This window comes from Arthrobacter sp. AFG7.2 (assembly GCF_002892835.1).
Lineage (GTDB): Bacteria > Actinomycetota > Actinomycetes > Actinomycetales > Micrococcaceae > Arthrobacter.
This window is the reverse complement of the sequence record NZ_PJMB01000010.1, coordinates 1-56735: the sequence shown is the minus strand read 5'-3', so window position 1 is coordinate 56735 and position 56735 is coordinate 1. Positions and strand designations below refer to the sequence as shown.

Here is a 56735-nt window from a genome sequence, read left to right as displayed (position 1 = left end):
TCCTGGTGGCCGGAAGACGACGAATATCCGGCTGGCAAGGCAGTCCACAACCCGTACGGCCCTTGCAAGGCCGGGGACTACGGGAAGGCCTGCGCCTATATGTACGGCTACGCCAAGGCGCATGACGACGCCTACCTCCGCGGCATCAGCAACCCTTCCGCCTACTTCTGGTGGCTGGATGTGGAAACCGAAAATACCTGGTCGAGCACCGATAGGGACGCCAATCGGACGGTGCTGGAAGGCATGACGGACTTTTTCCACAGCATCGGAGCCCAGGTGGGCATCTATTCAGCCCGCCGGCAATGGGACCGGATTGTGGGGACTGTCAACACCTCGAGCAACCTCTACTCCCTGCCGAGCTGGCTGGCTGGATCTCTCAACGCTTCCGGGGCAGCCAGGGCCTGTTCACATCCGCCCCTGACCGCCGGCGGCAGGGTTGCTCTGACCCAGTTTGTGTCGAGGGGATTCGACTACAACTATTCCTGCGCTTAAGGCCGCGCAGGGCCAGGTGCGCAAAATCGGCTGCGCAGGCGTCAGCTCCCCAGCCACACCATGTTCCAGGTCCCGAGGGAAACTGCTGCAAGGACAGCCGTCCCAGCCATCACCACACCGCCCGAGAGCACCCAGATATCCAGCGGGCGGAAGGTTGATTCACGGGCCCATGTCCGGCGCCCTCCGCCGAAGCCGCGGGCCTCCATGGTCACCGCAAGCCTGGAAGCACGCCGGATTGCCTGCACCAGCAGTCCGAAGCTTTGGCCCAGCGTCGCCTTAATCCGTTGGGCCGCGCTGCCGCGGGAGCCCACTCCCCTGGCCCGGCGGGCCATGCCGATGGTTTGCCATTCCTCGGCCATCAGGCCCACCAGCCGCATGGCAGCGAGGGTGCTTAGCACAAACCGGTGCGGAAGGCGCGCCTTCTGCGCCAGCGCATCGGCCAGGTCCGTGGGATCCGTACAGCTCATCAGCAGTACCGCCGGCAGGGCAATCGCCAGTCCGCGCAGCATGAACCCGGCGCCCAGCTCCAGCGAGCCTTCGCTCATGGTCCAGATGCCGACGTCGATCAGCGTCCTTCCGCTGTCCGGAGCCAGGATGGAGGTGCTCCAGCCTCCCACCGCGGCTGCGAGGATCAGCGGCCAGCCGCGCTGCCACAGCAGAGTCAGGGTCAGGCCCGCCAGCGGAAACAGCAGGAACTCGAAGGCCAGCGCCACCGACGCGGACACCCAGTCAATGGAAAGCGCCAGCACCGCGGTGATGAGGAAGACCGCGGCAAACTTGCTCAGTGGATTCGCGCGGGTCAGCAGGGCCTGGTTGCCGCGAAGATTCAGCTCCTGCCTCATCGTGCCACCGGTTCCGCCGCAGCCATCCGGAACTCCGTTCCTCCCAGGGCGGCCGTGAACTCAGCATCGTGGGTCACAGACACAACGGCGGTGCCGGCGTCCAGCAACTCCGAAAGGAACGAGGCCAGCTCTGCCCACGTGTTGGCGTCCTGGCCAAATGTCGGCTCGTCCAGGACCAGGACCTGGGGATGCGCCGCCAGTACTGTGGCCACGGAGAGCCGCCGCTTTTCCCCGCCGGAGAGGGTGTAGGGGTTCGCGTCCACCAGGTGGGTGAGCCGCAGCCGCTCCAGGAGTTCGTCCACGCGCTCCTCGCCGTGGCCAAGGTGCCGGGGGCCGAACAGCAGTTCGTCCAGCACCTTCCCGGTGACGAACTGGTGCTCAGGCTCCTGGAATACGGTGCCGATTCGCTCAATCAGCTGCTCGGCTTTCCACCCATAGGGGTCTATTCCGGCACCGCGGCTGAGGTCCAGGGTGGCTGATACCTTCCCTGCTACGGGTTCCAGGAGCCCGGCCAGGGTCAGGGCAAAGGTGGACTTTCCCACTCCGTTGGGGCCCGTGATGGCAAGCGCCTGCCCGGCCCGGACCTGGGCGGAAATACCCGCCTGCACGGGCACCGGGGGAACCTTCCGGAAGCCCCTTCGCCGCGCACGTTCACGGGAGACCGCAAGGTTTTCCGCCGCGAGCAGGAGGCTGCCTGCGCCGGCAGCAGCCTCCTGCCCCCGCAGCCTGGTGTCCGGGACAAAGCCGGGCACCCAGACGCCGGCGGCAATCAGCATTGTGCGCGCCTCCGCCAGCACCTGGTCCGGCGGCCCGTCAAGCAGCACCGCTTCCTCCGTGGCGCTCCCCGGCTGGAGCACCACGATCCGGTCCACCACGTCTTTCCACACGGCCACCCGGTGCTCCACCACCACCAGCGTTGCCCCGGTTTTATCGAGGCAGCGCACCACGGCGTCGCGGACTTCCAGCACGCCGGCGGGGTCCAGGTTGGCGGTCGGCTCGTCAAGCAGGATCAGTCCCGGACGCATCGCCAGTATTCCTGCGAGCGCCAGGCGTTGTTTTTGCCCGCCGGACAGGGCCGCCGTCGGATGGTCCAGCGGCAGGTGGGAAAGTCCGACGTCGTTCAGCGCCTCGTGCACGCGGGCCCAGATCTCTTCCCGTGGCACGGCGAGGTTCTCGGCGCCGAAGGCGACGTCGTCACCAACCCGGGAGAGAACCACCTGGGTCTCCGGGTCCTGCTGCATCAGTCCGGCCCGGCCGCGCTGTTCGCGGGGCGGGGCGCCGTCAACCAGCAGCGAACCCGACTCATCGGAATCGCCCGCTTCGCCGTCGTCGTTCATGTCCCCCAGAACCCCTGCCAGGGCATGGAGGAGCGTCGATTTGCCGGCACCCGACGGTCCCAGGAGGAGCACCCGCTCCCCCGGGCGGATATCCAGGTCCAGGGAGCGGACAGCGGGCTTGGCACGCCCGGCGTGCTGCCAGCCCCAGCCCTGGGCTGAGACGGCAGCCGGACGCACCGCAACGGAGGCGCCGCAGCTTAACGAGGTCATCAGGAGAAGACTGGCTCCGTTGCCGCCTTGCGCGACGCGAAGGCACTCAGGACACCCGTCCTGGCCAGGCCGCGGGTGGCAATCCAGGACAGTCCCCCTGCGATCACGGCGCCCGAAATGGCGGTGAAGACGATGTACGCCAGCTTGTCCCCGCCGGAGTAGGCGATGTTCCAGCCCCACGGTGCAAAGGAGTCGTTCAGGCCGCAGAACAAACCGGCCGCGGCGCCCGCGAGCAGCGCTACGGGCAGGTTGAACTTCCGGTACACGAAGATCGCGAAAATAATCTCGGCACCGAGGCCCTGGACGAAGCCGGAGAACAGCACGGAGGCGCCATACTGCGAACCCATGAACAGCTCGCCGGTGGCGGCAACGGTTTCGCAAAACAGCGCGGCGCCGGGCTTGCGGATGATGAGCATGCCCAGCACGGCCGGGATCATCCAGCCGCCGGCCAGCAGGCCGGTCAGGGGCGGGTAGACGGCGTTCATGGGCGCGGAGACGGCTGCGGCTCCCTGGGACCAGGCCCAGAAGATGACACCGCCGGCGATGGCGATGAGCGCCGCCACCACAATGTCCACGACGCGCCAGGACCTGCGGGCGGGCTTCTTGATTGCTGTTGTTGCCATGTGATCCTCCTGAGGAACAGGAGGGGAAAGTGGACGCGCCTGCCGGAGCTGCTGCCCCTGCGCGCGCACTTCGAGAACTCGACTCCCTTGCGCCGGTACTAACCGGATCAGGTTCGAGGGTCTGCGGCTGTCCGCACTCTCAGCGCCCACCTGCGGTCCCTGGCAAAGCCAGTGATGCCCGACGGCGGCGCTCCCCTGTCGTTGAATGATTCTGTAGGTAAATAATCGCCCTGGTGGGCGTGGCCCAGTTTACCGCAGGAGGGGTAGATTGTGGGCCATGACTGCCAACCCACCAGATGTGACCGCGTACGATCCCGATTCCGATGCCGCCCAGCCGGAGGGGTCCTTGGAAGCATCCATTGCCCGGGTCGAGGCGGAGATCCGGGAGCTGCAGTTTCCGGGCTTCTCCCCTGACGACGCCCTGAACCTGGGGCTGCTCCTCGTCGAGCTGGGCAAGGAGCGCGGTTTGCCGATTGCCATCGACATCACCAAAGGCGAGCAGGTCCTCTTCCATGTTGCCCTGCCGGGAGCAACACCGGACAACGGGCACTGGATCCGGGCCAAGCAGCGGACTGCCGCCCGGTACGAGGTTCCCTCGCTCCTGGTGGGCCTGCGGGGCCGGCTGCGCGGCGGACGCATCGAGAACCACGGCTGGTTCGATGAGTCCCGCTATGCGGCGCACGGCGGCTCGTTCCCGGTCTACGTCGCAGGGGTGGGTGCCGTAGCAACGGTTACCGTATCCGGGCTTCCCCAGGTGCAGGACCACGACCTCGTGGTCGAGGCCCTGCGGGACATCCTCAGCTCCGCCGGAACAGACTGACGGCCCGGCCTGGTTTCAGCGGCTCCTCCCGCTATGGACACCCGAGATCGGCCGGGGGTACATTCGAGGCGAATGGCGGGAATTCCATCCGGGAGGGCGTCGTGACTGGTCCAACAATGGAAAACCAGGTCCGGGCGGCGCTGGACAAAGCCTGGGAAGAAATGATTTTCATCGGCCCGGACCACCCCTACTATCCGTTGCTCGCCGAGCTGGTATCCGCCGTCGGGAAGTCCTGGCAGCAAGGGTATGACCATGGCCGCCATGGCGGCCAGCACGTTAATCCCTATGTGTGGAACAGCCAGGGAGGCTAGCGGCTGTGCGCAGCTTCGGGGTTGAGGAAGAGTTTCTGCTGGTGGATGCCCGGACCGGAAACCACGCCCCGGTGGCTGGCGATCTCCTTCAGGCAGCACCTTCCGCCGGGACAGCTTCCGCGAAGGCAATGGCCAAGAGTGCGCGCGGCAGCCGCAGGACAAGCCTCACTGCGGAGGTCCAGCGTGAGCAGGTGGAAGCCGTGTCGGCACCCTTCACCAACCTGCAGGACCTTGACTCGGCCCTGAGGGCCGGACGTGCTGAAGCTGATCGGCAGGCCTCTGCGCTGGGTGCCCGTGCCGTTGCCCTGGGCACCTCGCCCCTGGACGTCCTGCCCCACACCCAGGGCCAGGCGCGCTATCTTGCGATGGAGGAGCGGTTCGGCCTGATCCTGCGGGAGCAGCTGATGTGCGGCTTCCATATCCACGTCTCGATCAACTCCGACGAGGAAGGCGTAGCCGTCCTGGACCGGATCCGCGTCTGGCTTCCCATGCTCATCGCCCTGGCTGCCAACTCTCCGTACTGGCATGGGCAGGACACCGGCTACGCGAGCTTCCGGTACCAGGTATGGCGGCGCTGGCCGACTGCCGGGCCCACGGAAATCTTCGGCTCGGCCGCCGCCTACCGGAACCTCATCGACATGCTGCTCTCCTGCAATGTCCTACTGGACCGGGCCATGATCTATTTCGATGCCCGCCTCTCAGCAACGTACCCAACAGTGGAGGTGCGCGTCCCTGACGTCTGCCTCAAGCCGGAACACGCAACGGCCGTCGCGGCCATTGTCCGCGCCCTGGTGGAAACGGCGGCGGGTGATTGGGCCGCAGGAATAGTTCCTCCTCCCGTTCCGGTGGAGATGATCCGGCTCGCTTCCTGGCGGGCCAGCAGGTTTGGGATCGACGACGACTTGATCCATCCCGTCCTGAACCGCCCCCTGCCGGCGGAGGAGTGCGTGGGTGCCCTGCTGGCCCACATCGGCCCTGCCCTGGAGAAAGCCGGGGATGCAAGGGTAGTGGAGGCGGCAGTGCGCCAGATCCTGACGGAGGGCACGGGCGCCCGGCTGCAGCGCCTGGCTTTCTCCCGTTCCCGCAAACTCCGCGACGTCATCATGTACGCCGCGGAAACCACCACCAGCGGCTGTTGACCCGGGCAGTTAGACTGCGGGCGGGGTGTAACCCGATGGCCATGAGATACAAAGTCTACTTAGCAATTATTAGTAATCATGCTTACTATGTTGTTTCCAGCGTTTGAGGAGTACGACATATGGGAGCCAGCATCCGCCTGACAGGCGCCCGAACAGGCCTTCAGAAAGCTGCCCTCTGGACGGGTGGCCTTTTCTGTCTGGTGGGCATCCTGGGATTCGTTCCCGGCATCACCTCCGGCTACCATTCCCTGGACCCGGCCGGCCACGAGTCGGGAGCCCTGCTGCTCGGGATCTTCCAGGTATCCGTGCTCCATAACGCGGTCCACCTGCTCTTTGGGATTGCAGGCGTCCTGACGTCCCGCTCCCACCCGCAGGCCAGGAGCTTCTTCATATACGGCGGCGTCATCTACCTGGTCCTCTGGTTGTACGGACTCCTGGTGGGCGACGCCACCCCCGCGAACTTCCTCCCTGCAAACCAGGCGGACAACTGGCTGCACCTGGTCCTTGGCCTGGCCATGATCACTTTGGCCATCATGCTGGCCCGGGGTCCCGCCCCAGCCGCCGGTACATCCGGCCATGCCGGCAGGACCACCAGCCCCTCAGCGTCCGGCACCCGCAGACGCTGACATTTTCACCCATCCCGTCCTCAACGCAGAGTGAGCGGAACCGGCACAAACGCCAGACCTGAAGGAGCATCATGAAAATCCCAGAACCCCGGGGCCCTATCAGCACGGCCCTGTTCGGCGTTCTTCCGGAAGAACCCGGCACCGCTGGCAACACCCTCCAAGCGCTGCACCGGATGATCAGCACCCGCCTGGCCGCCACCCCGGACATCATCGAGGACGACGACCTTCAGCTGACGCTCTTTTGCCTCTACGAGCTCCACTACTCGGGCCTTGAAGGCGTCAGTGACGACTGGGAGTGGGCGCCGGGACTGATCCAGGTACGCCACCTCTTGGAGGGACCCTTTGAAGCTGCCCTCCGCCAGGCTGCGGCAGAAGCAGCGGGAGAGGTGGAGCTTCCCGCAGGAGCAGGCGCCACCAGCGACGCAGTGGCAGATGTCCTGTTCGGCCTGGCAGGCCGGGACACCGGCCCCAGCCTCTCCCGGTTCGTTGCCAAGAAGGCCAGCATGGACCAGCTCAAGGAATTCCTGATCCACAAGTCCATTTACCAGTTGAAGGAAGCGGATCCGCACACTTTTGCCATCCCGCGGCTCTCCGGACGGCCGAAAGCAGCCCTGGTGGAAATACAGGCGGACGAGTATGGCGGCGGACGGCCGGAGCGGATGCACAGCGCTCTTTTCGCACGCACGATGAGGGGCCTCGGCATGGCCGACGAATACGGGGCCTATGTGGACGCCGTTCCCGCCCTCTCCCTCGCCGCTGTGAACATGATGTCGCTGTTCGGCCTGAACCGCCGGTTGCGGGGAGCCATCACCGGACACCTCGCCATGTACGAAATGACGTCATCCCAGCCCAACAGGCTGTACGGCAACGGCTTCCGCCGGCACGGTTTCGACGCCGGCGTTACCCACTACTTCGATGAGCACGTGGAAGCCGACGCTGTCCACGAGCAGATCGCAGGCCGGGACCTGGCGGGAGGCCTGGTGGAGGCTGAACCCCACCTGCTCGCGGACGTACTGTTCGGCGCCACGGCGGTCATGGCAGTGGATGGCAGATTGTCCGCCCATATCCTCCAATCCTGGGAAAACGGCAAGAGCTCGCTCAGGGCGGCAGTGCCGGCAGCGGCATGAGCACGCCGGCCGTGAGCCGCGCGGCGGAGTACATCCTGCCCCTCCGCTGGACGGATGGTGCGGATCTGCCGGACCTTGTTGCATACCTCGGCCGCCTCACGGAATGGATTCCTGTCACTGTGGTGGACGGTTCAGCGCCCGCTGCGTTCGAGCGCCATCGCAGTGTGTTTCCGCCTGCCGTCCGTCATATTCCGCCCGGGCCCTTCAGCAGCGCGGGTGCCGGCAATGGCAAGGTGGCCGGGGTGATGACGGGGGTGCGGGCCTCGACGGCGGCCCTGCTGGTTATTGCGGACGACGACGTGCGCTACACGCGCGAGTCCCTTGCCGCCGTCGTCCGACACCTCGACTCGGCGGAGGTGGTGCGGCCGCAAAACTACTACGACCCCCTGCCGTGGCACGCTCGGTGGGATACGGCGAGGACCCTCATCAACCGTGCCTGGTCTGCGGACTTTCCCGGGACGCTGGCGCTGCGGCGGAGTGCGCTGCTGGCAACGGGCGGGTACGACGGGGTCCTCTTTGAAAACCTTGAGCTGATCCGGACCATCAAGGCTGCAGGAGGCCGGGAGAAGGTGATCCCGGATCTCTTTGTGGCCCGCAGGCCACCCAACGCCCGCCATTTCCTGAAGCAGCGCGTCCGCCAGGCCTACGACGATTTCGCCCAGCCGCGGAGGCTGGCCGCCGAGCTGGCATTGCTGCCGGCCGTCCTCGCCGCGGCGTGCCTGCCCGCACGGTACCGCGGGCCCGCTTTCCTTGGGCTGGCAGCGGCGCCGGCGGTTGCCGCAGAAATCGGACGACGGCGGCACCAGGGAACAGCCGTCTTCCCGTTCAGGGCCGCGTGGTTTGCCCCGCTGTGGACCGTGGAGCGCGCCGTCTGCATCTGGATCGCCCTCGGCTTCAGGCTGACCGGCGGCGTACCGTACGCAGGAACGAGGCTGAAGACAGCAGCCCACAGTGAGGCCGTGCTCCAGCGGCGGCACCGTGGCAAGCTTGCCGCACAGCGCAATCAACATTTATGGACTTCCATCAGTAACCCAGAGCAGGAGCAGAGATGAACCAGGAACCGGCCGAGAGCTCCATTGTGGTGTGCCCCGACGGGCCGCTGATTGTGCGGGGTGACTTTGAGATTGTTACACCGTCCGGGGAGCCGGTGCCCCGTGAACGCAAAACCGTGGCCCTGTGCCGGTGCGGAGCGTCGGCCATCAAGCCCTATTGCGACGGCACGCACAAGATGATCAAGTTCCGCACGGAACCTCCGGCAAGCTGAGCAAGAGACCCGCCAAAGGCCAGATAGGCTAGGTACAGCCCGTTTTCCGCCCGCAAGGAGTACTAGGAATGAACCTTTTCATCAAGCTGCTCGGCACCGGCGTGAGCCTCGGTGCAGGCTTCGTCGGCACCAAGCTGGTCAACACCATCTGGGAAAAGTCCACCGGACGGAAGCCGCCTACCGGCAGGGACGAGGACGTCCCCACGAGCCTGCAGTCCGCGCTGACATTCGCCCTGATCTCGGCCTCGGTCAGCACCATCATCCAGGTCCTTGCCAACCGTGGGACCCAGCGCGCCATCACCCGCTTCGCCAAGACCCAGGACATCGTCTAGCAGCAGCAGGCTGCCTTTCAGCCGTCGCCAGAACCGTCCTCACGGGCGGCTTTGGCGGCGGCTTTCTGCACTACGGCATCCAGCTCATCGGAGGTCAGGAGCTCGCGGTGCAGGTGCTTGGTGCGGTAGCCCGCGCGGCCCACCATATGCGCGGAGACCGGCGCGGTGAGCAGCTGGAAGATCCAGGCCACAAACAGCACGGGCCACACCCACCAGGTCCGCATCTGCAGCCCGATGGAAGCCAGGAGCAGGAACAGCCCCAGCACCTGCGGCTTGGTGGCTGCGTGCATACGGCTCAGAAGGTCGGGGAAACGCAGCAGGCCGATGGCTGCGCCCAGTGACATGGTGGCCCCAACAATCATGAACACCGCGGACAGCATGTCAACCCAGGCATCCAGGCCGGTTGCATCAGGACTCATGGGGTTCCCTCCGGTCAGCCACGAACCTGGCCACCGTCACGGACCCGATAAAGCCAATGATCGAGATGGCCACCACCAGCATCAGGTTGTTCAAGTGCCTGTTGACGGCCATGTCCACACACAGCGCCCCGCCGAGGATGGCCAGCAGGACATCGGTGGCCAGCACCCGGTCCAGCAGTGACGGGCCGCGGGAGATCCTGACAATCGCGCCGGCGGCAGCGAGTGAGAAGATCACGGCAGTAACAGCCAAAACGATCTGCATCATGCGGCCGCCTCCATTCGTACAGCTTCGAGCTCTTCCCTGGTGCCCATGATCCTGATCAGCCCCGCTTCGATGGACCGCACCTCGTCTTTCAGGTTCTGGACTTCCTCCGGGGAGCTGATGTTGAGCGCGTGCAGGTACAGGGTGGATGTTGACCGGTCCACCTCAACCACCAGCGAACCCGGAATCAGCGAGATGACGTGCCCTGTGGCGGTCACCAGCAGGTCCTGGTGGCTGCGAAGCGTGACTGCGACGACGGCGTTGGTCACCTTGGGGCCCTTCGTAATGGCCAGGAACAGGAGCTGCGCGCTGGCAACCACCACCTTGGCCAGGAAAACGAGCGCGAAGGGAACCGCGTAGAGGATGTTGAAGCGGCCGCTCAATTCCACCGGCGGAAGGTAGAACAGCCGTGCAACGGCAACTGACAGCAGCGCTCCGAAGAGAAGGTTGCCCGGGCTGAAGTCCTGCCACAGGGCACCCCACACAACGACGAGCCACACCAGGAGCGGCAGCTCCTGGCGCAGGGAAATGCGTCGGCGGCTCATTTTCCTCCTCCTGCAGTCACGATCAGCGGAACCTCGGTGTCCTCACCCAGGACTGCCTGGATGTACGAGGACCTGTCCAGCATGTCCTGCGCGGCCTGGTCCGAGACCGTGAACAGCGGCCCGGCAAAGACGGTCAGCGCCACGCCCAGGACCACCAGCCCCACGGTGGAACCCACCATGGTGCGCGGCAGCAAGGTCACGGTGTTCGCTTTGGCTCCGGGCCCGGTGGCCCGCCCGGCAGGGGGTGCCAGCAGCACGGGATCCGGATGTTCGGCGTCGGAGGGCCTGCGCCAGAAGGCGCGGTTCCAGACCCTGGCCACCGCAAGCAGTGTCAGCAGGCTGGTCACCACGCCGCCGATCACCAGGGCGTACGCCAGCGGTGTTCCCAGCTCAACGCCGGCCTGCATAAGACCCACCTTCCCCAGGAAACCGGAGAACGGCGGGATCCCGGCCAGGTTCATGGCGGGCACGAAGAACAGCAGTGCCAGCAGCGGCGAGAGCTTGGCCAGGCCGCCCAGCCGGTCCACCGAGGAGCTGCCGCCCCGGCGTTCAATCAGGCCGGTCACCAGGAAGAGGCTGGTCTGGATGGTGATGTGGTGAGCCACGTAGAACACGGCGGCCCCGAGTCCTGCAACGGAGGACATCGCCAGGCCGAACACCATGTAGCCAATGTGGCTGACAAGGGTGAAGGAGAGCAGACGTTTTATGTCGCTTTGCGCCAGGGCGCCCAAAATTCCCACCACCATGGTCAGCAGCGCCGCCACCATCAACGGCGTGTTCAACGAGTCCCCGGGGAACAGCAGCGTCTCGGTCCGCACCATGGCATAGACGCCCACTTTGGTGAGCAGGCCCGCGAACACCGCAGTGACCGGGGCAGGTGCGGTGGGGTAGGAGTCCGGCAGCCAGAAGGACAGGGGGAAGACGGCGGCCTTGATGCCGAACGCCACCAGCAGCATGACGTGCAGGAGAGTCCTGGTACCTTGGTCCAGCTCACCGAGCTTGATGGCCAGGTCCGCCATGGTGATCGTTCCGGTTGCCCCGTACACCATGGCGATGGAGATCAGGAACAGCACGGAGGACACTACGGACACCACCACGTACGTGACGCCTGCGCGGATGCGGGGCCCGGTGCCGCCCAGCGTCATCAGCACGTAGCTTGCCGTCAGCAGGATCTCGAAACCCACGTACAGGTTGAAGAGATCCCCGGACAGGAAGGCATTGGAGACTCCGGCCACCAGGATCAGATACGTGGGGTGGAAGATCGAGACCGGCGCATCCTGGTCGCCGTCGGCCATTCCCTGGCCGGTGGCGTACACCAGGACGGCAAGGCTCACTGCCGAGGAGACCACCAGCATCAGGGAGGAGAACTGGTCCACCACCAGCACGATGCCCCAGGGCGGCAGCCAGCCGCCGATGGTGACAGCAACCGTGCCGCCATCCCAGACGGAGGCCAGCAGGACACACTCAAGCAGGAGTGTGAGGGACAGCAATGCAATGCTGACGGCGCGCTGGGCGCGGGTGTGCCGGATGAGCAGGAAGGTCAGGGCGGCGCCCAGGATGGGGAGTAAGACGGCGAGCGGGGCGAGGCTTGCGAGGTTCATTGTCCGCCTCCTTCCGGCCCGGGGGCCACATTGGTGGAGCCGGGTTTTTCTTCCGCAGCGGCCTGCTCGGCGCTGATTTCACGTCCGCCGGCCATGAGTGTTGCCCCGCCGGTGCCGTGTCCGCCCTCCGGGCTTGCTTCCCCGCCGGCCGTCGCGGAGCCGCCGCCGCTGCGGTGGGCCGGATGGTTGGAGACGCTGTAGCCGTCGGTCCCCAGCATGGTGAGCGGGAACTCCGAGGTTTCAGCGGGGATCTCGGCGTCGTCCTCCGCGTCGAAGCTCGGCGTTTCAGCAACCCGGAGGTCTTCCACGTCATCCTGGATCTCGTCGCGTCGCGCCAGCACCCAGGTGCGGTAGATGATGCCGAGCATAAAGGAAGTAACCGCAAAGGAGATGACGATGGACGTCAGGATCAACGCCTGCGGAAGAGGGTCGCTGTAATCCTGGGCGGCAACGTCCTTTGAGTACAGCGGCGCCAGTCCGGCGTAGCCGCCGGTGGCCAGGATCAGCAGGTTGGTGGCGTTGGCCAGGAGCATCAGGCCCAGCAGTACGCGGGTCAGGCTGCGCTCGAGGACCAGGTAAATGCCGCAGGCATACAGCGCTCCCATGACGAGGAGGAGGGTCAGGTTTACACTCATGCTTGGCCCTTTCCGGTGGTCTCGGCAGCAACGCCTTCGGGCTCTTGCCCTGGTGCGGAAGCTCCGGAGGGTGTGTTCCCGGCGGAATCCGGCTCCTCCAGGGCCCCGTCGCCGTGGCGGGCGACGGACCGGTTTTCGACGTGTTCGTCGATTTCGGCGCCAAGGCTCCGCAGGACGTCCAGCACCAGGCCCACCACCACGATGTACACGCCGATATCGAAAATGGTGGAGGTGACGAACTTGATGTCGCCGAACACCGGCAGCCATAGCTCGATGATGGCGGTCTGGAAGACCTGGCCGCCCAGAAGCAGCGGCACTGCCCCGGACGCCGCAGCCACGGCCAGCCCGATCCCCAGCAGCGCTCCTGCGCTCACCGGTGTGGCTTCGCGGAGTTCGAAGCGGCCGCCGGCCAGGTACCGGATGGTCAGGGCGAGGCCGGCTGTCAGGCCGCCGGCAAAGCCGCCGCCTGGCAGGTTGTGTCCGGCCAGCAGCAGGTACAGCGAGAACATGATCATGGAGTGGAAGATCAGCCGCGTGACCACCTCGAAAATGATGGACCGGCGCTCGGGGGCAAGGGTGCGGCCCGCCACGATCCATGCATCGCGTGCAGAGGCAGCAAACTTTCGGCTGACAGCGAGGGCCGCAGCGTCGCGGGTACCAGGGTCGACGCCCCGGCGGCGGCCCACAGTTCCCTCAGCAACAGTGGCGGAGTTCAGGATCTTGTCGCCGCGTCCACGGACGAAGATCAGGCTCGCCACACCGGTGGCGGCCAGCGCCAGGACAGTGATCTCACCGAAGGTGTCCCAGGCGCGGATGTCCACGAGGGTCACGTTGACGATGTTAAGCCCCCCGCCGCCCTCATAGGCGAGGCGGGGAAACTCCAGCGAAACAGGCGTTGCAATCCGTGCCCCCATGGCATAAATCGCAGCGAAGACCATGGTGACGCCGAATCCCAAACCAATGATCACGCGGACCACACGGTACTTGCCGCCCGTGCGGTCGCGGAGTTCCGGCGGCAGGCTGCGCATCGCCAGCACGAAAGCCACCAGGATGATGGTTTCCACCAGCATCTGCGTCAGGGCCAGGTCCGGGGCGCCCTGCAGCGCGAACATCAGCGCGATGCCGTACCCGGTGACGGAAACCATCAGGACCGCCAGGAACCGCTTATTGGCCTTGACCGCTGCGAGGGCGCCGATCACGATCCCGGCGCCCACCACGAGCTGGAGCGGGGAACCCGGGTCTATGAGGTAGATGCCGTCCGGGAGCGGCTTGCCGGCTACCAGGATGGCGGACAGCGGCAGGACAAAGGCGACGCTGAGGATGACCGCCAAGTAGTAGTACAGGGAGCCGCGCTGCGTGCGGCCGGTGATCCACACCGCTGCGTCGTCCAGCCCGCCGATGGTGTACTGGTACGCCTTGTCCCCGTCCACCCATGGCGGCACCAGGGACTGCGCCCGCGAGACCGCGTCGCGGCCAAAGTACATCGCCAGGCCCAGCACGAACGTGAGGGCCGTCAGGCCCAGTGCCGGCGTGAAACCATGCCACAACGCGAGGTGGCCGGCCTGGTCAGCGGCCGATCCGGCGTCGGGAGCGGTGGAGGCGAACAATGCGGCGTACGGCTGGATCCACGAATCGACTGGAACCGGCCACAGCCCGTAGATGACCGTCAGGAGGCTGAGGACCGCCGGCGCCGCCAGGAACGAAGGCCTGATTGCTTTGAACGGCGTGGTCTCCACGCCTGGCTTGACGGCAAAAGCACCCCACATAAAGCGCGCGCTGTAGGCGAAGGTGAGGACGGAGCCCAGGACCAGCCCGGCAAGGACCACCATTCCCCAGACCCCGGCGTCGGGATCGCCCGCGTGGTGGACAAAAGCCTCCAGCACAGATTCCTTGGCCACGAAGCCGCCCAACAGGGGAACTCCTGCCATTGATGCCGCGCCAATGCCGGCCACCACGCCCAGCGCCCGGGAGGAACGGAAAACCCCGGACAGCTTGCGTACATCGCGCGTTCCGGATTGGTGGTCGATGATCCCCACCACCAGGAAGAGGGTGGCCTTGAAGAGTCCGTGGGCCAGGAGCATCGCCAGCCCCGCGAGCGCCGCGTCGGGGGTACTAAGGCCCACCACCATGGTCAGGAAGCCCAGCTGGCTGACGGTACCGTAGGCGAGGATGAGCTTGATGTCTGTCTGGCGCAAGGCCCGGTAGCCGCCCACCAGCATGGTGGCCAGGCCCAGTCCCAGCACTACGGGCTGCCAGTAGGCCGTCTCCGAAAAGCCGGGAGCGAGCCGGGCAACCAGGTAGATGCCGGCTTTGACCATGGCTGCGGCGTGCAGGTAAGCGCTGACGGGGGTCGGCGCGGCCATGGCGCCGGGGAGCCAGAAGTGGAAGGGCACCAGGGCGGACTTGGTGATGGCGCCCACCAGTATAAGGACGACGGCGGCTCCCACCATCGAAGCGGAGGCTCCGCCGGCGAGGGCCGGCGCCTGCTCCAGGATGCTGGAAATCCGGTAGGTGCCGGCAGCCTGGCCGAGCATGATCAGGCCCACCAGCATGGCCAGTCCGCCTGCCGTGGTGACCATCAGCGCCTGCAGAGCGGACCGGCGCGCAGCCAGCCTGGTGCGGGCGAAACCTATCAGGAGGTAGGACAGGATTGTGGTGAGTTCCCAGAAGATGAACAGCAGCAGCAGGTCATCCGCCACCACCAGCCCAAACATCGCCCCGGCAAAGGCCAGCAGTTGGGCACCGAACCCGCCAAGGTCCTGGTCATCTTTCTTGAAGTACCTGGCACAGTAGACCAGGACCAGTGAGCCGACGCCCAGCACCAGCAGGGACATGACCCAGGCCAGGGCATCCATACGGAAAGCAAGCTCGAGTTTGAGCCCGGGAATCCACGGGACTGTTTCGCTGACGGAGCCGGCCCCCGAGTAGATCGGGCCATGCTGCAGCAGCAGCCAGGCAAAGGACGCAGCAGGAACAGCCGCCAGTGCATAGAACGCGTTGCGGCCCCAGGCCCTGAACAGGAAAGGCGCCAGGACAGCCACCGAAAAGAGCACGGCAAGGACTGTTATCACTGGTATCTCCGCAACGTCAGGGATTCGATTGTCAAAGTTGGAGCAGGCGGTTTATTCGTTAGGTCCGGGAGGATCCAGTTTATCAAGGCTTGGGCGCCCGCCTCTCCGCTTAACCCGCAACACCGCACGCAAATCCGGTCCTCCCGGGGGTTCCCTCCGCCTCATGTTCGCGCTGGGCGGATACGATGCACCATATGAACAGCGCCAGCGCTTTAGGGGCAACGCCGCCGTCCTCGGACCTGGAAGCCGGGACCCGGGGCACCAGCAAGGGCCGCATCCTGGCCTGGGCGTCATGGGACTGGGGATCGGCGGCTTTCAACGCGGTCATGACCACGTTCGTCTTCACCGTGTACCTCACTTCCAACGCCTTCGGCGGCGAAGACCGGGCCTCGGCGGTCCTGGGAACTGCCCTGGCCATTGCCGGCCTGACGATTGCCCTGCTGGCACCGGTCACCGGTCAGCGCTCCGACGCAGGCGGCCGCCGCAAGCTGTGGCTGGGAGTCAACACGGCCGCCGTCGCCCTCCTGACCGCTTTGTGCTTCTTCGTGTTCCCGCAGCCGGAATTCCTGCTGCTTGGGGTGTCCCTGATAGCCCTGGGCAATGTGTTTTTCGAGTTCGCCGGCGTCAACTACAACGCCATGCTCGCCCAGATATCCACGCCGCAAAACATTGGCAGGGTCAGCGGATTCGGCTGGGGGGCGGGCTACCTTGGCGGCATCGTCGCCCTGCTGATCGTTCTGCAGCTGTTCGTCCAGCCGAGCTTCGACTGGTTCGGTTCGTCCACGCAGGAGAGCCTGAACATCCGGCTGGTGGCGGTCTTTTCCGCCCTCTGGTTCTTCATCTTCGCCCTCCCGGTACTGTTCGCCGTCCCCGAGCTTCCGCGTTCCAGCCAGGCGAAGCGGCTTGGCTTCCTGGCAAGTTACGGGCTGTTGATACGGCGGATCAAGGCCATCTACGCCACCAGTCCGCACACCATCTACTTCCTGCTGGCCAGCGCCATTTTCCGTGACGGCCTGGCTGCAGTCTTTACCTTCGGCGGAATCATCGCGGCAGGGACCTTTGGCTTTGAGCTGCCCCAGGTGATTTTCTTCGCCATTTTCGGCAACGTTGTGGCAGCTGTCGGTGCCGTGGCCGGCGGGTTCCTGGACGACCGGATCGGCCCCAAGCGCGTGATTATCGGCTCGCTGGCGGGCCTCCTCATCGCCGGCACGTTCATCCTGGTGCTCGGCAACGGCGACTACGTTTTCCTGGGCCTCGCCTGGGCCGGCAGCACCACGTTCTGGGTGTTCGGGCTCTTCCTCTGCCTGTTCGTGGGACCTGCGCAGTCCTCATCGCGCGCCTACCTGGCAAGACTGGCCCCGCACGGCGAGTCAGGTGAACTGTTCGGCCTCTACGCCACCACCGGCCGCGCCGTCAGCTTCCTGGCACCGGCGCTCTTCACCCTGAGCATCACCGTCGCTGCCCAGTTCGTTGCACCAGGCGAGGCACAGCGCTGGGGCATCCTGGGCATCATGGTGGTACTCCTCGCCGGGCTGCTGGTCCTGCTGCCGGTGAAGTCACCGGACAAGGCACCCATCGCAGTGGTTCCTTCCGCCTGACAACGGGCAGCGTGCTGCGTTTGCCCCAAGTGCTGCTGCGTCTCCCCCAGGTGCTGCTGCATCTTTCCCAAGTGCTGGAGCGCATGGGGCGGAAGGTGCCGCAGCAGTCCGCTGACACTCTTGACGCCCTCATGTTATCGATCACATAATAGTGATCGATAACATGAAAGCTTTCAATGACGAGGAGCACCCGACCATGGATCAGGCCCACCACCGCCCGCGTGCAGGAATTATCGGTACTGGCGGCATTGCCCATGCCCACGCAGAGGCCTTGAGGCTGGCCGGGGCCGAGCTGGTCGTGGCGGTAGATATTGACCAGGACAGGGCAGTAGCCTTCGCGGACAAGATGGGCTTCGCCCACACCGCCTCCAGCGTGGCTGCTGCCGCGGAACTGCAGCTTGACCTCGTTGCCGTCTGCACACCGCCGTCGTCGCATGCACCCCTGGCCCTTGAAGCGCTGGCGCTCGGCATGAACGTCGTACTGGAGAAACCACCGGCCCTGTCCCTGCGCCAACTGCAGGAGCTCCAGGAGGCGGAACAGATCACGGGCAAGCGGGTGAGCTGCATCTTCCAGCACCGTTTCGGCACGGGCGCCCGCCGGCTGGCGGACCTGCAGGAGTCCGGCGCCCTGGGCAACCCGTTGACCGGTTTCTGCAACACGCTGTGGTTCCGGAACCAGGAGTACTTTGACGTTCCGTGGCGCGGCCAATGGGACGTCGAGGGCGGCGGGCCCACTATGGGGCACGGAATCCACCAGTTCGATCTGCTTCTCCACCTCTGGGGCCCGTGGCAGGAAGTTACTGCGTTCGCAGGAAAACTTGCCCGCCGGACGGAAACCGAGGACGTTTCAACCGCCATCGTGCGGTTTGAATCCGGCGCGCTGAGTACGGTCATCAACTCCGTCATCTCACCCCGCGAAACCTCCCAGTTGCGGTTCGACTACGAGAACGCAACTGTGGAACTGGAACACCTTTATGGCTATGACGACTCCAACTGGCGCTTCACCCCGGCACCCGGCCAGGAACATCTGGCGGATGCATGGACGGACGGGGCAGCCGGTACAGCCAGCGGCCACTCCGCCCAGTATGAGCAAATCATCGAGGCCGTCCGCTCCGGGGCAGTGCCTCCTGTCACCTTGGCCGAGGCCTACCCCACCATGGAACTGGCGGCAGCAATTTACGCATCCGCCATCACCGGCAAGACGGTGCGCCGCGGCGGGATCACCGAAGAAGACCCGTTCTTTGACCGTGCCGACGGCCGGCTGGAACCCTGGAAACTGGAAGAGAGCAACGCATGAGCGCCACTGCCGGAACAACTGCTGCCAAAGCCCCCACACACCAGCTGACGTGGACGGACGATGGCGCCGCCGTCGTCGTCTCCCTTGACGGCGTGGACGTGCTCACCTATACCTACGCCGCGGACGACCCACAGGCGGAGTCACCCCGGCCGTACTTCCATCCCGTCCGCACCCGGAGCGGGGACCTGGTCAGCGCCTACCGTCCGCACGACCATGTGTGGCACAAGGGCATCGCCTGGTCCCTCCCGCACCTTGGCCCCGACAACTTCTGGGGCGGGCCCAGCTACCGTCGCGGCCAGGACTACCAGTGGCTTCCCAACAACGGTGCCATGCGGCACCAGGAGCGGGTGCAGGCAGCGGACGACGGCGCCACCTTCCGTTTCGCGCACAGGCTTCAGTGGGTGACCCAGCAGGGGTCGCTCGTGGTTGAGGAGGACCGGTCCTTCCAGGTGGTGCCGGGAGCGGATTCCAGCTACACCCTGGTGTTTGCGACAGCCATGACCAATGTTTCCGGGGAGGACATCCACATCGGCTCGCCCACCACCGAGGGGCGCGAGAACGCCGGGTACGGTGGCTTGTTCTGGCGCGGCCCCCGGTCCTTCGCCGGGGGAACCATCATGGGTCCCGGCGGTGCCACCGGCGAGGAGCTGCGCGGCAAGCGTGCCCCCTGGCTTTCCTTCGTGGGGCAGCATGACGAAACCTGCCGCTTCTCAACAGTGGTCATGGTTGATGATCCTGCCAGCGGGCACCAGGAGCCGGAGTGGTTCGCCCGGTCTGAACCGTTCGCATGCATGGGCCCTGCCCCGTTCTTCAGCGAGGAAGTCCTGTTCCGGCCGGGGTCCACCATTCGCTTCCGGTACGGCGTCGTGATTGCGGATGGCACGTCTGACGAAGCCAGGGCAGAAGCACTGGCAACCGCCGGCCGCGAGGCACTGGCCCAGGTGCCGTCGTCGCCGGCAGGACCACGAACGGCCAGCCAGTGAACGCACGGGGAATCCAGCCGCCTCCAATTCCGGGTTTCCCCGGCGGCACTGCAGTCACCGGGCTGCGCGTCTATGACTGGGAATCCGCTGACGGCCTGTGCGGCGGTTCCCCGCATCTGCATACGGTGTCGTCTGAGGCCTACCTGGTCTCCGGTGGAACCGGCCAGGTGCACACCATGTCGATGGCCGGGATCGAGGAACACCAGCTGGCCGCGGGTTCGCTGGTGTGGTTCAGCCCGGGTACCGTGCACCGGCTGGTGAACACGGACGGGCTCACGCTCCACGTGATCATGTCCAACGCCGGCCTGCCGGAAGCCGGCGACGCCGTCCTGACCTTTCCGGACCGCATCCTTCAGCACCCGGAACTGTATGCGGAGCATGCCGTCCTGCCGCAGGACGCGGACGAAACAGTCCTGGCGGCGGCGGCACGGAGGCGGCGGGACCTCGCCCTGGAAGGATACGCCGAGCTGCATACATCTCTGCTGCAGGAGGGACCAAGGGCACTGGAGGCCTTCCATCGCGCAGCTGCCCGCCTGGTCCGGCCGCGGGTCGGCCGCTGGAAGGAGCTGTGGGCAGCAAACGTCGAAAGCCAGGTGAAGGCGACGGAGGAGGCGCTCGAGCAACTTGCCAACGGCTCCGCCGCCCCCCTGGCTGGTGCAGCCGTCGCCAGGGCCGAACAGCGCGCAGGCGAAGGGTTTGGAATGTGCGGGCGCCTCACCAGGTGGGAGGATTCAAGGCTGTGACGGAAGGCCCGGCCCCCGCACGGACGTCGGCCCGCGCAGCCACCATTTACGAGGTGGCCCGGTTGGCGGGGGTCTCGCACCAGACCGTCTCGCGGTACATGGCGGACCGGTCAAAGCTGAGGGCTGCCACCTCCGAAAAGGTGGAACGTGCCATGGCCGAACTGAAGTACACCCCCAACCTCACGGCCCGCTCACTCCGGACCAAGGGCACCTACCGGCTCCTGGCCCTGGTACCGGGTTCCTCCCCGTACTTTCCGTCCCGGATGCTGAGTGGAGCTGCCACCACAGCACAGGCAGCCGGCTACCAGCTGGACGTCGTCGCATTGGAGGGCACCGGTCCGGAGCGGACGGAACGGCTCCGGCGGATCCTGGACGGCGGCCCGTTTGCGGGGGCATTGTCCTTCGTGCCCATTTCCGGTCCGGATCTCCTGCAGGCGCAGGAGCGCATTCCAGTTGTTGTAGCCGGCGACTATGACGATCAGATGCGCGGCCAGGGAAGGATCTCCGACGGCTCTGCGGCCCGGGCCATCGTCGCCCACATTGCCGCCCTTGGCCATCACCGCATTGCCCATATAGCGGGACCCCAGGAATGGCCTGCGGCCCGGAACCGCCTGGCCGTCTACCGCAGGGCAGTGCAGGAGGCCGGCCTGGAGGACTGCGGGTCAGCGGAAGCGGACTGGAGCGCAGCCTCGGGCTATGCAGCCGCGAATGCCCTGCTCACCGGCCCGTCCTTCACGGCCATATTTGCCGCCAACGACCAGTTGGCCATCGGCGCCATCCGCGCCCTTCACGATCGCGGTTTAAGGGTTCCTGCCGATGTCAGCGTCGTGGGGTGGGATGACCACCCCGAGTCCGCCTTCCTTATCCCGTCGCTGACCACCGTCCACATGGACCTGGAGGCCCAGGGCAGCCGCAGCATGGAGCAGCTTCTTGTTGCGCTGAAGCCCGGGGGAACGCCCTTGCCGGAGCCTGGCCCCACGGGCATGCGGCTGGTCCTGCGCGAATCGTCCGGAGCAGCACCCATTCCGGCCGCAACAGGGGCAGGGCAGACTAGTCTGGAACCATGAACGTGGATGAGACGAACCTGCCCGGTTTGGGCCGGCGCAAGGATTTCATAACAGCCTCAGGCCGCCGGATCGGCGTTGTGGAACTGCGTGAGGGCCAGACGGAACTCATAGTGTCGGCCTGGGACGATCCCGATACCTGCCAGGCCTCGATCCCCCTCACCAGCGAGGAGGCGGCCACCCTCGGCAATCTCCTGGGCGGGCAACACCTGGCCATGAAACTGACGGAAGAGCATAAGGACGTACCGGGAATCGTCACCCGCCAGTTTTCCATAGCACCGGGGTCCCCGTTCCAAAACCAGCCCATGGGCAAGGCCTGCATCCGCACACGGTGCGGCGTCTCCATCGTCGCCATCATGCGGGAAGGTGAGGTGCTCCCGTCGCCGGGTCCCGACGTCGTCCTTCACACCGGCGACCTTCTGGTGGCGGTGGGTACCCAGGAGGGCCTGGACGCGGCGGCCCATATCCTGCGTAACGGATAAACGGGGTGGACCCGTTGGCCCTGACCCTCATCGAATTGGGGGCCGTTGTGTTCTGCCTTGGCCTGTTGGCCAGGCTGGCCGGACGGATCGGAATGTCACCCATCCCGCTCTACCTCCTGGGCGGGCTCGCCTTCGGTGCCGGCGGCATCGTCAAGCTCGAGGGCATGCACGAGTTTGCGCACCTCTCCGGTGAAATCGGCGTTATCCTGCTGCTTCTTATGCTCGGACTGGAATATACGGCAGCGGAGCTTTTCACGGGCCTGCGGCGGTCCTGGCAGGCCGGGGTCCTGGACCTGGTCCTGAACTTCCTGCCGGGCGCTGCCCTTGCCTACCTGCTGGGCTGGGGCGGCGTGGGCGCGATGGTGATGGGCGGCGTCACCTACATCTCCTCATCGGGCATCGCAGCCAAGGTCATTACGGACTTGGGCCGGCTGGGTAACCGGGAAACGCCGGTGGTGCTGTCCATCCTGGTGTTCGAGGACCTGGCCATGGCGATTTATCTTCCCGTGCTGACCACAATCCTCGCCGGCGTCAGCTTCCTCGGCGGCCTCACCAGCGTGGGCATCGCGCTGGCGGTAGTGAGCGTGGTCCTGATGGTGGCCCTGCGGCACGGGCACCACGTGTCCAAGGCCGTCCACAGCGAAAACTCGGAAGTGTTCCTCCTGAATGTGCTCGGCGCTGCACTGCTGGTGGCCGGCGTAGCCTCGGCCATGCAGGTTTCGGCGGCGGTGGGCGCGTTCCTGCTCGGCATTGCAATTTCAGGGGCCACCGCCCACAACGCCACCCGCATCCTTGAGCCGCTGCGGGACCTGTTCGCAGCCATCTTCTTTGTGGCGTTCGGCCTGAATACAGATCCTTCATCAATTCCGCCGGTGCTGGGCTGGGCCCTGGTGCTGGCCGTAATCACCGCCGGCACCAAGATGGTCACCGGCATTTGGGCAGCGAAACGAGTGGGCATTGCCCGGCCGGGCCGGCTGCGTGCCGGCGCCACCCTCATAGCCCGCGGCGAATTCTCCATCGTCATCGCGGGGCTTGCGGTCGCCTCCGGCGCGGTGACAGCCGAACTGGCAGCCCTCGCAACCGCGTACGTCCTGCTCATGGCTGTCGTGGGTCCGCTGGCGGCCCGGTTTGTGGAGCCTCTGCTCAAGGCAGTACTGCCGCCTTCAGGCGTGATTGCCAAGGTCTAACCGCCGGCTCAGCGTCAACAGGCGGGCTGCTGCCGCCCCTAGATCCGGGTGCGGTGGAAGTTGAGGTGGCTGCGGCTGGCAGTCGGACCGCGCTGGCCCTGGTAGCGGTTGCCGTACTCGCCAGAGCCGTACGGATGCTCCGCAGAGGATGACAGCCTGAAGAAACAAAGCTGGCCGATCTTCATGCCCGGCCACAGCTTAATGGGCAGGGTGGCCATATTGGAGAGTTCCAGGGTGACGTGGCCGGAAAAGCCGGGGTCGATAAAGCCTGCGGTGGAGTGCGTCAGGAGGCCCAGCCGGCCCAGGGAGGATTTGCCCTCAAGGCGGGCCGCGATGTCGTCCGGCAGTGTGACCGTTTCGTACGTGGACCCCAGGACGAACTCCCCCGGGTGCAGGATGAACGGCTCGTCCTGCTCCACTTCCACAAGGCGGGTAAGCTCCGGCTGTTCCTCCGCCGGGTCGATGTGCGCGTACTTGTGGTTATCGAAGAGACGGAAGAACTTGTCGATCCGGACATCCACGGAGGACGGCTGAACCATCGCCGGATCGTACGGCTCAAGAACGATCCGCTGGGAGTCTATTTCGGCACGAATATCGCGGTCAGAGATCAGCACCGTCCCAAATTACCGTATGGCCAATCCTGATCGGTTATCCACAGCAACATTCTTTCGTTGTTGCTGAAGTCTTCTGGGGCTAATGTTGCAGCAGTGATTCAGGCGCCGGATGGTCTCCCGGATGGCCCAACAGAGCTGGGGATGTTGTGAATAGATTGGTCGCGCCCTCTTTTATTGGCGTGCTCGTGGCTTTAGCGCTGGTCTCCTCGTCGGCGGGCACGCCCCCCGTGCCGGCTGCAGGGGTGCCGGTCAGTGTGCGGGGGCAAGGCAGCGTCACCCTGGGCCCTTCGTCCGTGACTGACGGCGGGATCTCCCCGTCCGGCGCGGAGTCCGGCACGTCCGCGCTCACGCCCGCCGTGGAACCTGATATCCGGCCGGCTTCGCCCACGCAACCGTTGGCAGCCGAACCCCTGGCACCTGCACCCGCAACCGTCCCCCCAGCTGAAACCGTCCCTGCGCCCACAGCGGCACCCGGACCGGCCCCCACAACTGCACCATCAGTTGAGGCCACAGCACCCGCTCCCGTTGCGCCGGCTCCGGAGCCGGCACCGGACGTTCCCTCCATCCCCCCTCTCTGGGCACCGGATGAGGAACTGGCTTCTCCATCAGCCCCGCGTACCGCCGCTCCGGAATCACTGCCCCCCGTTGCCTCCTCTGAGGCCCTGATTTCGCAAAGCAACGCCGCGGCGGTCCTGACTGTGTTCAACAGGATTAACGAATACCGGAGCTCCAAGGGCCTGAAACCGGTGAAATACAACGCCACGGTGGCTGGCCTGGCACAGGATTGGTCGGACAACATCGCATCCCGCGAGGTCATTGAGCACCGCGCAAGTTTCTGGACTGACCCCCGGGCACTTAGCCCGAACAACGGCGCCGGCGAAGTCATTGCCATCCGCACGGACCGGGACGCCGCACTGCTGGTGGAATGGTGGAAAGGATCCCCCGGCCATAACGCCATGCTCCTCGACCCGCGCTTCAACGTCATGGGTGCCGGGATCAGCTACACGGACCGGACGTACCAGATCTGGGGCGTTGTAAACTTCTTCGGCTACACCACCCTTCCCGCCGGCACTACCGACTCCCCCGGCGGCACTGGGCCCGGCACCGCCTTCCCGGCGCCGGCCCCGACGATGTGCAGCGCTCCGGGCCGGCATATGCCGCCCACGCTGGACCTCTCCGCCGCAGCCATCAAGGGTCCCGGAGATGTTGTGACCGTCGACTCCTCCGGCCAGCTCCTGGCCCGGGCGGCCATCGGGTCCCGCACCTTTGCCGCGGCACGGGTGATCGGTTCAGGCTTTGCGGGCGCGAAAGAAGTGTTCACCACCGATTGGGACCGCGACGGCGCTTTTGACCTCGTGACGCAATGGACCAGCGGCAACCTGACCCTGCACCGCGGCCTTGCCGCCGGCGGGTTCCAGTCGCCCGTCACACTCGGAAGCGGAGGTTGGGAAACACTCACCCTGGCCGTCGGCGGATGGTGCGCCAACAACAGGCTCCCGCAGATCCTTGCCTTGGATGGAGCCGGCAGCCTCTACCTGTATCCCAACAAGGGCACGGGCGATTTGTCCGCACGTGGGTTTGTAGGCTCCGTAGGCGCGGCCCGGAAGATTTCCATGGTTGATTACGACGCCGATGGGTTCCAGGACGTCCTGGCGCTGCGGACCGACGGCTCAGTCCAGCTCCATCGCGGCTGGGGCACCATCACATTGCGGGCTGAAGCACGCGCCACGGTTGCCACCGGCTGGGGTGACGTTACGGGCATCAGGCCGCTCCGGGATGTCACCGGCCTGAACTCCACGGGACTGGCGCTGCGACGGGCGTCGGATGTGGTGCAGTACTGGGACCTGACCTCCGGAAGCCTCATGGCGCCGTCGGCCATTCCCGGGCCTTGGTCGGGGCAGCGGCTGGCACACTAACAGGCGCTGCCGGCAAACCCGGCCGCTGGAGCAACAGTGCTAAAGGGCCGGCTGGAGCTCCAGGACGTCCCTCAACCGCTCGATCTGGACCACGTCGGAGCAGACGCTCCGCTGCAGCATCGTATTCAGGAATCCCAGCTTGTGCAGGAACCCGAACCGGCCCTCAGGCCGGGCGTGGAGGGCAAAACGGACGCGGGTTCCGGCGGGTTCGGAGCTGAGGTAGTAGCCTCCGGCACGCTGGCCCAGCCCGGAGGTGACCTGGAACTGGATTTCGGCGCCGGGCCGGGCCTGGGTGATTTCCAGCTCCGCAGGAATGCTGAGCCCCGAGCGGCCGGCCACCATTTTCCGGTACAGAGCGCCTTTGGATGCGGAGGCGCCGTGCAGCAGTTTGACGCTCCGCACGGTGTCGCGCCAGTCCGGAAGATTGGTGGCATCGAGCAGATACAGATACACGGCCATGGCGTCGCGCCGGATGAGGACCTCGTGCTCTGCAAATGCCATCGGGATCTTTCTGTGGTTGACGTCAGGCTGCCGCAGTGGCTGCGTCCCCCGGCATCGCAGCCACCCGGTTTAGGTTAGCCAGCGCTCTCTGCGCCCGCCTAGCCAGAGCCGGGGACGTTATTGAAGAGTTACTGGATGACGCGGCCCGGCCCGGACACACGGAGCCCGGGCGGTTCCTGGACGGTGCACGCAGACATCTGCGCTAAGCTATGTTCTGCCCCTCCACAGCGGGGCACTGCGGCTGTAGCTCAATGGTAGAGCGCTAGCTTCCCAAGCTTGATACGCGGGTTCGATTCCCGTCAGCCGCTCCACGCCTGCAGCGGGACAACCAGGCACCCGGAGGCCGTTAGGTGCCTGCGTGTATGGTCAGAGGTCAGGAACCTCTTCGGTTCCGCTACAGGAGCAACTCATGGCTGACAAGTCCCCGCGTCAAGCAGCATCCAAAAAATCCGGCAAGTCCATCAAGGAAAAGCGCGCAGACAAAAAGGCCGCTTCCGCGCCGGCCAGCTCACTGGACACAACATCCAGCAAGGCCGCCAAAAAGAAGTGACGGGCGCCGGAGAAGAAATTGACCCTGGGCGTTCTGGCCTCCACGCGTAAGCCCGACGAGCGCCGGCTCCCCATCCATCCGCTGCACTTCGAGCGCATCGCGCCCGAAGTCCGCCGGCAGATCATTGTGGAGAACGGCTACGGCGAGCGCTTCGGCGTCCCGGACTCGCATCTTTCCGCCCTGGTGGGCAGGATGGCGGGCCGGGCCGAACTTCTGGCGGAGGCCGACGTCGTCCTCCTGCCGAAGCCGCAACCCGAGGATCTGGCCGAGCTGCGCGACGGCCAGGTCCTGTGGGGCTGGCCGCACTGCGTCCAGGACCGCGCCATCACCCAGCTGGCCATCGACAAGAAGCTGACGCTCATCGCCTTCGAGGCCATGAACCACTGGGCCAGCGACGGCGGCTTCGGCCTGCACGTCTTCCACAAGAACAATGAACTGGCAGGGTACTGCTCAGTCCTGCATGCGCTCGCGCTGACCGGGTCCACCGGTGTTTACGGGCGTCGGCTGAGCGCTGTAGTCATCGGTTTCGGCGCTACAGCCCGCGGCGCCGTGACCGCACTGAACGCGCATGGCGTCCACGACGTCCAGGTGCTGACCAACCGCGGCGTCGCCGCCGTCGGAGCCCCCATTCATTCGGTCACCATCGTCCAGTTTGATCACGACGACGAAGCGCCCTTCCTGAGCCAGGTCATCACCGAGCGGGGCCGGGTGCCGCTGGCGCCGTTCCTGGCCGAGAGCGACATCGTGGTCAACTGCACCCTGCAGGATCCCAACAGCCCGCTGACGTACCTGCAGACCGAGGATCTGGCGGCCTTCACACCGGGAAGCCTGATCGTGGACGTCTCCTGCGACGAGGGCATGGGCTTCAGCTGGGCAAGGTCCACTACGTTCGCGGATCCGATGTTCAGCGTCGGTGACCATATCAACTACTACGCGGTGGACCACAGCCCGTCCTACCTCTGGAACTCCTCCACGTGGGAGATCAGCCAGGCCCTGCTTCCATTCCTGGAAACAGTCATCAATGGCCCGGAGGCGTGGGCCGGGAACGACACCATCACCCGGGCCATCGAGATTCGCGACGGCGTAGTCTGCAACAAGGATGTCCTGGAGTTCCAGAAGCGCGAAGAGGCGTATCCGCATGCGGTGCTGTAGTACCTGACCTTGGGCTACGCGGCGGCCCGCCGGACGATCCGTACGGGCTGCCGCCGGTCCTTGAAATCCACCCGCAGCAACAGTGAACCCTTGCGCGCAAGGATCACCGCAACCGTAAGGGCTGCGAGCGCAGGCACGCCGCCGGACACCAGGAGGGCTGTGTGCGGTCCGGCATGTTCTGCGATCCAGCCGAGCATGGGCCCGCCAATTGCCTGCCCGCCGATCAGCACCATGATGTAGAGGCTCATTACCCTGCCCCTGATGCCCATGTTGGAACTGATCTGGACCAGCTGGTTGGACCCTGTCAGGAACATGAGGCACCAGAATCCGGACAGCACCATCACGGCGCCGAACACCAGCATGGACGGCGCCAGCGCGGCCAGGCACAGCATGGCCCCGTACATTCCGGCGCAGAACACCACCGAGCGCAGCCGGAGCTGCCGGCGCCTCGTTGACGCCACCGCACCGGCGAGTGCACCAAGTGCCACGAGGGCGTTCAGGAGGCCGTAACCCCCGGCACCGATATGGAACACGTGGTCCGCGAAGGCGGCAAGCACCACGGGCAGCCCCATGGCAAAAACAGCGATGAAGCCTGCCATCAGCCATGGCCAGTAGATGGTGGGTTTGCTCAGTGCGTAGCGCAGTCCTTCCCGCAGCATCCCCTTGCTCTTGGGGGTGGGCGCACTCAGTAACAACTGGACCTTGCGCAGGATGAACAGCATGGCCACGGTGGTACAGCATGCGAAAGCATTGCCGGCAAACGCCCACCCCGCCCCTACTGCCGTCAGCATCCATCCCGCCAGCGCCGGCCCGATCAAACCGCCCAGCTGAAACGTGGTGGAGTTGACGCTGATGGCGTTGCGCAGGTATTTCGGGCCCACGAGCTCGTTGACGAACACCTGCCGGGCCGGCTGGTCAAGCACGGTCACCAAACCGAGCACAAAGGCGATCAGGTAGACGTGCCAGACCTCAACAGTCCCCGTCAGTGCAAGAATCGCGAGCGCGGCGGCCAGGACGGCAGCCATACTTTGGCACAGGATCAGGATCTTCCGTTTGGCGAACCTGTCCGCCACCATGCCGCCCCACGGCCCCAGCAGAAGCGAAGGCAGGAACTGTAGTGCAACGGTGATTCCCACGGCAGTAACGGAGCCGGAAAGTTGCAGGACCATCCAGTCCTGGGCGATGCGCTGCATCCAGATGGCGATGACGGCAATGAAGTGGCCAATCGCGAAGATGCGGAAGTTGGGAACGCTCAGCGAGATGAACGTGTGTTTCCAGGGCAGGCGTTCGCTGACGACGGCGATGGGCTGGGTTTGGTTGTCCGGGGGCTGGGAGCCTGCAGTATCGACGACGGGTTGGGTAGCGGTTGCCGATGACGGCGGTGGGGGTGCCACAGGTATGTCCTCACAGTGCGTACGATCCGGGATGTGCTTAACGCTAGGCTGGGGCACGGGATTATGGAGACGTATCATCCCTATAACTCGTATTGCAGACTGCAATGCCGCGTTGTCCGAACTGATGCCCCACGGAGTCCAGAGTGTTTGAACCAGCCCAGTTGCGCTCCTTCCTCGCCGTCGCAGAAACGCTCAGCTTCACCAAGGCGGCAGAGCGGCTGGGCCTGGCGCAGCCCACCGTGAGCCAGCATGTCCGGAAACTGGAGGCGGCAGCCAGGAGGGTCCTGGTCAGCAGGGATACACGGGATGTCCGGCTTACGGACAACGGGGACGCCATGGCCGGGTTCGCCCGGAACATCCTGGCTGCGCACGATTCCGCTTCCCGTTACTTCTCCGGTTCAGCAATGCGCGGAAGGCTGCGGTTCGGTACTGCCGATGATCTGGCCATCACTGGCCTGCCGCGGATCCTGCGGGAGTTCCGGCAGATCTATCCGCAGATCAACCTGGAACTGACGGTGGGCCAAAGCGACCAGCTGTACCGAAAGCTCAATGCGGGCCAGCTGGACCTGGTGTTCGTGAAATGGGTGGCCGGGGCCAAGGACGGAACGGTGGTCCAGCACGATTCGTTTTCCTGGGTGGGGCTGGAGCAGACAATGCTGGACCCGGCGGCGCCCGTTCCGCTGATCGCCTACCCCTCCCCCAGCCTGAGCCGGAAACTGGCCATTGATGCCCTCGAGTCCCATGGCAGGACCTGGCGGATCACCTGCACCACCCGGCAAATCAGTGGTGTGCTGGCGGCCGTGCGGGCGGGCATCGGCGTGGCGGTCATGCCGACGTCGCTCGTCCCGGAAGACCTGAAAATCATCACAAGGCGGTTCGACCTGCCCGCGGTGGGCGACGTGGACTTCACCCTGATCCGCAACCCGCTGGCAAACGCGGAGGTCATTGACGCGCTCACACAGTCCATCGTCGGCAGGACAATCAACCGCGAAGCATAACGCCGGAGCTGGGAAGTTTTGGGGAAGCCATACCGATGCTTCCATTGATTGCAGAAGGTTGCATCCCCTATGCTGACTTTCTAGGGTCAAGCAGCTGGCCGGGTTCTCAAACACGAGCATTCCTGCATGCCAGGATTCCGCGCTCGGGACAGGCAGCCAATGACGACAGCCAGGAACACCCATTTCAGCCCGGCCCACGCGCGCCCGCACAACACTGCGCGGCCGCCGGCCACCCGCCGCTCCACCCTCGGCTCCGGGATCGCAACAACCGATACCGGCTACGTGGGCAAACCTACCTGCGACACGTGCCGCACTGACGAATTCGTATACCTGGAGTCCTATATCCCGCCGACATACCGGCGCGACGGTTCCGTTGCTTCCTTGGGCGAAGTCGCTTACACGTGCACCCGTTGCGAGGACTTCTCCGCGCACAGCGTCCCGGCAACCTGGACACCACCCGGGTGGTATCTGGGCTGACGCCGGGGAAAACCAGCACGCAGCAGTAAGGCCGGGCGGCCACCGGAAAGGTGGCCGCCCGGCCTTACTGCTGTATGTGCCCTCCGGAAGGGCTCCGCTGCTAGTCAGTGCCTGCTAAATCAAGGCGTCCGAGAGGTGGTTCGGCGTGCCGAAGCGGTGGGCGGTGATGCTGACGGCCTGTTCGTGCAGGAACGGCAGCAGCTCCACGCGTCCGGCTTCGGTGACCTGGTGGGCGTAGACCGCCAGGTCCGGCCGGCCGCCCGTTGCTTCGGCAAGCGCGGTGGCGTCGCCGCCGATGAGGCGGATGCGTGCCCCGGACAGCTTGCCCGCGGAGGCGAGCCGGTTAGCGGAAGCCAGCCAATCGGCGTCGGACTCCACCGTCACGTCGATGTCCAGTGCGGTGAGCACGGGGCGCAGCTGGGCGGGAAGTTCGACCGCGGTGGACACCGTCAATTCCGAGCCGGCCAGGACGCCGGCTGCCACGGTCCGGACAAGGTCTGCCAGCGGCGCGCCCCCGGAGAGACGGATGGTCACCGGAAGGCTGCGGTAGCGGAAGATATTGCGTTCCGCGCTCAGGTCGGAGACATCCTTTGCCGTGCCGAACTCGCCTGCCCAGGCTTCGGCGTCGGACGCCAGGGCGCGCTGAACGGATTCCAGCTCAGCAGGCTCCAGGGCGGCGCCGGCTGCGTTGATAATGCGGCGGACGCCCGGGTGGGTGACGGCAGTTGTTGCCGTGCTGCGGCTGGAGGTCCAGTCGCCCAGGCCGGCGAGGTAGTTGGGTCCGCCTGCCTTGGTGCCGGCGCCCACCGCTGACTTCTTCCAGCCGCCGAACGGCTGGCGCTGCACGATGGCACCGGTGATGCCGCGGTTGACATAGAGGTTGCCGGCCTGGATGGAGTCCAGCCAGATGCCAAGCTCGTCCGAATTCAGCGAGTGCAGGCCGGCGGTGAGGCCGTATTCGATCTGGTTCTGGATGGCGATGGCTTCCTCAAGGGTGTCTGCGGTCATCACGCCCAGGACCGGGCCGAAGAATTCGGTCAGGTGGAAGTAGGAACCGCGCTTGACGCCGTAGCGTACGCCCGGGCTCCAGAGCTTTCCGGTGTTGTCCAGCTTCTTCGGTTCAACGGCCCAGTTTTCGCCGTCGCCCAGGGTGGTGAGGGCGTTCAGGAGCTTGCCGTTGGCGGGCTCGATGATGGGTCCCATCTGGCTGGTGGGATCCTCCGGGTAGCCCACTTTCAGGGAGGTGACGGCGTCGATCAGCTGGTTGTGGAACCGTTTGGACTTTGCCACGGAGCCCACCAGGATCACCAGTGAGGCGGCGGAGCACTTCTGGCCCGCGTGGCCGAACGCGGAGTAGGCCACGTCCTTGGCTGCCAGGTCCAGGTCGGCGCTGGGGGTGACGATGATGGCGTTCTTGCCGCTGGTTTCGGCAAGGAGCGGCAGGTCCTTGCGGAAGGACCGGAACAGTTCCGCGGTTTCGTAGCCGCCGGTGAGGATCACGCGGTCCACGGCCGGGTGCGAGATCAGCTGCTTGCCGAGCTCCCGCTCACCGAGCTGCACCATGGTGAGGACGTCGCGGGGCACGCCGGCTTCCCAAAGGGCTTCGATCATCACGGCGCCGCTGCGGGCGGCCTGCTTGGCAGGCTTGATCACGACGGCGGAGCCGGCGGCGAGTGCCGCGAGGGTGGACCCTGCGGGGATGGCGACCGGGAAGTTCCATGGCGGAGTGACCACGGTGAGCTTGGCGGGAACGAACGCGGCGCCGTCGACCTTGTCCAGCTTGCGGGCGGACTCCGCGTAGTAGTGGGCAAAGTCCACTGCTTCGCTGACCTCGGGGTCACCCTGGTCGATGGTCTTGCCGGTCTCGCTGGCCATGACCTCGAGCAGGTCCGCACGGCGGGCCTCCAGGACGTCGCCGGCGCGGTGCAGGATCTCGGCGCGCTCGTCACCGGAGAGCTCACCCCAGGCCTTCCCCTTGTCCAGGGCGGTTTCGATCGCCTTGTTGAGCGTCGCCTCATCGTTGATGAAGGCGGCTTTCACGGAGGCGTTGCCCAGAGTGGAGGACGGGACGCGCTTCAGGATGGCGCGGCCCCAGTCGCGGTTGGCGGGCAGTGACGGGTCGGTGTCCGCGGTGTTCTCGAAGCCCTCATGGGGCATCGGTACCGGTTGCAGGTTGCGGTTCTGCTGCCGGTTGGCCGCCGGAACGCTGTTGTCCAGTGCCGCGAGCGACGCGAGGAAGCGCTGCTTTTCACGCTCGAACAACACCTCGTTCTCGCTCAGCTCGAACACTGCCGACATGAAGTTGTCCTGGCTGGCGCCCTCTTCGAGGCGTCGGATCAGGTAGGCGATGGCGACGTCGAACTCGGCCGGGTGCACCACCGGGGTGTAGAGCAGCAGGGATCCGACGTCCTTCTTGACGGCTTCAGCCTGGCCCTGGGCCATGCCCAGCAGCATTTCGAATTCGATCCCGGACTCAACGCCGCGCTGCTTGGCCAGGAGCCAGGCGAAGGCGATGTCGAACAGGTTGTGGCCGGCCACGCCAATCCGGATGTTCTGGATGCGGTCCGGGTGCAGGGAGTAGTTGATGACGCTCTTGTAGCTGGTGTCCGAATCCTGCTTGCTGCCCCAGGTGGCCAGCGGCCAGTCGTGCAGGGAGGCCTCCACCTGCTCCATCGGCAGGTTGGCGCCCTTAACGACGCGTACTTTAATGGCGGCACCGCCCTTGGCGCGGCGTTCGGCGGCCCAGTCCTGCAGGCGGATCATGGCGGACAGGGCGTCCGGGAGGTAAGCCTGCAGCACGATGCCGGCCTCGAGGTCCTTGAACTCCGGCTTGTCGAGGATCCTGGTGAAGACCGCGATGGTCATGTCCAGGTCCTTGTACTCCTCCATGTCCAGGTTGATGAACTTGGCCTTCCCGCCAGTGGAACTGCCCGGCTTGGCGAAGGAGTTGGCGAGCTGGAACAGCGGGGTGAGCTTTTCGACGACGTGCTCAACGGCTTCATCGAAGGCCCAGGCGGAGTGCGGGGCGACGGTGGAGGACACTTTGATGGAGACGTAGTCGACGTCGGGGCGCGCCAGGAGGGTGTGCGTGCCCTCGAGCCGGCGGGAAGCTTCATGCTCGCCGAGGACGGCTTCGCCAAGGAGGTTGACGTTGAGTTTGACCCCGTCCTTGCGGATCTTGGCGATGGCCGGGCCGAGCTTGGCGTCGGTGGCGTCAACGATGAGGTGTCCCACCATTTCCCGCAGGACCTTGCGGGCGATGGGGATGACCACCTGAGGCAGGACCGGGGCCATGGTGCCGCCCAGCTGCACGGCGCTGCGCATGTACCAGGGCAGGAAGGCGGGCACCTTGGGAGCGAGCGCGGCGAGGTTGCGGGCGGCAACATTCAGGTCCTCGGGCCGGACCACGCCGTCCACGAAGCCTACTGTGAATTCCAGGCCGTTGGGATCCTTCAGGACACCGGCCAGCTGCTGGGCCGAGGCGTCCACGGGGACCTTCGAGGCCTCGGTCAGCCAGTGGCGGACCAGTGCCACGGCTTCGTTCGCCAGCGCCTTGGCCTGGGGTACGTCGACGTCGACATTCCTGGCTGCAGTTTCGGTGGCAACTGCCGGTTCCATTGCAATGTGGGTCATGGCTTTCCCGTTCTTTCCTGGGGTTACAAGGAGGTCTTATCCACCAGTATGAGCTTCCAATCACGTAAGATAAAGCGATCTTTTCTAAGCAATACAGGTTAGGAAAGATGAAGAATTGGCGGCAGTCCCGTCGCGCCGCTCCCCCACCCACGCTCCCTCACTTATGGCCCCAAATTTCGGCACTTCCTCTCCCTTGATGCCGGAAAAACACAGACGCTCTATCACCTCCACGGGAAGGTGATAGAGCGTCCGGGCTTAAGCGGCAATAAGCGATCGAGCGTCGCGACAAAAGGCGCAGGAAGTGCGGGAAGGTCAGCTGACCGGCCGGTGCATCTCCACGATCTCCTCGTGCCGCGGGCTGTTGGGATTCATCAGCGAGTTCTTCTTGCCATAGAAGAAGTAGATGGCCAGGCCCACCAGCAGCCAGACGCCAAAGCGCGCCCAGGTCTCCCAGTGCAGCTGGAACATCAGGAACGCCGACGCCAGAACACCGAACGCCGGGATGAACGGCATGAACGGCAGGCGGAACGTCCGGGGTGCATCCGGCTTCTTGTAGCGGAACACGATCACCGAGAAGCAGACGACGACGAACGCGGCCAGGATGCCGATGTTCGTCAGGTCAGCAACGGCCTTGATGGGGAACACTCCGGCCAGCAGGGCGGATGCCACGCCGGCGATCCATGTAACGCGCTGGGGAGTGCCGTGCCGGTCCGTCTTGGAGAACCAGCCCGGCAGCAGCCCGTCACGGCTCATGGAGAACCAGACACGGGTTACACCCAGCAGGAAGGTCAGCATGACGGTAAGGATGGACAACACGGCAAACACCGAGATGATGGTGGCGATCACCGGCAGCCCCACACCCGTAAAGGCGGAAGCGAAGCCGGCCGTGGGGTCGATGTCCTTGTAGTTCTGCATGCCGGTCAGCACCAGGGTGGCAGCGACGTAGAGGAGCATGGCAATGATCAGCGAGAGGATGATGGCCTTGGGCATGTGCTTCTTGCCGTCCTTGGCCTCCTCGGCCGCAGTGCTCATGGCGTCGTAGCCGAATACGGCGAAGAAGACGGTGGCGGCACCTGCAAGGACAGGGCCAAAGCCACTGGGCATGAACGGGTTGTAGTTGTTGGTGTCGATGTAGAAGACGCCCAGCCCGATGATGAAGAGGATCAGGATGACCTTGATGGCCACGGCCACGAGTTCAAAGCGGCCAAAGGCCTTGGTGCCGCGGGAGAGGATCCAGGTCACGATGAGACAGACCACGATGGCGGGGATGTTCACGATTCCGCCCCGGCCCTCATCAGCCGTGGAGGTCATCCAGATGGGCATGTTGATGCCGATTCCGGAGAGGAAGGCATCGAAGTAGCCGGAGATGCCAATGGCCACTACGGCCACAATGGCGATGTATTCGAGGAGCAGGTCCCAGCCGATAAACCAGCCGATGATCTCACCCAGCGCCACATATCCATAGGTGTAGGCCGAGCCCGCGCGGGGAATCATGCCCGCAAACTCGGCGTAGGACAAAGCTGCGGCGGCGGAGGCAAGCCCTGCCACCAGGAAGGAGATCAGCACCGCGGGCCCCACCCCGGGTGCGCTCTCGCTGCCGGCGGCGACCAGCCCCGCGAGGGAGAAGATGCCGACGCCGATGATGCCGCCCACGCCGATAGCCGTAAGCTGCCAAAGCCCGAGTGACTTAAAGAGGCCACTGTGTTTGTTCTCTTCTTCAATGTCGTCAATCGGCTTGCGCCGCATGATCGACTGGCTCATATCTCTAGTGCTCATCAGGAACTCCTGCTTGGGGTGCGACCCCATCACGGCACGAAGAATCTCTTGTGACGGGGGTAACTCGGTCCCAACAGTATGCAAGGGGGCTTGCGTTAGATAAAGTGACTACTTCTAACCTATATTCGTTAGTTTCGGTAAGGATTTCCTCATGCTTGACGTCCGCCGCCTGCGCCTGCTCCGGGAATTAAGCATCCGGGGGACGCTTGCCGAGGTGGCCGAGGCACTGCAGTACAGCCCGTCGTCGGTCTCCCAGCAGCTGGCCCTGCTGGAAAAGGAAGTGGGCGTGGAGCTGCTCCGGAAAACCGGGCGGCGGGTCCAGCTGACCCCCCAGGCCGAAGTGCTGGTGGCGCACACTGCAAGCCTGCTCGAGACCATGGAACAGGCTGAAGCGGACCTGGCAGCCTCGCTAACCACTGTGACCGGCACCGTACGGATCGCGGTTTTCCAGTCGGCCGCGCTGGCCCTCATGCCGGAAACCCTCACGCGCATGGCGGGAGCGTATCCGGAGGTCCGGATCGAGATGATTCAGCGCGAACCGGAAACCGCCCTGCACGAGACGTGGGCGAGGGACTTCGACCTTGTCATTGCGGAGCAGTACCCGGGCCACGCCGCGCCACGCTATCCGGAACTGGACAGGATCAAGCTGACCACCGATGCCATCAGGCTTGCCGTTCCGCCGGCGTCCGACGGCGGTCCCGCCATTTCCTCCATCGAGGACACTGCAGAACTGGCGTGGGTTATGGAGCCAAGGGGTGCCGCGTCCAGGCACTGGGCGGAACAGGCCTGCCGGAGCGCCGGGTTCGAACCGGATGTCCGTTATGAAACAGCCGATCTGCAGGCCCAGATCAGGCTCATCGAGTCAGGCAACGCGGTGGCGCTGATGCCGGACCTGGTATGGACGGGACGCGGCACTACCGCCCAGTTGCTGGACCTGCCGGGCAAGCCACGCCGGACTGTTTTCACGTCGGTCCGCCGCTCCAGCGCCCGGCGGCCGGCCATCCTTGCTGCGCGGGAGACCCTCACGGCCACGGCCGCTTCGGTGGCGGGGCCGGCTGAGTGAGCGGAGGCTTTCGCTGCACTGTTCCTTGCGTCACTGCGCGCAACGACGCCCGCGGCTAGACTTAGGCCGTTATGAATCGAACAATGTTCAAGTCCAAAATCCACCGGGCAACCGTCACGCACGCCGACCTGCACTACGTAGGCTCCGTCACCGTTGACCTGGACCTGCTCGAGGCTGCCGACATCCTGCCCGGTGAGCTCGTCTCCATTGTGGACGTCACCAACGGCGCCCGGCTTGAGACATACACCATTGCCGGCGAGCGCGGCTCGGGCGTCATCGGCATCAACGGCGCGGCTGCCCACCTGATGCAGGAAAACGACATTGTCATTCTGATTACCTACGCGCAGATGACCACGGAAGAAGCCAGGGCCTACGAGCCCAAGGTGGTCCACGTGGACGAAAACAACCGTGTGGTCCAGCTGGGCAATGACCCGGCCGAGGGCATCACCCCGGGTTTGCTGCGCCCCCCTTTCGCGCTTAACAACGCCGCACTCTGACCGGAGCGTGAGCCCCGGTCACCTGTTCCGCTGCGTCCTGCGAGCCCTCCCTTGCTAGGCGTGTTGGCGGGCTTCTTCGTGGTGTGGTGCATCATCCTGGTGGGCTGGTTCGTCGGCCGGCAAAACATCCTGGGTGAGAATGCCAGGCAGGTACTGAGCTCCCTGACGTTCTTTGTGGCCAGCCCGGCACTGCTGTTCGAGACCCTCAGCAAGGCCCGCCTCGCCGAAGTCTTCGCGGCCCCCCTGCTGGTGGCGGCTGTGTCCGCCGTCGCCACCGCCGTGGTCTTTTTCATCATTGCCAGGTTCTGGCTGAAGCGTTCCCTGCCGAGTCGCTGATGTCCTCGATGGCGGCGTCGCTGGTCAACTCGGCCAACCTTGGCATCCCCATCTCCGTCTACGTCCTGGGCGACGCCAGCTATGTGGCGCCGCTGCTGATCTTCCAGCTGGCTTTCTTCACGCCGATGTTCCTGATGATCCTGGACTCGAGCACCAGCAAGCACCGCACCACGCCGCTGAATTTCCTGGTGATGATTCTGCGGAACCCCATGATCGTCGGTTCCGCGCTGGGCCTGTTGGTGGCGGGTACGGGGTGGCAGGTTCCGGCGCTGGTCATGGAACCCATCCACCTGATCGGCGGGGCGGCCATTCCTGCGATGCTGATCGCCTTTGGCATGAGCCTTAACGGCTCGCGGCCGCTCCAGGCGTCCGAGGCCCGGCGGGTTGACACCCTGCTCGCCAGCGGATTCAAACTCGTCGTCCAGCCGGCCCTTGCTTACCTTTTTGCCCGTTTCGCCCTGGGCCTGGAGGGCCACATCCTGTTCGCCGTCGTCGTGACCTCCGCCCTGCCCACCGCGCAGAATGTCTTTGTGGCGGCCAGCCGTTACAACACCGGCCTCACCGTGGCCAAGGACACCGTACTGATTACTACTGTTGTGGCTGTGCCGGCGATGATCGGTGTGGCGCTGCTGCTGACCTGACCCGAGCCTGGAGGGCTGATGAATACTGTTCTGGACACTGTGGTGATCGGCGGCGGGGCGATGGGTTCGGCCGCCGCCTGGGCGTTGGCGCGCCGCGGCCGGCAGGTGACGCTGGTGGAGCAGTTCGGGCCCGGGCACACCATCGGGGCCTCGCACGGCACCACGCGCAACCTCAACCCGGGTTACCACCAGCCCGAGTACGTGGCCATGCTGGCTGAGGGGCTGTCCCTGTGGGATGAGCTTGAGCAGGAAAGCGGCGAGCAGCTGCTGGCGCGCACAGGAGTGGTCAACCATGGTCCGGAACCGCGTTTTGCCGATGTTGCCGCCGCGCTGGCACAGGCGGGCATCCGCGCCGAATTTATTCATCCGGCAGAGGCTGCGGAGCGGTGGCGCGGCATCCGCTTCGACCAGAAGGTGCTCCACCTGCCCGACGGCGGCCAGCTCAACCCGGACGCCGCACTGCCTGCCATGCAGCGGCTTGCCGTGGTTCGCGGTGCGGACATCCGGCACCACACCAGAGTGGTGGACTTCCAGGTAATGGACGACGGCGTGCGGCTGGCTTTGGAGTCCGCTGCCGGTACGGACGTAGTCACTGCAGCCCAGGTGGTTGTCACGGCGGGCGGCTGGACGGAGAAACTCCTCGGAGGCGCGTTCAACAGTCGCGGACTGCGGATTCCCAGGCTTCGCGTCACCCAGGAGCAGCCGGCGCACTTCCGGGTGGCGGATCCGGGAGCGCAATGGCCCGGCTTCAACCACTACCCGGGCACAGGCGCGGAGTACAAGGGTTGGTACTCTCCGGTGTACGGGATGCAGACCCCGGGCGAGGGGATCAAGGCCGGCTGGCACGGAGTGGGACCTGTGGTGGATCCGGACCGGCGCTCCTTCCAGCCGGAACCGGTGCAGCTCGCCGCCCTGCAGGAGTACGCCCGGACCTGGCTGCCCGGCGTGGACGCGGACTCCTTCGAGGCGGTCAGCTGCACCTACACCACCACCCCGGACGAGGACTTCATCCTGGACCGCATCGGGCCGGTGGTGATCGGTGCCGGATTCTCCGGCCACGGATTCAAGTTCACGCCGGTCATCGGCAGGATCCTCGCAGATTTGGCGACAGGCACCCGCGATGCTCCGGAAATCTTCCGCGCAGGCCGCTGACCGGCCGGCTGCTCACACCGGCAGCCAGGCGCATTAGCGCGAGCTATCCTCCGCTTCGGTGAGGACCGGCTCCCCGCTACCGTCGCCGTCGTCGTTCCCGGCGCTTGCTTTACCGGCGCGGACCGCCGGCATGGCCAGCACCGCCGCCACCGTGAGCAGGCCTGCCACCAGCGCAGCCATGAAGACGGCGCCGGAAGCGGCCACGACGGCCGTGCCGTTGCTGCCGCCGCCGGGAGTACTGGAGTAGATGGCGTTGGCCACGGCGCCGAAGACGGCCACGCCCAAAGCGCTGCCGATGGACCGGGCGAACATGTTGGTGCTGGTGACCACGCCCCGCTCATTCCAGGAGACGCTGGACTGTGCCGCGATCAGCGTGGGTGTCGCAACCAGGCCCAGGCCCAGTCCGACGACGAAGCAGCTGACGGCGACCAGCCCCACACTGGGTGCAGCTGCCGTGAGTGCAAGGACTGCGAGGCCCGCAACGGTGATGGAGATCCCGATGAGCCCAGTGGCCTTAAATCCGATCCGCAGGTAGAGCCGGCCCGCCTGCGAGGCGCTGATCGGCCAGCCGAGCGTGAGTGCGGCCAGGGCCAAACCGGCAACCAGCGGTGAGCTGGACAGCGCCCCTTCCAGGAACGTGGGCACGTAGGAGGTCAGCCCGATCATCACGGCCCCGACGCCGAAGGACACCAGGGCTGTGGTGCCGAGAAGCCGCCGCGATACCACCCAGGACGGCAGGACGGGCTCGGCCGCGCGGCGCTCCACCAGCAGGAACAGGGCCAGCAGCACCGCGCCCACCGTGAAGATGCTGATACTCACGGGCGAATCCCACGCCCACCCCTGGCCGCCCTGGAGTGCACCAAGGATCAGCAGGCCAAGTGAGCCCGCCAGCAGGGCCGCGCCGGCGTAATCCACCTTGTGCTTGGCGCGGTCCACGTCCTCGTGCAGGGTGCGGACCAGCATCCAGCCTGCCAGCAGACACAGCGGGATGTTGACCAGGAAGATTCCGCGCCAGAAGCCCAGCGCGGCGAAAATGCCGCCGAGGCTTGGCCCCACCACGGAGGAGACAGCCCAGACGCTGGCGAGGTAGCCCTGCACCTTGGCGCGCTCCTCCAGGGAGTAGATGTCACCGGCAATGGTGATGGATACAGGCAATACGGCACCGGCCCCGAGTCCCTGCAGGGCCCGGAATGCGATCAGGGCGGGCATGCTCCAGGCGACACCGCAGAGGACGGATCCGAGCAGGAACAGTCCGATGCCCGCCAGGATGATGGGTTTGCGGCCCACCATGTCGGAGAGTTTGCCGTAGATGGGCACGGAGACGGCCTGGGCCAGGAGGTAGGCCGAGAAGAGCCAGGGGAAGGATTCGAACCCGCCGATGTCCCGGACGATTGACGGGACGGCGGTGGCCACGATGGTGGAATCGATGGCCACCAGCCCGGTGGACAGCATCAGGGCAATGAGGATCGGGCCCCGTTTGGACCGGAAGCCTACGCCCTCGCCTGCGGCTCGCATGTCAGACCCGTACCAGTCCGGCCGCCTGGGCCAGAAGTTCCACGGAGCGCAGCCGTGCGTCAGTGCCGGTGCTCTGGTGCGCCACGATGAGTTCGTCGGCGTTGGCGTGCCGGCCGAATTCCTCCAGGTAGTCCATCACGACGTCGGGCGTTCCCACTGCGGAGTAGGTCATCATCTGCGAGACGTGCTGGCCCTGGGGGGAGTCGAGGATCATGTCCGCCTCGTCGTCGGTGAATTCGCGGCCGCCGCCGAAGAACAGGGACACCCTGGCGCGCTTGGTGGCCTGCATCATGGCCTGCGCTTCCGACGCGGAATCAGCGGCGATGACGTTGACGCCGGCAATGACGTGGGGGGCTTCCAGCTGAGCCGAGGGCTTGAACTCCCGGCGGTAGAGGGCCACCGCGTCCTGCAGGGCATTGGGCGCGAAGTGCGAGGCGAAGGCGTACGGCAGCCCCAGCTGGGCGGCCAGCCGGGCGCCGAACAGGGAGGAGCCCAGGATGTACAGCGGCACGTTGGTGCCCTTGCCGGGGGTGGCTTCCACTCCCTGGATGCGCGTGGGGCCAGTGAGGTAGCCCTGGAGTTCCAGCACATCCTGCGGGAAACTGTCCGCGGACATCGGGTCACGGCGCAGCGCGCGCATGGTGTTCTGGTCGCTGCCCGGCGCGCGGCCCAGGCCCAGGTCGATGCGGTCCGGGTGCAGGGTCTCCAGGGTGCCGAACTGCTCGGCGATGGTCAGCGGCGAGTGGTTGGGCAGCATCACGCCGCCGGCGCCGAGCCGGATGCTTTCTGTCTGCGCGGCCACATGGGCGATGAGGACGCTTGTGGCAGAGGACGCAATGGAGGACATGTTGTGGTGCTCGGCGTACCACACGCGCCGGTACCCCAGCTTCTCGGCGCTCTGTGCCATGGCAACGCTTCCCGCGAAGCTCTCCGCCGCCGTCTGGCCCTTGCCGATGGTTGCCAGGTCAAGGATGGAGAGGGGAAGAGTCACGTCGGGTGCCGGCCTTTCAAAGCTGTTCAGGAAGTTTCAGCCCGCCGGATCACGGCAGGCACTTGATGCATAACCACGGCGGGAGCCTGCTTATTTCAGCCCGGGCCGGAATACTCAGCAGACTTATGATGTTGCCGCCCCTATGAGCCCGAATACGAACCAGTTGGAATTGTCCGCAACGATTGACCTGAAGGATCTGGGAACCGTTCATCGGCTCGGTTTCGGTGCCATGCGCATTGTGGGCGATGGTGTCTGGGGTGAGCCGGCGGACCGCGGTGCCGCGATCCAGGTGGTGCGCCGCGCCGTCGAACTCGGGGTGGACTTCATCGATACCGCCGATTCCTACGGCCCCAACATCAGCGAGGAAATCCTGGCTGAGGCGCTGCACCCGTACAAGGACGGGCTGAAGATCGCCACGAAAGTAGGCTTCACCCGCACCGGCCCGAACCAGTGGATCCCCGTGGGCCGGCCGGAGTACCTGCGCCAGCAGACCGAGCTGAGCCTGCGGAAGCTCAAGGTGGACACCTTGGACCTGCTCCAGCTCCACCGGATCGATCCCAAAGTGGATGCCGCAGAGCAGTTCGGCGTCCTCCGCGAGCTGCAGGACGAAGGTAAGGTCCGGGCGCTGGGCCTCTCGCAGGTCAGCGTGGAGGAGCTCGAGGCTGCCGGGAAGCATTTCACGGTGTCCACGGTCCAGAACCGGTACAACCTGACAGACCGCAGCTCTGAGGACGTCCTGCGCTACTCGGAGGAAAACGGCATCGGCTTCATTCCCTGGGCTCCCATTTCGGCGGGCGAACTCGCCCGGCCGGGCGGGCCGCTGGACGAGGCCGCCAAGCGTCTTGGGGCCACCACCTCCCAGGTGGCGCTGGCCTGGCTGCTGCGCCGTTCCCCCGTGATGATGCCGATCCCCGGCACCGGTTCCGTGAAGCACCTGGAAGAAAACCTGGCCGCGGCAACAATTTCCCTTGACGACGAGACCTACGCTGAGCTTGAAGCAGCCGGCGAGTAGAGAACTACGAACAGGAGCAAACCCATGGCAAACATTCTGATGGTTGTATCCGCAGCCGACTCCCTCACCATGAAGGACGGCAGTGAGCACCCCACGGGGTTCTGGGCCGAAGAACTGGTGGTGGCGCACCAGACCCTGCTCGACGCCGGCCACACCGTGCACGTCGCGACACCTGGCGGGGCGAAGCCCACTGTGGACCAGGTCAGCCTGGCCGCTGAGTCGGCCGGTGGCGAGGACCGGGCGAAAGGCTTCCAGGACTACCTCGCGTCCATCGATGGCGAGCTCTCGCAGCCGCTGGTGCTGGCCGACGTCGACCCTTCCGCCTACGACGCCGTGGTGATGCCCGGCGGCCACGGTCCGATGGCAGACCTGTACAAGGACGCGGACCTGGGCCGGCTCCTGGCGGCGGCGGACAAGGACGGCAAGGCCATCGCCCCCTTCTGCCACGGCCCGGCCGGGCTGCTCAGCGCAACGGACGACGACGGCGCGTTCGTTTTCGCCGGACGCCGCCTCACCGTGTTCACCAACGAGGAAGAGCTGGGCGGCGGCACGGGCGAGAACACGCCGTGGCTGGTGGAGGACGCGCTGAGGGACAAGGGTGCCGTTATCGAGAACGCCGCCGCCTGGACATCCCACGTGGTCCGTGACGGCAACCTGATTACCGGGCAGAATCCGCAGTCCAGCGAGGACGTGGCCAAGGAAGTGATTAAGGCGCTGGGCTGATTCGCCTCCCAACCCCTGTAAACGGAGAGGCCCGGCCGCAATGGCCGGGCCTCTCCACTGTGGCGCACGCCTTTGGGCGCCAGCACTCAAGCCACCCGCCGAAATCAGGCGGCGCAGCCCCCGTTCTTGATGCGTGGATCGATCGCGGACATCTGCGTCTGGATCTCGGCCAGCTGCGCCTGAAGGCTGGCAACTATATCTTTTTGCGTCTTGATAGCTGGCTGGTTTGAGCCCTTTTTCGCCTGAAGATCCGCCAGTTTCGTTTGGGCGGCTACGAGTTGCGAGTCAGCAGCAATAAGCTGCAGCTGTAGTTCTTCCAGTTTCACTTCCGCCGCGTTGATGTCGCCGTTGAGCTGGTTGAGCTGGGCCAGGAGCGGCGCCACACGGTTTTGCAGGTCAAGGATCGCAGCCTCCTTGGCGGTGACCTGCGTGTTGAGGTCGGTGATCCGGGTTACCAGGCCGTCTCCGAGCAGGCTGAGGGCATCGATCTCCGCCGTCTTGTCGGTCACCGCGGCGCTGGCCGTATCAAGCGTCGACTGTAGTTCCTTGAGCTGGTCCTGCAGGGTGGAGATTTCCGATGTCTTGGTTTCCACCGCGGTGTTGGCTGCAGTTAGTGCTTCCTCCGCCTGGGTCAGCAGGGCCGCCTTGATGTCCAGATCGGCCTGCTGGTCCGCGATGTCTTGTGTGGCCTGCTCCAGGTTGTCTTTAAGGCCAGGAAGGGCTGACTCGAGGTTGGCAACCAGTGCCTGTTGGGCCGTCACTGCGTCAGCAGCTGCCTTGGACGCTTGCTCTAATGACGGAAGCTCGCTTTGCAGGTTGCTCAGCTCAGTCTGCTTGCCCTCAACAGCGGCATAGGCGTCCGTGGCCGCTGCCTGCAGGCCCAGCACCTGGTCTTTCAAAGCACCAATGTCCGCCTGCTTTTCGGTGACCGCCGCATTAGCGGCATCGAGCGCTGCCTGGAATGGCGCGGTGTTCTTTTGCAAGCTGCTGCTTTCCTGCTGCTTGCTGAACAGTTGGGTGTTCAAGCTGTCAACCTGTGTTTGCAGCGTCTTCAGGTCGCCCTGGAGCCCGGAGATGGTCGCGTTCTTGTCGGTGATCTGGCCATTGACGGTGACCAGCTGTGCACGGAGCAGGGGGAGCTGTTGCTCCGCCTCCTTCTTCAGTCCGTCCCGGTTGTCCTTCACTGCTTCGTAGCGCTTTATTTCGGCTTCCAGAAAAGTCTTCCTGTCCTGCAGTGCCTGCAACTCGTCTTGGGCCTTTTGCAGGTCGGCTTGCTTCGCAACAACGGCCGCGTTTGCAGCGGCAGTCTGGCCCTTCAGGTCGGCAATCGACGCGTTGGCGGCCTCGATCCTGGCAGCGTTGTCGGTGACAGCCTTCGCTGCTGCTGTAGCAGTGGCCTGGAGGGTCACCAGATCCGCCTGGGCTGTCTTAGTCTCGGTGTTCTTGGCTTCGACGGCTTCCTTTGCCAGGGAGGCCGTAGATTCTAGTGCCGCGAGCTGGGTTTCGGCAGCAGCAATCTGGTCCTTCTGAGCCTTGACCTCGGCGTCGGCGGCGGCGGCATTACGTTGCAGCCCGTACAGAGTCTGGTTGGCGACGTCGACTAAAGCCTGCTGGTCATCCAGTTCTGCTGCCGCGGCGATTCCAGCTGCCTGAAGTACCTTCAGCTGGTTTTCGGCGTCGGTGGCTGCTTGCTGAGCAGCCGCTACGTCCCCGGCCGCCTGCTGCGCCCGGGTGGTCAGGGCTGCCAGTTGGTCCTTGGCTGCTTGGATTTCGGCGTCTTTGGCAGCAACGGCGGAGGCTGCCTGGTCCGCTGTCTGCTCCAGCGGAACAAGGTCGGCCTTGGCGGTCTTAAGGGACTGGGTGTTGGCGGCCTGCCGTGCCTCAAGGTCAGCAAGCGTACTCTTCAGAGCCGCGGATTCAGATTCCGCCGTTGCCAGTTCCCCCTGCAGCGGCGTCAGCTTACTGGCGATTTCCTCCTGCTGGCTCTGCAGAGCTGCAATGCCAGCTTTGGCAGCGGCTACGGTACCCGCTGCGTCCTCCTGCTCAGAGGTCAGCCTTTCCAGCTCAGCCTGCGCTGCGTCCATGTCAATGGCTATTTGTGTCTCCTGGGCTTCAAGATCAGCCACGGACTTGGCAACTTTGGCCTCCTGCAACGTCAACTCATTTGCCTTCGCCTGGAGACTCTCCCTCTCCGCCTGCAGTACAGCGATCGCTTCCGCGTTCCTCTTCGCGGCCGCCTTCAGCAGGTTCTCCTGGACGGCCCCCCGGTGGGCCAGCTGGTTGACCACGCCGTTGCAGATGGAGGAGTTGGTCGTGGTTCCGGCGGCAGCCGCCGGCTGGACCAGCACAAGGCTGGTGGCCAGCAGGCCGGGCAGGACGACGGCCGCCGCGAGACGGCGTGCGAGGACGGGTTTGGACGCTGATGCGCGCATTTAAGCTCCTGTGAGACCTGAAGAGCGACCCCCTGGCCGCTGACTCTGCTAACCGTATGGGGCAGTGCACAGTGAGCACACGCGTAATCCCCCACCTGTCTTCGCTCCTTAAGTACTCGTTTTCTCACACGGCGCTGGACGGGCACTACTTGGATTTGGCCGCGCACCGGTTCCTTATGTGACCGCCGCGGTCGCCCTGTTAACGGCCGTTACCCCCTGTATCTCCGGATTGCGGCGGTCTTTGATTCGCCCTCGTGGGCTGCCGGATCGTTGCTGCAACGCATCCCGTCCGTTGCATCCGCTACCGGACAACAAGACCTGATCGGTAGTGAAGTGGACATCGTCCGGTGGCCTGGGCCGACTGGCACCTGGGCATTGAGTCCGCGAAGTAAGAGGCCGTCCTCTCCAACGTCACCGTCACCAAGGCCCGCAAACCGCTTGGAGCATCGGCCGCATGCCCGCTGACCAGGAATGGCACCGCCCTTCCTACGACTGAAGCCCCACCGGGACCGCAGGAACTAAAACGGCGGCGGTTCCGGCAGCTTCCCTGGATCAGGCCCTGGATGAAATTCCATCGGCTCGCTGATGAGGACGCTACCGAATGGCGACTTCCATTCGAGATTGCCGGATCCAGGCAACTGCCTGTACTTCCAGGCCCCTATGGACTTGAGCGCGTGGTGTCTTCGGCACAGCATTGCAAGGTTGCCGGCGTCGGTAGTCCCGCCATCCTGCCACTCAACGGTATGGTCGGGTTCGCAAACAGAGGCCGGGCGGGTACAGCCCGGAAACCGGCACGTGCCGTCACGGCTGTGCAGGTACCGTAGCAATGCCTTCGGCGGACGGTAAGCCGTCCGGCCCACCCCAAGGGCCTTGCCGGTGGTGCAGTCAGTGAAAAGCCGCTGCCAGTTGGGCGCAAGTGCCGCCAGCTGCCGGGCCGTGGAAGCGTCGATGGGCCCGTAACCGGCAAGTTCCGCGGAGTCCAGTGTTGCTTCGCTTCCTGTGCCGCGCCCGAGTGCCAGGCCTATAGGAATGGTCACTACCACCTCAGCCCGGAACGCCCCGAACTCTAACTCCTCAGTTCCCCCGAGGAGACGGTAGGCCAGCGCATCCGCCCGGAACTCCGGAAGCGAGATGGAGCCGGACCGGACACCGTCCCCAACAATGGCGCCCGACTCATGACTACGTTCCGAAACCCTGGCTTTGGCCAGCAGTGCGTCGTGGTCGAGCCCGTTGAAAATGGCCAGGCCAACCTCTGCCGGGAGGTGCGCGGTGAGGGTGCACATCCCGTCCGGCTCGGGTGAGAACCACACCCCGCGTTCGCGGTGGGCGGCTGCTTTCCGGGCCGCGAGACTCTCTGGGTGGAGTCGCTCACGCAGCCTGCGCAGGCAGCTGCGCAGTTCGACGGCGGTGCGGCGCCTGCCGTGGCGGGTCCGTGTCCTTTGCAGGGCCACCCGCGAGAACTTTTCAGCGTGCACGGCAGGCAGGAAGCGCGCCTGTTCGAGGATGATCCGTGCGTGCCCGTTGGAAATGTGCCCTCCTTCAACCGCTTCAAGAACTTCCCACTGCGACGTGGTCAATTCTGCGGCTTCATTCAAGGAGCGTGCGGCTGAACCTTCAGAGACAGCGCAGGCGGTAGCCACCTCTGTGACGGCGAGCGCATGGGCCTCGTCCCCGCCAAAACGCACGGGCTGCTCGTCCCTCCTCGCCGGGGTCTCTTCGCCAACGGCCTCTTCGACCCGGGCCAGGGCACGCGTTTTCATCGCCGTCCCCCATGCAATGAGCCGGTCAGCTGATGCCACGAGCCGAAGAGCTTGGTCAGCCGAGAGGAAGGAAGGGAGCGGAAAGCTCACAGTCCCGACCAGAAGTGGATCCTCAGCCGCGAAGGTGACAGCAGGAACCCAGGCATCATCAGCCGCCGGGGCCGTTTGATACGGCATGCGCTGCCCTCCTTGTCGACGCCTGGCTTTCCTTTTCCGGATGTTTTCAGCCTAAGTGCAGGGTCTGACAAAAAGCCCTGCAGGAATCTCCCCGGGTCCAGGCCGGATCAGTCCTACAGATGTTGCTCCCACACCGTCAGCTGCAGCTGCACAGCCCAGCGGAGGGCTCGACGACGGCGGCACCGTCCTCGCCGTCGTCGGCCTTTCCACCGCAGAGGCAGTTCATCAGGCGCGCACCGCCGCCGCGGTCTTGCCCGGTTTGTGATGACTGAATTGGAAGCCCTGGCCGCACGCCGCGGATACACGCGGGTCTACCTCACCACAGGTCCCCGTCAGCCCGAGGCCAGGCACCTTTACCTCACGACCGGCTACCAGCCGCAGTTCGACCTGCATGCCGACCCGGAAACGTTGAAGTTCCTGCCCTTCACCAAGGAGCTGACTCAAGGCCAATAGCAGGACGGCATACCCGCCCCGGATGGTGCCGCCGCTAAGCTAGCGCCATGGCCAACAAAACCACAGCAGAGAAGCTTGCCACCCTCCAGAAGGGCTACACGCTGGAAGGCGCCACCATAGAGCTCGGCGCCGCCATCATTGACGGCGAGCTCCACAAGGAAGCTCAGGTGCGGCTGCCGCTTTCCATGATGAACCGGCACGGGCTGGTGGCGGGTGCCACCGGCACGGGCAAGACCGTCACGCTGCACATGATGGCCGAGCAGCTCTCCACAGCCGGGGTGCCGGTCTTCCTGGCGGATATCAAAGGCGACCTTTCCGGCCTGGCCACCGCCGCCGTCGGCAATGAAAAGCTCGCTGCCCGTACCGAAGGCATCGGGCAGGCGTGGCAGGGCAGGACATTCCCGGTGGAGTTCCTGGCGCTGGGCGGGGACGGCAACGGCGTCCCCGTCAGGGCAACGGTGTCCTCCTTCGGCCCCATCCTGCTCTCGCGCATCATGGAACTGAATGACACGCAGGAATCGAGCCTGCAGCTGGTCTTCTACTTTGCGGACAAGAACGGCCTGGAGCTCATTGACCTGAAGGACCTCCGGGCGGTGATCCAGTTCCTCACCTCGGCCGAAGGCAAGGACCAGCTTGAGGAACTGGGCGGGCTGTCCAAGGCTACGGCCGGCGTGATCCTGCGGGAACTGGTCAGCCTGGAGGCCCAGGGCCTGGAGAAGTTCTTCGGCGAACCCGAGTTCGATACGGCCGAACTGCTGCGGACAGCCCCGGACGGCCGCGGCGTGATCAGCTGCCTGGAGCTCCCCACCCTGCAGACCAAGCCCATGCTGTTTTCGACCTTCCTGATGTGGCTGCTGGCCGACCTTTTCGAAGACCTGCCCGAGGCCGGGGACCTGGACAAACCCAAGCTGGTGTTCTTCCTGGACGAGGCCCACCTCCTGTTCAATGACGCCTCCAAGGCCTTCCTGGAGGCCATCACCACCACAGTCCGGCTCATCCGCTCCAAAGGCGTGGGAATCTTCTTCGTCACCCAGACCCCCAAGGACGTCCCGGCTGAGGTCCTGGGCCAGCTGGCCAACCGGGTACAGCATGCCCTCCGCGCATTCACGCCTGAGGACGCGAAGGCCCTCAAGGCCACGGTGTCCACGTTCCCGATGAGCGATTATGACCTCGAAGAGACGCTGACCTCTGCGGGCATTGGCGAAGCGGTTGTCACCGTCATGAACGAGAAAGGTGCCCCCACACCCGTGGCGCTGACCCGGCTCCGCGCCCCCGAATCAGTCATGGGCCCCAGCGAGGAAGCCCTGGTCCGAAGCACCGTTGCAGCATCCGCCCTGCTCGTGAAGTACGGAACTGCAGTGGACAACCCATCTGCCTTCGAAAAACTGTCCGGGAAGGCTGCGGCACCCACCGGCCCCGCCGCAACCGGCGGACGGGCTGCTCCCGGTGGAAACGGTTCGGGCACGGAGGGTGCTGGCAGCGAGGACATCGACGCCGAGGCGCGCAGGATCGAGGAGGAAATCCTCGGACGCCCCAGCAGCAGGCCCGCGCCTTCCCCGGATGCCAGGCGCCGTACCCCGGCGGAAGACTCCCCCGCGTCCCGTACCGGTCGGGGAGACTCGATGACAGGGGACCTTGGCGGAGTGCTCGGCGGCGCCCTGGGCGGCGGACTGAAGAGCATGGCCAGGTCCATTGGCACCCAGCTCGGACGGGAACTGCTGCGGGGAGTATTCGGCACGTCGTCCCGGCGGCGGCGCCGGTGACAGGTACCGCCTCCGGCTGACTCAACTGCCGCCGTCGGACGCATGGCAGGTAACGTATGGAAAGTGCAGATGAGTCAAGCGTTGGTGAGGATCGCGGCCGGATGGCTGCTGGGACTCATGCTTGCCATCGCCGGCGCCATCGTTGCCGTGAACCTGGTGAACAACTCGCTGGCCAGTCCGCAGCAGCCCGTACGCGAATATCTGGACGCCCTTCAGAGCGGCGACGGCGGCAAAGCACTCGGGCTGCTCCGGGCGAGTGTGCCGCCCGGAAACGCCGCCATGCTCGACGGTACAGCCCTGCAGACGGCAACGTCCCGCTTCGGCAACGTGGAGATTGGCGGAGCTGAGGAACGCCCCGACAACCAGGTCATGGTTCCCCTGGAGTACACCATTGACGGCAGCAGGCTCCGCACCGAGTTCCTCCTGGAGAAGACCGGAACGGAGTGGATTTTCTTCAACACCTGGGCTTTCGTTCCGGCCAGGCTGCCCACGGTGGACATCACGGTGGTCAATGCCAGTGAGGCCATGGTCAACGGCGTGCCCGTCAACATGCCCAACGGCCGGAACTCTTTCGCGGTGTTCTACCCCGGCGAATACGAGGCGGCCGTGACAGGGCAATACTTCTCGGCTGCCCCCACCCGCGCAACAGTGACCCAACGGGACGCTCCTGTGGCGCCCCTTAACCTCCTGACCCAGGCCACGGACGACCTGAAGAAGGACGTGTCCGCGAAGGTCAGGGAATTCCTGGACGGCTGCGCGGCCGTTGCGGCCAAGGAGCAGAAACTCCAGCCCGACTGCCCGTTCTACTACGCCAGCAACAACAGGGTGCAGGACGGCAGCATCAAATGGACCGTGACCGAGTACCCCAACGTGTCCATTGAGCCCTTCGACGGGCGCTGGGTGGTGGCCCCGCTTGACGGCAAGGCCAAGGTGGAAGCCCTGCAACAGAACCTGTTTACCGGCGCCTGGTATCCCCTGAGCGAGGAAGTCGACTTCAGCTTCACCACCCGACTGGACGTCACCGGTGACACTGTCAAGGTCACTCCGGTCCTGAGCTTCTAGGGCCGGATTGCAGCCAAAGTGCGAGAGCACAAAAGGCTGCCGCCCGTGACGTTGAGAGTCACGGGCGGCAGCCTTTCACTGCGTACGACGGCGGCGCGTCAGTCCATGCCGCGAAGGTCCAGGACCAGCTCGGTATCGCCGTCGCCCTGCAGCACCACGGGGATGCCCCAGTCCTGCTGGTAGAGGTGGCAGGCAGCGTGATCGGGGATCTCGCCGTCCTCGGTCTCGGGACCATCGCACGCGGCAGCGCGGGCGGTTATGTGCAGGATGCCGTCGGGCACATCGGGTGACAGCTCGAGGGTCCGCAGCAGGCCCACCGACGTTCCGCCGCCGGCCACCAGCAGCTCCGGCGGCGTGGAGGAGATCTTCAGCTGGGTGGGATCGCCCCAGCGGTCATCCAGCTTCTGCCCGGTGGGGGCGGTGAAACGGACAGTCAGTTGCAGGGGGCCGGGCGCCACGGGGCTCTTCGGCCGGTGCGTCTGGACTGCGCCCTCGTCCACCTGCTGCGCTTCCTTGGGGATGGGAACGTACACCAGCTGGTGCTGGTTGGCCTCCACCACCACCAGGAGGGGCTCGGAACCGGCGGACTGCGTGTGGTCAACAATCACGTCCGACGGCTCCAGCAGGCCGCGCGCCAACGTGGAAACCGTGCCGGAGACGGGGTCATAGCGGCGGACGGCACCGTTGTAGGTATCTGCGATCGCCACCGAACCGTCCGGCAGGACGGTGACCCCCAGCGGGTGCTGAAGCCGGGCGTCCGCAGCAGCGCCGTCACGGAAGCCGAAATCGAACAGTCCCTTGCCGACGGCGGATTCCACGGTGACCGTGCCGTCGTCGTCAATGGCCAGTTTGCGGATGGCGGAGGTTTCGGAGTCAGCAACCCAGATGTTGCCGTCCCCGTCTTCGGCCAGGCCGGATGGCTGCGCGAACCAGGCCTCGTGCGGGGCGCCGTCCAGCAGGCCCTCCAATCCGTTGCCGGCCAGAATGGCAACGGCACCTGAAACCGGATCGAAGCTGAAGATCTGGTGCACACCCGCCATGGCCACCACCACGGCGTTCAGCTTCCGTGACCAGACGACGTCCCACGGCGAACTCAGGGCGACGTCCAGCGGGTGCCCGCCGAGCTGCCCGGTAAATCCTGCAGCGTCCTCATCCACCCGCGCCGGTCCGGCTTCAAGGAGCCTCTGGACGCCGCTGCCGGCCAGGGTGGAGGCTTTGCCATCCGTGAGGGACAGGCCGCGAAGCCGGTGGTTGACGGAGTCGGCAATAACGACGTCGTAACCCGCCTTGGCTGCCACGTCTTCCGGCAGCAGGACCAGGCCCTGGGGCTCGTTGAACTGTGCCACCGCGGCATCACCGGCCGCCGGGCCATCGGCGTGGCCCTTGACGCCGGAGCCGAAAGTGCCCAGCACAGTCTGGAAGTCGGTGCCCAGTTCCACCAGCCGGTGGTGGCCGGTATCGGTGACCAGCCAGGAACCCTTGCCGGCAGCACCGTCCGCTGCGGCACCTGCCGCCGAGCCGCCGTCGGACGGTCCCCCTGCGGTGGAACCGCGGCCGGGCGGGAGGAAGAGTGCTTTGCCGGGGAAGCGCAGGGTGCCGGAGGTGGGCTCGGGTGCGACGTAGGGGCCGGAACCGCGGTGCAGGGTCCCCTTGGCCTCGTGTTCGGCAATAAGCTCCGGAATCAGCACGGCCAGGCCGTCAGCATGGCCTTCACCCGAGAGGTGCGCCACGATGTAGCCTTCAGGGTCGATGACCACCAGGGTGGGCCAGGCACGGGCGGTGTAGGCCTTCCAGGTCTCCAGCTCCGGGTCGTCCAGGACGGGGTGGTGGATCTCGTAGCGCTCCACGGCCGCGGCCAGCGCCACCGGATCGGCTTCGTGCTCGAACTTGGGCGAGTGGACGCCCACGGTGACCAGGACGTCCGAGTACTGTTCCTCAAGCGGCCGCAGTTCGTCAAGGACATGCAGGCAGTTGATGCAGCAGAAGGTCCAGAAGTCCAGCAGCACAATCTTGCCGCGGAGGGCTTCCAGGTCCAGTGATTTGCCGCCGGTATTCAACCAGTTACGGCCCACCAGTTCGGAGGCGCGGACCCGGAGGTGGGTGCGTACGGTTTCGCTCATCAGCGTCCTTCCAGCTTGTTTCGTTCAGCCACCTTGGCATCGCGTTCAGCCAATTTGGCAAACATATCGTTGTAAGCGGTGAGATCGGCGTCGTTATTCCTGTCCGCCGCCCGGTCCACGCGTTTCGTCTCCCGCTGGTCCGACCGGGACCACATGATGGCGACGCCGATGGCCACCAGCAGGGTGGGCACCTCACCGATGCCCCAGGCAACCGCACCGCCGGTCTGCTGGTCCACGAGGGCAGACGGTCCCCATTCCCTGCCCAGGTTGCCGAAGTAGTCAGCTGCCAGGAGGTTGGTTCCGCCCATGATGGCGACACCGAAGAAGGCGTGGAAGCCCATGGTGGCAAGGAGCAGGAGGAGCCGCATAGGGTAGGGAGCCCTGCGCGGAAGCGGGTCGGTGCCGATCATGGTCAGCACAAAGATGTATCCGGTGAGCAGGAAGTGCAGAATCATCAGCTCATGGCCCACGTGCTCACGCATCGCGAAGCCAAACAGGTCCGAGTAGTAGAACAGCACAATCGAGCCGGCGAAGTTGGCGGCCGCAAAGAGCGGGTGGGTCACCAGCTGCGAGAACTTGGAGTGGATAAACACCAGCAGCCACTCGCGCGCTCCCCGGGAGCCGTCCCCCCGGGCCGGCAGCGCGCGCAGGGCGAGCGTCACAGGAGCACCCAGGACCAGGAAGATCGGGGCCACCATGGTCAGTGCCATGTGGTCCACCATGTGTGCCGAGAACAGCACGCGGCCATAGACCGACGGCGGTCCGGACGTGATGTAGGTGAGCACCAGAAGGCCGATCACCCAGTTGACGGACCTGAACCACTGCCATTTGTCCCCGCGCTGGCGGACCCTTGCCACGCCCAGGAAATAGGAAACGAGCCCGAAGAGGGCCACCGCGATCCAGATCCAGTCCAGGCGCCACTCGGTCAACCACCGCTCGGGGGTCAGTTCCGGAGGGAGTTCGTAGCCGGTGAGGATGAAGGCGGGCGACGCGTCGGGGGCAAAGCTGGTGGGCTCGGGCGGCGCGGAACGGCCCAGGGCGACGGCGACACCGGAGGTTGCGCCCATCACCAGGAACTCAGCCAGGACCAGCTGCCAGAGGACCCTTCGTGAGGACATGGTGGAGCCGTTACGGCCGAGCTGCGGGATCACCCATTGACGGTGCATGAAGCCGATGCCGCCCAGGACCAGGGTGGCGGCGGACTTGGCCAGGATCAGCTGGCCGTACGACGAGCCGAAGAGGTCGCCCCAGTTGGTGATCCTGATGCTGGCATTGATGATGCCGGAGGCGAACACGAGCACGAAGGCAAAACCCGCCAGGGACGAGAACCTGCGAAGTGTCGGTTCGGTGATGTCACCGGCCGCAGCGGCTCTGGGTCCCGTCAGGACTCCGGAGAGCAGTGCCAGCATGATGATGCCGCCCACCCAGGTGCTGACGCCTACGAGGTGCAGCCCGAGGGAGTTGATGGCGCCCTCGTGGTCAGAAGAACTTGAGGAGTGGCCGATCAGTGCGGTGGGTACCAATCCAATGAGTGCCAGGATCAGGGTCAGGGCCAGACCGCCGAGGGACCGTACGCCGAACAGGGCCGTTGTCACGACGGCCGCGATGATCGTGACGGCCAGCCAGGCCCGCCCCGTCTCAATCTCCGTCATGAAAAAGACCAGGGCCTGGGTGAACTCGGCATCACCCGAGATCGCCTGCCCCGCAACATCAGAGTAGGTAAGGACCAGTACTGCGATGGCAGAGAGGGTCCACGCAGCACCTGCCGCGGACGCCACGGCCAGGGCGCGGCTGAAGGCAGGATGCTCCGGACCCTCGCTGCCGGCGGCCTCCCTGTCCCTTTTGCGGGGTCCGGCGCTTTTGGGAAGAATTCCGACGGCGAAGATCAGGCCGCCGATGACGGTAGCCAGCGAGACATTGTGGATGGCCTTGCTGGCAGGCAAGCCCCAACGCACAAGCGCTCCCGGGTCAGAGACGGCCCGGGCGCCGGCAGCACCGGAGAATATCAGTGCCGCTGCCAGGCCGAGGAACAGTGCAGCCAGGCCGGCCAGCTGCCAGCCCAGGGGGATTCCGAGAGCGCTGCCGTTCCTGCCCGGAACACCATTGCCCTGCGCTCCCTTAACGGGAACGGACTGGTGCTGGGTGGAACGTGGTTTTGCGGCAGAAGACACCATTCCATTGTCCGCTACGCCTGCCCGGGCCGCGAATCGGCCTTAAAGGCAAAAGGAGCGGCAACCTGATGGTTGCCGCTCCTTTTCCGCGCCGGCGCCCATTCGATGACGGTGCCGGGGAGGAAGAAGCTTACTTCTTGTTGGAGACTGCAGCCTTCAGCTTGGAGCCGGCGGTCAGCTTGACGCTGTGGCCTGCCGCGATCTGGATGGTCTCACCCGTCTGGGGGTTGCGGCCGGTGCGTGCTGCACGGTCGGTGCGCTCGACGGCGAGCCAGCCCGGGATGGTGATCTTCTCGCCCGCGGCGACAGAAGTCTCGAAAACCTCGAACAGTGCGTCGAGGACGGAGTTGACGGCTGCCTGGCTGGTGCCGGCCTTGCCTGCTACCTCTGCAACAAGTTCACTACGGTTCTTAGCCATTTATGTCCTCCTGGACGGTCATGATTCTGGAGCCTGCACACGGCATGCGCACAAGCCACTGTTCGAAAACTTACCAGCTTGGGCACCCGAGGTCCGCAAATTCCGCGTGTTTCCGCCAGTTTTTGAGGTTAATCACCGGCTTTCGGCGGTTTACAGCCCCGGATTGCGCCAGAAGCGGAAGCCCCACCGCCGCTGCGGGTTCCGGCGTGAGGGGCCGTCCGTCTTGGAGGGGTGTTCGACGGCGGTGCTGGCGCGGGTGGTCGTGCCAGGTTGCAGTCTTGGCGCGGGTGGTGGTGGCGGGCTTCACCGTGTGGGCGGGTGTTGGGTGTGGTGGTGGGTGTTAAATGTGGGAGGCCCCAACCGTGTGGTTGGGGCCTCGACCTAATGGTTGTCCGGCGGTGACCTACTCTCCCACACCCTCCCGGGTG

Annotated in this window: 49 protein-coding genes, 1 tRNA gene, 2 pseudogenes and 1 riboswitch (1 of these 53 running past the window's edge); of the genes and pseudogenes, 31 read left to right on the top strand and 21 right to left on the bottom strand. The window is 65.4% G+C overall.

The features are described from left to right. On the top strand, positions 1 to 492 hold the 3' portion of the coding sequence (locus CXX84_RS15815) for a hypothetical protein (RefSeq protein ID WP_102977679.1). Its footprint begins 357 nt before the window's first position; the window shows 492 of its 849 coding nt (coding positions 358-849); its start codon lies off the left edge, out of view; it ends in the stop codon at positions 490 to 492. A gap of 41 nt (positions 493 to 533) precedes the next feature. Here the strand turns inward: CXX84_RS15815 and CXX84_RS15810 are convergent, their stop codons facing one another. The 3 genes from CXX84_RS15810 to CXX84_RS15800 are packed head-to-tail and all read right to left on the bottom strand — an operon-like array spanning position 534 to position 3504. After that, complete coding sequence (locus CXX84_RS15810; RefSeq protein WP_102977678.1) at positions 534 to 1334, bottom strand: energy-coupling factor transporter transmembrane component T family protein; 801 nt, start codon at positions 1332 to 1334, stop codon at positions 534 to 536. Next, positions 1331 to 2881: an ABC transporter ATP-binding protein gene (locus CXX84_RS15805; protein WP_102977677.1), complete on the bottom strand. Its 1551-nt coding sequence runs from the start codon at positions 2879 to 2881 to the stop codon at positions 1331 to 1333. The genes CXX84_RS15810 and CXX84_RS15805 overlap by 4 nt, the downstream gene beginning before the upstream one ends. Beyond that, complete coding sequence (locus tag CXX84_RS15800) at positions 2881 to 3504, bottom strand: ECF transporter S component (RefSeq protein ID WP_102977676.1); 624 nt, start codon at positions 3502 to 3504, stop codon at positions 2881 to 2883. Before CXX84_RS15800 ends, CXX84_RS15805 begins: the two co-directional genes overlap by 1 nt. Positions 3505 to 3570: 66 nt before the next feature. Continuing rightward, a riboswitch (TPP riboswitch) is annotated at positions 3571 to 3711 on the bottom strand. Positions 3712 to 3781: 70 nt separating this feature from the next. On the opposite strand from CXX84_RS15800, the gene CXX84_RS15795 reads away from it, so the two are divergent. From CXX84_RS15795 to CXX84_RS15760, 8 genes are all read left to right on the top strand, one after another. After that, positions 3782 to 4324: a heme-degrading domain-containing protein gene (locus tag CXX84_RS15795; protein WP_102977675.1), complete on the top strand. Its 543-nt coding sequence runs from the start codon at positions 3782 to 3784 to the stop codon at positions 4322 to 4324. Positions 4325 to 4425: 101 nt separating this feature from the next. Then, positions 4426 to 4635, top strand: coding sequence for a hypothetical protein (locus CXX84_RS15790; protein ID WP_102977674.1), 210 nt, complete (start codon positions 4426 to 4428; stop codon positions 4633 to 4635). A 5-nt stretch (positions 4636 to 4640) separates the two neighbouring features. Next, positions 4641 to 5774 carry a glutamate--cysteine ligase gene (locus CXX84_RS15785; protein ID WP_102977673.1) on the top strand — a complete coding sequence of 378 codons (1134 nt, stop codon included), beginning with the start codon at positions 4641 to 4643 and terminating at the stop codon, positions 5772 to 5774. Positions 5775 to 5893: 119 nt separating this feature from the next. Continuing rightward, positions 5894 to 6400, top strand: coding sequence for a DUF4383 domain-containing protein (locus tag CXX84_RS15780; RefSeq protein WP_102977672.1), 507 nt, complete (start codon positions 5894 to 5896; stop codon positions 6398 to 6400). A gap of 71 nt (positions 6401 to 6471) precedes the next feature. Next, a complete protein-coding gene (locus tag CXX84_RS15775; RefSeq protein WP_102977671.1) occupies positions 6472 to 7527 on the top strand; it encodes an iron-containing redox enzyme family protein in 1056 nt (351 codons plus the stop codon). Beyond that, on the top strand, positions 7524 to 8579 hold the full coding sequence (locus CXX84_RS15770) for a glycosyltransferase (protein ID WP_189337623.1): 1056 nt from the start codon (positions 7524 to 7526) through the stop codon (positions 8577 to 8579). Before CXX84_RS15775 ends, CXX84_RS15770 begins: the two co-directional genes overlap by 4 nt. After that, positions 8576 to 8791 (top strand): CDGSH iron-sulfur domain-containing protein, encoded by a 216-nt coding sequence (locus CXX84_RS15765; protein ID WP_102977670.1) that lies wholly within the window; start codon positions 8576 to 8578, stop codon positions 8789 to 8791. Before CXX84_RS15770 ends, CXX84_RS15765 begins: the two co-directional genes overlap by 4 nt. A gap of 68 nt (positions 8792 to 8859) precedes the next feature. After that, positions 8860 to 9123: a DUF4235 domain-containing protein gene (locus CXX84_RS15760; protein ID WP_102977669.1), complete on the top strand. Its 264-nt coding sequence runs from the start codon at positions 8860 to 8862 to the stop codon at positions 9121 to 9123. 17 nt (positions 9124 to 9140) lie between these two features. Here CXX84_RS15760 and mnhG read toward each other — a convergent pair whose 3' ends face one another. Genes mnhG through CXX84_RS15730 form a run of 6 tightly spaced genes read right to left on the bottom strand, consistent with a single transcriptional unit; the run spans position 9141 to position 15656 of the window. Continuing rightward, positions 9141 to 9542 (bottom strand): monovalent cation/H(+) antiporter subunit G, encoded by a 402-nt coding sequence (mnhG, locus tag CXX84_RS15755; RefSeq protein WP_102977668.1) that lies wholly within the window; start codon positions 9540 to 9542, stop codon positions 9141 to 9143. Then, positions 9532 to 9807, bottom strand: coding sequence for a monovalent cation/H+ antiporter complex subunit F (locus tag CXX84_RS15750; RefSeq protein WP_102977667.1), 276 nt, complete (start codon positions 9805 to 9807; stop codon positions 9532 to 9534). Before CXX84_RS15750 ends, mnhG begins: the two co-directional genes overlap by 11 nt. After that, complete coding sequence (locus tag CXX84_RS15745) at positions 9804 to 10349, bottom strand: Na+/H+ antiporter subunit E (protein ID WP_102977666.1); 546 nt, start codon at positions 10347 to 10349, stop codon at positions 9804 to 9806. Before CXX84_RS15745 ends, CXX84_RS15750 begins: the two co-directional genes overlap by 4 nt. Next, positions 10346 to 11950 (bottom strand): Na+/H+ antiporter subunit D, encoded by a 1605-nt coding sequence (locus CXX84_RS15740; RefSeq protein WP_102977665.1) that lies wholly within the window; start codon positions 11948 to 11950, stop codon positions 10346 to 10348. The genes CXX84_RS15745 and CXX84_RS15740 overlap by 4 nt, the downstream gene beginning before the upstream one ends. Continuing rightward, the gene (locus CXX84_RS15735) at positions 11947 to 12585 is read right to left on the bottom strand and encodes a Na(+)/H(+) antiporter subunit C (RefSeq protein ID WP_102977664.1); all 639 of its coding nucleotides are present in this window, start codon (positions 12583 to 12585) and stop codon (positions 11947 to 11949) included. Before CXX84_RS15735 ends, CXX84_RS15740 begins: the two co-directional genes overlap by 4 nt. Then, entirely contained in the window at positions 12582 to 15656 is a 3075-nt protein-coding gene (locus CXX84_RS15730; protein ID WP_102977663.1) for a Na+/H+ antiporter subunit A, read from the bottom strand. Before CXX84_RS15730 ends, CXX84_RS15735 begins: the two co-directional genes overlap by 4 nt. A 194-nt stretch (positions 15657 to 15850) precedes the next feature. Here CXX84_RS15730 and CXX84_RS15725 point away from each other — a divergent pair, with 194 nt between their 5' ends. The 7 genes from CXX84_RS15725 (at position 15851) to CXX84_RS15695 (ending at position 23010) form a co-directional block, all read left to right on the top strand. Beyond that, positions 15851 to 17254, top strand: coding sequence for an MFS transporter (locus tag CXX84_RS15725; protein WP_102977662.1), 1404 nt, complete (start codon positions 15851 to 15853; stop codon positions 17252 to 17254). A gap of 163 nt (positions 17255 to 17417) precedes the next feature. Next, positions 17418 to 18551, top strand: coding sequence for a Gfo/Idh/MocA family protein (locus CXX84_RS15720; protein WP_223253120.1), 1134 nt, complete (start codon positions 17418 to 17420; stop codon positions 18549 to 18551). Further along, the gene (locus tag CXX84_RS15715; RefSeq protein WP_102977661.1) at positions 18548 to 19534 is read left to right on the top strand and encodes a PmoA family protein; all 987 of its coding nucleotides are present in this window, start codon (positions 18548 to 18550) and stop codon (positions 19532 to 19534) included. Before CXX84_RS15720 ends, CXX84_RS15715 begins: the two co-directional genes overlap by 4 nt. Continuing rightward, the gene (locus CXX84_RS15710) at positions 19531 to 20277 is read left to right on the top strand and encodes a cupin domain-containing protein (protein WP_223253119.1); all 747 of its coding nucleotides are present in this window, start codon (positions 19531 to 19533) and stop codon (positions 20275 to 20277) included. The genes CXX84_RS15715 and CXX84_RS15710 overlap by 4 nt, the downstream gene beginning before the upstream one ends. After that, positions 20274 to 21344 carry a LacI family DNA-binding transcriptional regulator gene (locus CXX84_RS15705; RefSeq protein ID WP_189337622.1) on the top strand — a complete coding sequence of 357 codons (1071 nt, stop codon included), beginning with the start codon at positions 20274 to 20276 and terminating at the stop codon, positions 21342 to 21344. The genes CXX84_RS15710 and CXX84_RS15705 overlap by 4 nt, the downstream gene beginning before the upstream one ends. Then, positions 21341 to 21823, top strand: a complete 483-nt coding sequence (locus CXX84_RS15700; protein WP_102977659.1) for a cation:proton antiporter regulatory subunit — start codon at positions 21341 to 21343, stop codon at positions 21821 to 21823. The genes CXX84_RS15705 and CXX84_RS15700 overlap by 4 nt, the downstream gene beginning before the upstream one ends. A 5-nt stretch (positions 21824 to 21828) precedes the next feature. Further along, positions 21829 to 23010, top strand: coding sequence for a cation:proton antiporter (locus tag CXX84_RS15695; RefSeq protein ID WP_102977658.1), 1182 nt, complete (start codon positions 21829 to 21831; stop codon positions 23008 to 23010). A 38-nt stretch (positions 23011 to 23048) separates the two neighbouring features. On the opposite strand, the gene dcd is transcribed toward CXX84_RS15695, so the two are convergent. Continuing rightward, positions 23049 to 23624 (bottom strand): dCTP deaminase, encoded by a 576-nt coding sequence (dcd, locus tag CXX84_RS15690; RefSeq protein WP_102977657.1) that lies wholly within the window; start codon positions 23622 to 23624, stop codon positions 23049 to 23051. 185 nt (positions 23625 to 23809) lie between these two features. On the opposite strand from dcd, the gene CXX84_RS15685 reads away from it, so the two are divergent. Continuing rightward, the gene (locus tag CXX84_RS15685) at positions 23810 to 25540 is read left to right on the top strand and encodes a CAP domain-containing protein (RefSeq protein ID WP_223253118.1); all 1731 of its coding nucleotides are present in this window, start codon (positions 23810 to 23812) and stop codon (positions 25538 to 25540) included. Positions 25541 to 25579: 39 nt separating this feature from the next. Here the strand turns inward: CXX84_RS15685 and CXX84_RS15680 are convergent, their stop codons facing one another. Beyond that, positions 25580 to 26041, bottom strand: coding sequence for an SRPBCC family protein (locus CXX84_RS15680; RefSeq protein ID WP_102977656.1), 462 nt, complete (start codon positions 26039 to 26041; stop codon positions 25580 to 25582). Positions 26042 to 26278: 237 nt separating this feature from the next. Here CXX84_RS15680 and CXX84_RS15675 point away from each other — a divergent pair. The 3 genes from CXX84_RS15675 to CXX84_RS15670 all read left to right on the top strand — a co-directional run bounded on the left by CXX84_RS15675 (position 26279) and on the right by CXX84_RS15670 (position 27743). Then, positions 26279 to 26352: transfer RNA gene (locus CXX84_RS15675), tRNA-Gly, on the top strand. A gap of 98 nt (positions 26353 to 26450) precedes the next feature. Beyond that, positions 26451 to 26591: a hypothetical protein gene (locus tag CXX84_RS19165; RefSeq protein ID WP_189337621.1), complete on the top strand. Its 141-nt coding sequence runs from the start codon at positions 26451 to 26453 to the stop codon at positions 26589 to 26591. Between the two features lie 18 nt (positions 26592 to 26609). Then, positions 26610 to 27743: a N(5)-(carboxyethyl)ornithine synthase gene (locus tag CXX84_RS15670; RefSeq protein WP_102977655.1), complete on the top strand. Its 1134-nt coding sequence runs from the start codon at positions 26610 to 26612 to the stop codon at positions 27741 to 27743. A gap of 14 nt (positions 27744 to 27757) precedes the next feature. Here the strand turns inward: CXX84_RS15670 and CXX84_RS15665 are convergent, their stop codons facing one another. Continuing rightward, positions 27758 to 29137 (bottom strand): MFS transporter, encoded by a 1380-nt coding sequence (locus tag CXX84_RS15665; protein ID WP_102977654.1) that lies wholly within the window; start codon positions 29135 to 29137, stop codon positions 27758 to 27760. 143 nt (positions 29138 to 29280) lie between these two features. Here CXX84_RS15665 and CXX84_RS15660 point away from each other — a divergent pair, with 143 nt between their 5' ends. After that, positions 29281 to 30135, top strand: coding sequence for a LysR family transcriptional regulator (locus CXX84_RS15660; protein ID WP_102977653.1), 855 nt, complete (start codon positions 29281 to 29283; stop codon positions 30133 to 30135). Positions 30136 to 30294: 159 nt separating this feature from the next. Further along, the gene (locus CXX84_RS15655; RefSeq protein ID WP_102977652.1) at positions 30295 to 30612 is read left to right on the top strand and encodes a hypothetical protein; all 318 of its coding nucleotides are present in this window, start codon (positions 30295 to 30297) and stop codon (positions 30610 to 30612) included. A 114-nt stretch (positions 30613 to 30726) separates the two neighbouring features. Here the strand turns inward: CXX84_RS15655 and CXX84_RS15650 are convergent, their stop codons facing one another. Together CXX84_RS15650 and CXX84_RS15645 are read right to left on the bottom strand one after the other, a co-directional pair. Then, positions 30727 to 34245, bottom strand: a complete 3519-nt coding sequence (locus tag CXX84_RS15650) for a proline dehydrogenase family protein (RefSeq protein ID WP_102977651.1) — start codon at positions 34243 to 34245, stop codon at positions 30727 to 30729. 312 nt (positions 34246 to 34557) lie between these two features. Continuing rightward, positions 34558 to 36021: an amino acid permease gene (locus CXX84_RS15645; RefSeq protein ID WP_102977650.1), complete on the bottom strand. Its 1464-nt coding sequence runs from the start codon at positions 36019 to 36021 to the stop codon at positions 34558 to 34560. Positions 36022 to 36172: 151 nt separating this feature from the next. Between CXX84_RS15645 and CXX84_RS15640 the strand changes: the two genes are divergently transcribed. From CXX84_RS15640 to CXX84_RS15625, 4 genes and pseudogenes are all read left to right on the top strand, one after another. Then, the gene (locus CXX84_RS15640; protein WP_102977649.1) at positions 36173 to 37084 is read left to right on the top strand and encodes a LysR substrate-binding domain-containing protein; all 912 of its coding nucleotides are present in this window, start codon (positions 36173 to 36175) and stop codon (positions 37082 to 37084) included. A gap of 71 nt (positions 37085 to 37155) precedes the next feature. Beyond that, positions 37156 to 37581, top strand: a complete 426-nt coding sequence (gene panD, locus CXX84_RS15635) for an aspartate 1-decarboxylase (RefSeq protein ID WP_189337620.1) — start codon at positions 37156 to 37158, stop codon at positions 37579 to 37581. 51 nt (positions 37582 to 37632) lie between these two features. Continuing rightward, positions 37633 to 38558 (top strand): annotated as a pseudogene (locus CXX84_RS15630) (AEC family transporter). A gap of 18 nt (positions 38559 to 38576) precedes the next feature. Continuing rightward, positions 38577 to 39710: an FAD-dependent oxidoreductase gene (locus CXX84_RS15625; protein ID WP_102977647.1), complete on the top strand. Its 1134-nt coding sequence runs from the start codon at positions 38577 to 38579 to the stop codon at positions 39708 to 39710. A 33-nt stretch (positions 39711 to 39743) separates the two neighbouring features. Here the strand turns inward: CXX84_RS15625 and CXX84_RS15620 are convergent, their stop codons facing one another. Together CXX84_RS15620 and CXX84_RS15615 are read right to left on the bottom strand one after the other, a co-directional pair. After that, positions 39744 to 41225 carry an MFS transporter gene (locus CXX84_RS15620; RefSeq protein ID WP_102977646.1) on the bottom strand — a complete coding sequence of 494 codons (1482 nt, stop codon included), beginning with the start codon at positions 41223 to 41225 and terminating at the stop codon, positions 39744 to 39746. Position 41226: 1 nt separating this feature from the next. Next, a complete protein-coding gene (locus CXX84_RS15615; RefSeq protein WP_102977645.1) occupies positions 41227 to 42216 on the bottom strand; it encodes an LLM class flavin-dependent oxidoreductase in 990 nt (329 codons plus the stop codon). Between the two features lie 142 nt (positions 42217 to 42358). On the opposite strand from CXX84_RS15615, the gene CXX84_RS15610 reads away from it, so the two are divergent. Further along, positions 42359 to 43228: an aldo/keto reductase gene (locus CXX84_RS15610; RefSeq protein ID WP_102977644.1), complete on the top strand. Its 870-nt coding sequence runs from the start codon at positions 42359 to 42361 to the stop codon at positions 43226 to 43228. Between the two features lie 24 nt (positions 43229 to 43252). Then, entirely contained in the window at positions 43253 to 43951 is a 699-nt protein-coding gene (locus CXX84_RS15605) for a type 1 glutamine amidotransferase domain-containing protein (RefSeq protein WP_102977643.1), read from the top strand. A 104-nt stretch (positions 43952 to 44055) separates the two neighbouring features. Here CXX84_RS15605 and CXX84_RS15600 read toward each other — a convergent pair whose 3' ends face one another. Then, entirely contained in the window at positions 44056 to 46383 is a 2328-nt protein-coding gene (locus CXX84_RS15600) for a chromosome segregation ATPase (protein WP_102977642.1), read from the bottom strand. Positions 46384 to 46901: 518 nt separating this feature from the next. Next, positions 46902 to 48320, bottom strand: coding sequence for an HNH endonuclease signature motif containing protein (locus CXX84_RS15595; protein WP_102977641.1), 1419 nt, complete (start codon positions 48318 to 48320; stop codon positions 46902 to 46904). Between the two features lie 231 nt (positions 48321 to 48551). Between CXX84_RS15595 and CXX84_RS15590 the strand changes: the two are divergent. The 3 genes and pseudogenes from CXX84_RS15590 to CXX84_RS15580 form a co-directional block, all read left to right on the top strand. After that, positions 48552 to 48773, top strand: a pseudogene (locus tag CXX84_RS15590) (GNAT family N-acetyltransferase); the annotation flags it as partial. Positions 48774 to 48820: 47 nt separating this feature from the next. After that, the gene (locus CXX84_RS15585; protein ID WP_102977639.1) at positions 48821 to 50536 is read left to right on the top strand and encodes a helicase HerA-like domain-containing protein; all 1716 of its coding nucleotides are present in this window, start codon (positions 48821 to 48823) and stop codon (positions 50534 to 50536) included. A 69-nt stretch (positions 50537 to 50605) separates the two neighbouring features. After that, the gene (locus CXX84_RS15580) at positions 50606 to 51598 is read left to right on the top strand and encodes a hypothetical protein (RefSeq protein ID WP_189337619.1); all 993 of its coding nucleotides are present in this window, start codon (positions 50606 to 50608) and stop codon (positions 51596 to 51598) included. Between the two features lie 98 nt (positions 51599 to 51696). Here CXX84_RS15580 and CXX84_RS15575 read toward each other — a convergent pair whose 3' ends face one another. The 3 genes from CXX84_RS15575 to CXX84_RS15565 all read right to left on the bottom strand — a co-directional run bounded on the left by CXX84_RS15575 (position 51697) and on the right by CXX84_RS15565 (position 56307). Then, on the bottom strand, positions 51697 to 53718 hold the full coding sequence (locus tag CXX84_RS15575) for an NHL domain-containing thioredoxin family protein (protein ID WP_102977637.1): 2022 nt from the start codon (positions 53716 to 53718) through the stop codon (positions 51697 to 51699). Beyond that, positions 53718 to 55892, bottom strand: a complete 2175-nt coding sequence (locus CXX84_RS15570) for a cytochrome c oxidase assembly protein (protein WP_102977636.1) — start codon at positions 55890 to 55892, stop codon at positions 53718 to 53720. Before CXX84_RS15570 ends, CXX84_RS15575 begins: the two co-directional genes overlap by 1 nt. Before the next feature lie 127 nt (positions 55893 to 56019). Next, positions 56020 to 56307: an HU family DNA-binding protein gene (locus CXX84_RS15565; protein ID WP_009358243.1), complete on the bottom strand. Its 288-nt coding sequence runs from the start codon at positions 56305 to 56307 to the stop codon at positions 56020 to 56022. Between the last annotated feature and the right edge of the window lie 428 nt (positions 56308 to 56735).

What these genes read in the sequence shown, in the direction of transcription:
- CXX84_RS15720 (WP_223253120.1), top strand. Translation starts at nt 17,418, where the DNA reads ATGAAAGCTTTCAATGACGAGGAGCACCCGACCATGGATCAGGCCCAC.
- CXX84_RS15680 (WP_102977656.1), bottom strand. Translation starts at nt 26,041, where the DNA reads ATGGCATTTGCAGAGCACGAGGTCCTCATCCGGCGCGACGCCATGGCC.
- CXX84_RS15585 (WP_102977639.1), top strand. Translation starts at nt 48,821, where the DNA reads ATGGCCAACAAAACCACAGCAGAGAAGCTTGCCACCCTCCAGAAGGGC.
- CXX84_RS15770 (WP_189337623.1), top strand. Translation starts at nt 7,524, where the DNA reads ATGAGCACGCCGGCCGTGAGCCGCGCGGCGGAGTACATCCTGCCCCTC.
- CXX84_RS15645 (WP_102977650.1), bottom strand. Translation starts at nt 36,021, where the DNA reads ATGAGCACTAGAGATATGAGCCAGTCGATCATGCGGCGCAAGCCGATT.
- CXX84_RS15620 (WP_102977646.1), bottom strand. Translation starts at nt 41,225, where the DNA reads ATGCGAGCCGCAGGCGAGGGCGTAGGCTTCCGGTCCAAACGGGGCCCG.
- CXX84_RS15570 (WP_102977636.1), bottom strand. Translation starts at nt 55,892, where the DNA reads ATGGTGTCTTCTGCCGCAAAACCACGTTCCACCCAGCACCAGTCCGTT.
- CXX84_RS15800 (WP_102977676.1), bottom strand. Translation starts at nt 3,504, where the DNA reads ATGGCAACAACAGCAATCAAGAAGCCCGCCCGCAGGTCCTGGCGCGTC.
- panD (WP_189337620.1), top strand. Translation starts at nt 37,156, where the DNA reads ATGAATCGAACAATGTTCAAGTCCAAAATCCACCGGGCAACCGTCACG.
- CXX84_RS15745 (WP_102977666.1), bottom strand. Translation starts at nt 10,349, where the DNA reads ATGAGCCGCCGACGCATTTCCCTGCGCCAGGAGCTGCCGCTCCTGGTG.
- CXX84_RS15625 (WP_102977647.1), top strand. Translation starts at nt 38,577, where the DNA reads ATGAATACTGTTCTGGACACTGTGGTGATCGGCGGCGGGGCGATGGGT.
- CXX84_RS19165 (WP_189337621.1), top strand. Translation starts at nt 26,451, where the DNA reads ATGGCTGACAAGTCCCCGCGTCAAGCAGCATCCAAAAAATCCGGCAAG.
- CXX84_RS15575 (WP_102977637.1), bottom strand. Translation starts at nt 53,718, where the DNA reads ATGAGCGAAACCGTACGCACCCACCTCCGGGTCCGCGCCTCCGAACTG.
- CXX84_RS15750 (WP_102977667.1), bottom strand. Translation starts at nt 9,807, where the DNA reads ATGATGCAGATCGTTTTGGCTGTTACTGCCGTGATCTTCTCACTCGCT.
- CXX84_RS15735 (WP_102977664.1), bottom strand. Translation starts at nt 12,585, where the DNA reads ATGAGTGTAAACCTGACCCTCCTCCTCGTCATGGGAGCGCTGTATGCC.
- CXX84_RS15580 (WP_189337619.1), top strand. Translation starts at nt 50,606, where the DNA reads ATGAGTCAAGCGTTGGTGAGGATCGCGGCCGGATGGCTGCTGGGACTC.
- CXX84_RS15595 (WP_102977641.1), bottom strand. Translation starts at nt 48,320, where the DNA reads ATGCCGTATCAAACGGCCCCGGCGGCTGATGATGCCTGGGTTCCTGCT.
- CXX84_RS15650 (WP_102977651.1), bottom strand. Translation starts at nt 34,245, where the DNA reads ATGACCCACATTGCAATGGAACCGGCAGTTGCCACCGAAACTGCAGCC.
- mnhG (WP_102977668.1), bottom strand. Translation starts at nt 9,542, where the DNA reads ATGAGTCCTGATGCAACCGGCCTGGATGCCTGGGTTGACATGCTGTCC.
- CXX84_RS15775 (WP_102977671.1), top strand. Translation starts at nt 6,472, where the DNA reads ATGAAAATCCCAGAACCCCGGGGCCCTATCAGCACGGCCCTGTTCGGC.
- CXX84_RS15810 (WP_102977678.1), bottom strand. Translation starts at nt 1,334, where the DNA reads ATGAGGCAGGAGCTGAATCTTCGCGGCAACCAGGCCCTGCTGACCCGC.
- CXX84_RS15760 (WP_102977669.1), top strand. Translation starts at nt 8,860, where the DNA reads ATGAACCTTTTCATCAAGCTGCTCGGCACCGGCGTGAGCCTCGGTGCA.
- CXX84_RS15640 (WP_102977649.1), top strand. Translation starts at nt 36,173, where the DNA reads ATGCTTGACGTCCGCCGCCTGCGCCTGCTCCGGGAATTAAGCATCCGG.
- CXX84_RS15765 (WP_102977670.1), top strand. Translation starts at nt 8,576, where the DNA reads ATGAACCAGGAACCGGCCGAGAGCTCCATTGTGGTGTGCCCCGACGGG.
- CXX84_RS15655 (WP_102977652.1), top strand. Translation starts at nt 30,295, where the DNA reads ATGACGACAGCCAGGAACACCCATTTCAGCCCGGCCCACGCGCGCCCG.
- CXX84_RS15600 (WP_102977642.1), bottom strand. Translation starts at nt 46,383, where the DNA reads ATGCGCGCATCAGCGTCCAAACCCGTCCTCGCACGCCGTCTCGCGGCG.
- CXX84_RS15565 (WP_009358243.1), bottom strand. Translation starts at nt 56,307, where the DNA reads ATGGCTAAGAACCGTAGTGAACTTGTTGCAGAGGTAGCAGGCAAGGCC.
- CXX84_RS15605 (WP_102977643.1), top strand. Translation starts at nt 43,253, where the DNA reads ATGGCAAACATTCTGATGGTTGTATCCGCAGCCGACTCCCTCACCATG.
- CXX84_RS15780 (WP_102977672.1), top strand. Translation starts at nt 5,894, where the DNA reads ATGGGAGCCAGCATCCGCCTGACAGGCGCCCGAACAGGCCTTCAGAAA.
- CXX84_RS15725 (WP_102977662.1), top strand. Translation starts at nt 15,851, where the DNA reads ATGAACAGCGCCAGCGCTTTAGGGGCAACGCCGCCGTCCTCGGACCTG.
- CXX84_RS15805 (WP_102977677.1), bottom strand. Translation starts at nt 2,881, where the DNA reads ATGACCTCGTTAAGCTGCGGCGCCTCCGTTGCGGTGCGTCCGGCTGCC.
- CXX84_RS15700 (WP_102977659.1), top strand. Translation starts at nt 21,341, where the DNA reads ATGAACGTGGATGAGACGAACCTGCCCGGTTTGGGCCGGCGCAAGGAT.
- CXX84_RS15795 (WP_102977675.1), top strand. Translation starts at nt 3,782, where the DNA reads ATGACTGCCAACCCACCAGATGTGACCGCGTACGATCCCGATTCCGAT.
- CXX84_RS15610 (WP_102977644.1), top strand. Translation starts at nt 42,359, where the DNA reads ATGAGCCCGAATACGAACCAGTTGGAATTGTCCGCAACGATTGACCTG.
- CXX84_RS15740 (WP_102977665.1), bottom strand. Translation starts at nt 11,950, where the DNA reads ATGAACCTCGCAAGCCTCGCCCCGCTCGCCGTCTTACTCCCCATCCTG.
- CXX84_RS15715 (WP_102977661.1), top strand. Translation starts at nt 18,548, where the DNA reads ATGAGCGCCACTGCCGGAACAACTGCTGCCAAAGCCCCCACACACCAG.